This is a genomic window from Plantibacter flavus (assembly GCF_900177615.1).
Lineage (GTDB): Bacteria > Actinomycetota > Actinomycetes > Actinomycetales > Microbacteriaceae > Plantibacter > Plantibacter flavus.
Genome location: NZ_FXAP01000001.1, coordinates 296,451 through 351,230, shown reverse-complemented (window position 1 = coordinate 351,230; position 54,780 = coordinate 296,451). Strand labels below are relative to the sequence as shown.

The window sequence follows — 54,780 nt, the reverse complement described above, 5'->3', positions numbered from 1 at the left end:
TACGTGTGGATCCCGGAGTGAACCTGAAGCGTGGTGTTGTCGTGCACGAGCAGACCGCTATTGCGGGTGCCGATCTCGCGGTTGTTCGACACGTACGGGGCGATCGTCGACGTCGTGTACCAGGCGTAGTTGCAGTACGGAGTGGTGCGGTCGTCGATGATCGTGTTGCCGACGATCGTCACGTTCGTGCATGTCGCCTGGGCTCCGCCGATGGTCGAGATCCCGAAGTTGTTGTCGATGTCGGTTGCGGCGATGACCGTCGTACCGTTGGCGAGGAACTGTGACCCGGGCCGGATGATCGTGTTGACCTTCACGTCGAGGTTCTTCACGCCGAGGAACTGGATGCCGCCTCGAGCGCAATCGATGAGGATGTTGGCCTCGACGAGGATGTTGTTCGCGAGGTCTGTCGGGGCTGGGCGGTTGTCACCGGGGAAGCCGCCGACGAAGATGCCGACGCCCCAGATGTTCGTCGGCTGGTCGCTCGGACCGCGGAACACGGTGTCGACGGTGTTGCCGACGATGACGCCGTTCTTCGGAGCCTCGTCTGCGCAGATGCCGCCGAACCCTGCGCGCTTCACCGTGTTCCCGGTGACCGTGAACCCGATGGGTCCGGCATCGGTGGCGGCGCCGGACTGCTTGAAACCGGCGATCCATACACCCCAGAACGCGCAGTCCTTGACGACGTTGCCGGCGACGGTCCCATTCGTGCAGCCCCGTGAGATGGAGAAGCCGTTGTCGGCGCTCTTCCACGAGAAATTGTCCTTCACCGAGTAGCGGTCGCACCAGGTGAGGCCCATGTCCATCGTGAGCTCGAAGATGCACTTCTCAATGCTGCAGCGTCGGATCCCGGACAGCCAGATCGGCAGACCGTGCGCACCGTGGACCTCGACGCGTTCGATGTCCACGTTCTGCGCGAGTGTGGAGGTTCCGGGTGCGAGATCACCAAAGATGCGGATGGCCGTGTTGAAGCCGTTCGAGCTCGATGTGCGGCCTCGGCGCGGTCCAGTCACGTCGTCGTCGATGGTGCCTCGGAACGAGAGGTCGTGGATCCTGAGACCGTCAACGACCCCGTAGTTCCCGAACACTGAGTTCAGGGGCGCGTCTTCCCCGAACACGAGGATGTTCGTCTTCCCGATGCCGGCACCGTATATCTCGACGTTGGTCCCGCCAACGTTGATCATCGACCGGACACGGTAGTTGCCGGCAGGGATGTACAAGGCAACACCAGCAGCGCGCGCAGCGCTCAAAGCCGCATTGATCGCCGGCGCGTCGTCTGTCACACCGTCGACAGTGGCACCGAACGCCTGCGGCATGATCTCTGAGACGAAATTAGAGCGAAGGAACGACCCTGCCGGCTTCTCCGGATCGGAGACGTTCTCGCTCACCGCCTGCTCGGTCGGGACGACGTTCGAACCATTCTGACCGGGCAGACCCCGCAGGTTGCCGAGGTCGATCTCGTCACCGTTGAGCTGTTCGAGGACGATGTTGTCGCCGGTACGGTGGGCGTCGACGATTGACTCCGGCGAGACGGGTCCAGTCTCGCCCTTGAGGTCCGCGATCGGGATCTTCGTAACCATGTGTCATTCCCCAATCAGGTAGAGCATGTTGGTGTCGCGGACGTACAACCAGTCGCCCGGCTTGGCGCCGTCTGGGATGGGGTCGGTTTCGAGCTCCACGAGCCAGATCTCCCCGTAGTTGAGAATCGGCGGCAGCAGATCCATGTATAGGACGGACGCTTGGTCCGGGATCTGCACCCGCCGGATGGAAGCACGTCCACGTAGCGCCTCGATGACGACAACGGCAGTCCCGGGCGGTGACGGCGGCATGCTGAACGTGCCACCGTCGACGGCGAAGATCTCCCCGCCACGCACCTCCGCGATCGCCAGGGCCTGCGTCGCCGATCCGGCAGCCGTAGAGAACGGCACCTCCTGCCGGAACTCGAGCCGTCCGTCTGCTGGTTGGCCGGCGGAATCCGGGACAGGCCCAGTGATGATCGTTGCCACAGTGGGCCTCCTAAGCGGTACCAGCAGCTGAAATGGACGGGGAACGGAACTGAGCGTTGGCGTTGTACGCGTAGCACTCGAAACGTGCGATGAGTGGCGTGTTGACCGGGAGCCCGCCGATGACGTCGAAGCCCGAACCTCCGACAGCGCCGAGGACACCGTTCGTGAAGCCCTTCCACGCATCCCGGCGGCTCTCACGCGAAACGACGGGAGCGCCAAGGTTCGTGTAGATGCCAAACGTTGCGATTGCTGCGTCACCGGCGGAGAAGAGCATCGCTTGGACGTCGATGCGTGCGACACCGGTTGCTGTCACGAACGTGACAGAGGGTTGGTCGGTGGTTGCCCAGCTATTCGCCCCAACGGGCTGCAGGCCGTTGCCTCCGGAAGCGGAGGTTGGACGCGTAGAGTTCAGGATGGCTAGCTGCGCGGCCTGCGCGTTCTGTACCGCCACAACCTGCGCCAGAGCTTCCTGAGCGGCAGCGAGAGCCGCCTGAACCTCTTCGAGTGTGCGGTTCCGTTCGGTGCCCGTAGACCTCTGCGCGTCACGCAACTGCCGCTGCTGATCCTTGTGCAAACCAGCCTGATACTGCTCCGGCGGAACATACCGTGGACCATCCATCAGAACTCCTCAGCCGTCACAACCTGCAACCACTCCGGATCAGACGTGCCACCAGACATCGACACCACCCGCAGACGTTTCTGACCGTTCTCCAAGAACACCGACCCGCGAATGTCCAACGACAACCAGTCGCCCTTACGCATGCCCACCGCGGCGGACTTGCGGACATCGAACGAGTAGAACTTCCCGATCGTTCGGCCCTGAGCGACCCGTGCGCGGGCGTAGGAATCCAACGTGGACTGTTCCTTCACCGACGAGTGCGACGAGTCCAGAACCTCCGAGAATGGGAACCCACGATCAACGAGGTACGAGTCATCAGCGCGCGCCACCAGCATGCGGTCGTCGGACTTCCCACCCGTGAACCACGCCCGTGACGTCATGTACGTCGGCAACAGCTTGAACTTCAACTTCCGAGCTGTCGGGTTCTTCCCCCGAATGGAGAAGTCGAACTCCGACTGCGACGTGATCAACCGGTCAGCGTCCGTCGCCGTCCGCAACAGGGTCTGCATCTTCCCCACCACGTCAGTACGCCAACGCGACACATAATCGACCTCGACACCACCCTCAAGCTTCGTGATGTCATCGATCAGCTCGAGCAGGTTCTTCATGTCGGCCGCTTCAGTGTTCTTCTCCCGCGACCCGACACGGTCCGGCTCGAACACCCACGGCAGCCCGAACCCGGGCATCCCCATCGCCTGCTGCACCAACTTCTTGATGATGGTGCCGTACTCCCAACCCTTCAGGTTGGTGTCGTACGTGGACACAGGTTTACCGTCCGGTCCGATGATGTTGCCGACGTTGAACGGCAGCACCAGCCGATCTCCAAGAACCGACTCCACACCGTTGCCGGGGATGGACAGGACCTTCGTGTCCTCATCCCACTCAGGGATACCCACACGGCCGGCAGCAACGAAGTCAGCCCAACCGTCTTCCTGCACAGCGATGACCGTCTTCTTCGGGGTGACGAGGTTCGCCAACCCGAGACGCCGCATGGACTCGGTGTACACGGGGACGTCGAACTTCACACTGTCCGGTGACCCGATCGTCTGCGTCCACGTTGCATCAACGACAGACAGTTGATCGAGGTCTTCACCCGTGAGCAGATCGAACAGCAAACACTTCACGGGTCACCAACTCTCAGATCTCGTCGCGGACGGCGGACTTGGGGACCGAACCGGCACCGAGCTTCGTCAGGAAGTCGTTCACCGCAGGGATCGCGATGATGCGGGTGACTACACCAGTGACGACGAGGATGCCTGCGACGATCGCGTTGACGAGAATGGTGACCTCAGCCGGGACTCCGTTGCCGGTGAACGCGTCGACCACGAGGGGCAGTGAGATGTTCACGACGGGGAGGATGACGATGAGGTTCACGAGGACCGTGCGGATGACCCGCTGTGACTTGAACCAAATCTCGGGAACTGCTGCGTGCTTGGACATGGGGTTGTCTCCTATATCGGTGATGGGTGGAAATGGGTAAGCTCGCGCTCGCCCTCCTGCAGGGGGTAGGGCTTCGGGGTGGTAGGAACACTCCGAAGTCCGCTCAATCAGACGCGTGCAGATCCTCGATCTCGAGCTGCGTCATGTCCTCAGCGGACGGCATCGGCATCTGACCCTGACGGCCATTCCGATCCCACGTGATGAGCTGCCGGAAGAACCGGCGGATGATCGCGTTCGTGGACTTCTTCCACTCCTTGAACGCGTTGAGCTCCTCCTGGACCGGCTGCAACGCAATCGCGATGCGCTTGTCCACGTACTCGGCGAGCTCAATGTTGTTGTCGAACAGCTGCGATCCGGCGTCCACCTGGTTGCGGGTTTCAGCGGTGCGGTTCGATCGCTTGTTGTTGAGGTATACGCCCAACCCGAGGAGTAGCGTGACGAGGAGACCGGCGGCTGAGATCCACTCCGCGCCGGTCACTCGATGACCCGCTTCTGCTTCCGCAACTGGAACCCGAGGTCGAGGACACGCCAGACGGGAAGCACGATCAGCGCCGACATGAGACCCGCGGTGGCCTGCGAGCCGGGTACCTCAAAGCTCCGTGCTGTCAGGACTGCCACGTACGACGCGACCAGGCCGATGAGGACGATCTTCGCGCCCAGCTCGAGCTTCCCCAGCTTCGGGAAAGCCACACCCACCAGACACGCCAGCGACGCCAGCGCGATCGCGCCAGACCAGAACGCCGCATAGGTGGTGTTCGTCACATCCGTCACCGACCCGACACCGCGCACGAATCCAACCACACCGAAGTACAGAAAGATCAGGTTGCCGACCGGAAGTACGACCCGGAAGATCCCACGGAACCGCCAATCCTCAGGCCGGATATTGCCCGACGCCCAGATGGACGCGGCGAACAATCGTTTGAACATGGGATCCCCCTCCCGGGATGGAAGCGGGCTACTTCTTCACGCTGACGAGCGCCTGCACGCCATTCACCGACACCGAACGGGCAAGGTCGAACTCCCGCTCCGACGCGAACACGACCGGTGCGCCCCACACTGCGAGAGCGAGCGGCAGTTCCTCGGGGGTGAGTGACTTGTAGTAGCCGGCACCGACGACAGCGATGCCACGGTTGGTCTGCTGGATGAGTCGCATTTCCTGTACTCCTTGGGTTGTCGGTGTGACGGTGCCCGCTTGGGCGGTGCCCGAGACGTACAGCCACGGGTTCTGTCGGTTCCCCTGCGGGTCGACGAGGTTGTAGTGCACGTGCGGCTGTCCGGGGGCGCCGGATTGGCCGGAGTAGCCGATGAGCTGCCCCTTGCGCGCAACTCCGTTGACGAGGTCCACGTAGCTCGAAAGGTGCTTGTAGTCGAGGATCCAGCCGGGGTCGTGAGCGAGGTGCAGGCGGGCGACGTTCCCCGCGGTGCCGTTGTTCGGCTGCCGGGTGACCGTGCCGTCCGCCCACGCGTACACAGGCGTCCCGACAGGTGCGACAACATCGACACCACCACGTCCGGGACCAGCATCACGGAGATGACGAGCCCACGACTGACCGGCGTCACGGTTGTCCGCGAGGATCACCGTCGAAGGCGAATGGATACTGAAATCGTGAAGCGCCATGGTCATCCTCCTGCGGTCAGGTAGCCGGAAACGGGCTGGTTCGCCGCCCACGCGTTCGTGTCGTGCCGGCGGAACCGGATCTGAATCGTCGTGTCACCAACAGGGGTGTCCCACACGATCGGCGACAGCAGCTGCGACAGCAGATCGGATGCGACAATGCGGCCCATCGTCACCTGCACCCACGTTGGCGTCATGCCCAACAGGGGGTTGTTGACGACGAGGATGCCGTTCACGTTCGTGTTCCCGTCGAACCTGACCCCAGCAACCCGATCCCGGGAACGCCACACACCAGCGGTTCGGACGTACTCAGACCCACCCATGACGCGGGCCAGCTGAGCGTCAGCCGGTACCCACAGGTTCATCTCCGACGTGGACCGGAACAGCATGGTCCCGCCGGCAGCAGCAGTGAACGGGTGTAACGGTGTGATGACCACACCAGCCGAGTTCGTCGCCGTCGCCGTCGAAGGAACAGCCACCCGTGCGATCGGGATAGCCGCGTCAGGCAATGCCGGATCGTACGGGTCAGCTGACGGCGTGCCCGGAATCACCACAAAATTCGAGGTTGAGGCGATGCCTGTAATCTGCTGATCGGTGCCCACATACGCGACGATGTTGTACTGCGTGTTCGCGGACGGCGGGTTCGGGATTGCCACGTCGATCGTTTCCGTCAACGCCGCGAACCGTGCCCCCTCCTTCACATGCACAAGCTCCATCGGGAGGACGTTCACGCGCATGTCAGGGCGCGCCGTCACCAACGCATTCGTGTGACGAGGCAACACCCCAGCACGCGGAACACCCGAAGTGTTCTTCGCCACCAGGCCTGCAAGGATCGCCGCGTGCTCATCCGAAGCGAACTGCACCCCAGTCGTCGGCCAAAGATCGGTCTGCATCGGTACTCCTACCAGGAAGCCGCACGCATGCGGGCAATGAACTTCGGATCACCAGTGACCGTCCCCAACGGACGCACCGTGACAGTGGTTGAACCCTCAGGAGGAACCGAGAACCAGTCCCGCGCCGTCACCAGCCGGGACGGGATCGGGGACGTGCCGTCGAGGAACACACGCTGCTCGGCGGTGTCAAACACCAACGACTGCGTGTCACCGATCGGACGCTCCACACGCAACCGGCCACGACCGTTCACGATCAGTTCCACGCCCTGCGACATGCCACCCGTCACCTCAAGCAACGGGTACCCGTCAGCTGACCCCGTGTTCGGGATCACCAACCGCCCAGAATCGGACGACATCGCATACGTGTACGGGTACGTGTAGGGGTACGAATACCCGCCCGAGTTGTCCGGCATGCCCGTCGTGATCAGGAACTCAGGGCCATACCGGATCGGATCATGCGCGAGGACGTCAATGGAGAACTCGACGTCGTTGCCGCCGTAGTTGTCCTTCGGTGTCGCAGCGCGGATCGAAACCATGCGCGTCCACGAACCGTCCTGAGCGTGCACAGTCATCGGCTGTGGGGTGCGGAAAGCACCCCACGCCGTGATGCGCGCCTGAGCGGCGAGAGCGTCCGCTGCGTCCTCCCCGAGGAAGAACGCGTCAAACGAGACGGCCAGCGAGCTCCGAAGGATCTCGCCCGGGGTGAAGTCGCCATCGCCCAGCGGGTTCGAATCGGACGGGTTCTTGCTGTCAGGCAGGCGGCGCCAGTCCCTCAGGCCGCTGAATCCCCAACCAGTGGGAACGTCAGTGGTGCCGTCGAACCAGATACCGCCGAGCTCGATTCCGTACGCAACGTAGTCGTCCATCAGGCCCCCTGCATCGCGTCTTCAAGCAAACGGCCGGCCTGCCGGAACAGGATCTGAGGATCCTCAGTGCGCTGCTCGAATACGTTGTTCTGAGTGACCGAACCCGAACCGCCGCCGATCTGGCCGAGGATCTGCGGGCTCAACGGGATGACCGCTTCGTCGTAACGTCCCTCACCGATGACCGCCGGCATGCCACCAGGACGGGCGGCGATGATGCCACCCTTCGCGAGCTTCGGAAGTTCCCCAACCGTGAGGTCGATGGTCCCGCCAGACGCATCCTTGATGCCCTGAGCGACGTTGTTGATTCCAGCGATCACGCCGTTGATGAGGTCGATGACGCCGTTCACGACGCCCTTGACGATGCCGACCATGCCGTTCCAAATGCCGGCGAAGATCTGCACGATCCCGTCCCATGCCTGCTCCCAGTTGCCGGTGAAGACACCAGTGATGAACGTGATCAGACCGCCGAGCGTGTCGGAGATCATCTGGATGACCGGGACCAGGATTCCGGAGATCGCGCTGACCACGGAGGTGATCATCGGGATCAGGAAGCCGAGGGCGATCTGCAGCCCCATGACGCCGGCGTTGATGAGGAACGACAGCAGCTCGATCAGCGGCGGGAGGATCACCCCGATCAGGTCGAGCAGCGGGGTGAGGAGCGCCAGGATCGGTGTCAGCAGGGGCGTGATTGCCCCGACCAGCTGCATAAACACTGGTGCGAGTGCCGCCACCAAGGTGGAAAGCAGCGGGAAGATCATCTCCACGATCGGCATCAGAGCCGAGATGAGGGTGGAGAAGATCGGGACCAGCATGCCGATCAGCGGGCCCAGCAGATTGAACGCCGGCAACAGTGCGGTGATCAGTTGTGCGATGAGCGGCGCCACCGCGGCCAGGATCGTCCCGAAGACCGTGGCGAGCTGCTCGAACACCGGCACAATCTGCGGCAGGACCGCTGCCAGGACGCCGACAAACACCTCAGCGAGCTGAATGATCAGCGGCACCAGTGTCTTGATCACGGTCATCAGCACGCCACCGAGCACCGCCCCGATATCACTGAACGCTTCACCGATGACCTTCACTGACGGCTCAAGAGCCTTCAGTGCCACGCCCAGCGGCGACAGAGCGGTCATCAGATCGATGAACGGCGTCAGATCGAACCCTGCGTTGAAGCGGTCAGTGATCCACTGCAGCGCCGGTCCGAGGAAGCCGGTGAGTTTCTCCCCTACCTTTGTCGCAAGATCCTCGATGGGACCCAGAGCACCCGTCGCCGCGGTGATCAGCGGAGCGATCATCGGATACACGCCCGACATCAGGTTTGCCCCGATGCGGCCGAGCGCAGCGAAGAAGTTCATCGTGGCGCCGGGGATGGTCTTGCCCATTTCCTCCGCGACTGTGCCCGACGCGGAAGTCATGGCCGCTTCGAACTCGGCGAACCCGATCTTGCCGGCCGAAGCCATGTTGAAGACTTCCTCAGTCGTCACACCAAGGTTCTGTGCGAGGGCCTGGTAGATCGGGATACCCCGGTCGGCGACCTGCTGCAGGACGTCGTTCTGAGCCTTCCCCAGCGACGCAACCTTCGCGTAGATGGAACCCATGTCGCCGATACCCACACCGGCAGCCGACGCGCTGTTCGCGACAGACTTCAGGACACCCTGCAGCTGCTCGCCAGGCTTGATGTTCGCCGCCACCAGAGACGCCGCAGCAGTCGCCGCGTCACCGAGACCGAACGCGGTGCCCTTCACGGACGCTTTCGCGTTGTCCATGATCTGGGTGATGTTCTCGGTCGTCTGCCCCAGACCGGTGAGCTTCTTCTCTGCCGTGTCGATGGCCTCGAGGCGGCTGAAACCCTTCGCGAGGGCAACACCGAGACCTGCAGCAGCAGCGACACCGAGAGCGATCGCGCCGCCCTTGACGATCTTCCCGAGACCAGCAGTGAACGAGTTACCCGACCGCTGGCCGGCCTCGTTGACGGCACCCTGCACGTCAGACGCACCAAGCGAACGACCGATGTCACGGCTGACACCAGGCATGCGCGTGTACAGCGCGATATACGCGTCCGCGATTTCGGTTGCCAAACAGACCACCTCCGGGGATGACGAACACCCCCGGAGGGGCTACTGGGTGGGCTGTTGGCGACGCTGGCGAGCCGCACGCTGACGTTGCGCGTGCGCGTCCTGAACTGCAACCTCGCCTGCGTACGGCGGCGTTTCGGGTGGCTTTGGAGCGTTCCGAGGTGGTTTCTTCTGCGCGTCTTCGCTTTGCATCCACGCGAGACGCCGCATCTGGTACTCGACGAGGCTGAGCATGTGCGTTTCCGCGGACCACGCGAGCGGCCCACCGATGGCACGCCACAGTGAACATCCCGGCGGGAGATCAGCGACGAGGTCGCTCATTTCCATCAACGGGCGGTCTCGCAGGCGGAGTCCGTATGCGGATTGGATTGCTGCCAGCAGAGGCCCACGGTGTGAGATGTAGGCCTCTGCCAGCAGCATCAGTTTGGGTTGATGGCTCCGAACAGGTCCTTGATGAACGTGCTTCCGTCGACGATGGACACGCGCTTGGTGTTGGGGTCGCGGAGGACATCCATGACGATGGTGTACTGGGCGTCCGAGATCAGCCGGCGGAGGATCGCGGGCAGTCGTGCTGCGTTGGAATCCACGTCCAGTGATCGCAGGTCGTCGAGGAGCTCGAAGTCGTTGATCGCGTCGTCAGAGACGAACACGGACAGCGGAATCTTCTTGCCCTTCTCGGTGAGCGTCAGCTTCGGGAACGTGACCGAGCGGCCACCTTCCACGTCTGTGGCCTTCGGCTTCTCCGACTCGGGTTCCTTGTGGTCCTGGGGCTTCTTTGGTGCAGCCATGGTGATGACTCCTTCGTAGTGTGGTGACGGCTCATGAGAGTGACCGGGCGGGGCGAGCCATCACCAAGGGATTCCCCACCCGGCCACATCGTTACGGCGTCGTCGAAGCGACAGCGTCCGGATCGGTGCCGCCGGTGAGGGCGGAACCATTCGCTGCGAGCGTCACCGCGGAAGGGAACGTGATCACAGTCGGCGACGTACCAGTTGCGGTGATCCCCGACAGGCCCGTCACGCCAGCGAGAGCGTTCAGAGCCGCAGCGACGGCAGAAGCAGCAGCGTTGTAGACGAGAGGTGCCGTCGAGAAGTCGTTCACCGACAGTGCGTACGTGCCGCCAGTCGGGGTACCCGTGACGCTCACGTTCCAGACCGTGTCCGTTGCCAGACCGGACGACTCGAACGTGATGTAGTCGCCGATGATCTCACCGAGGAACGGGAACCCGGCGATGTCCGAGTTCGTGAACACACGGTCACCGTCAGGGACGATCTCGAACCGTTCGATGACGTGACGTTCCTTCACTGTGATGTCATCAGCGTCGAACACATCCACGACGACGGAGCGGGCGGAGACCTTCTGGCCGGCGCCACGGCGAGTGCGGCGGACACCGTTCGCGACGGTGACTTCCTTCTCGTCGTACCGCAGGCCCTTCGTCTGAGCCTTCGACTCCAGCGCGTGGAACCCGATGGTGGTACCAGGCGTTTCGATGCGCGTACGCACCACACGTGCCCCCTGGTGACCGCGGATCTCAGTCTTCGAACCAGTGAACGCCTCCGTGATGCCATCGGAGTGCAACCAGCCGACGTCCTCGAACGCCGGGTCGAGCACGGAGTCGATGCCAGTCGGCAGCGGCGTGCCGATCGGGGCCAGGTAGATCGCATCAGCATCGGAACCGAAGATCCGGGCGTTGGCGGAATTGACCGTCATGGGTGTTCCTTCCTTGTGGCCGAACACACGCCCGGCATAGAAAAACCCCCACCAGGACGGCGAGGGTCGAATGAGTGGTGATGGTCAGCGGGCGGCGCGGAGTCGCAGTGCCATGGTGAAGCGGTAGCGGGGGATGTTCGTGGTCGGGTCGGGCGCGAAGTACAGCCCGCCCGCCTCGTCGACTCCGCGCACAAGAGGCATTCGCGTGTACAGGTTGAAGAACGCTTCACGACACTTCGCCGTCAGCTCGAACGCCTCGGTCGTTGTTGGCGCCTGACCCTCGACCGTGATATTCGCTGTCTCGAGCACACGGTTGGTCGCGCCGCCACCAGACCGGTATGCGCGAACGAACGCGGTTGGTCGGGGGTTCGGTACCAATGTCCCTACCTTCGTCGGGAACACAACGGGTTTGAGGAAGCTGACCGCGAGTGCTTCAGCGTCTACGAACCTCATGAACGCCCCCGTGTCCAGTGCGCGATCTGCGCTTCGGTGGCCCAGATCCTCCGGCCGGCGGCCGTGGTGTGCTGGATTCTTCCGCCGAGCACACCTTCGAGGATCCCGTCAGCTGCTTGCCGTTCCCGTCCCGTCTGATCGACTGTTTCGACGTACGCGCGTGAGGTGTTCTCGTACGGGCGCGAAACCATGTCGAACCCGATACCAGCAGCGTCGGCAAGCCTTCTGGCTTCTCTGTCGACGATCGCCTGCACTTCGGGGGAACGGAGGACCTGCCGCACGCCGGGCATGTACATCTTGACTTTGATCTTGGGAGCCATGTCAGCCCTCCACTCGTCGGATCGTGACGACGTTGCCGTAGTGCTCGGCGCCTTCGGGGTGCTCCCAGATGCGCGTTTCGCCCTCCACCTCGTACTGCCGCCCGTTCACGGTCACTCGGTCGCGTGGTCCGAAGATGGTCCCGGGGTACAGGTAGATGGTGGGTTCGACGATGACGCGGTCATGGCCGGCCTCGCGCGGCTCAGAGGTGGATCCGGGGTCGAACGCCATGATCTCGACGTCGGCCGGCTCGCCCCAGGACTCGACCTCGTTGCCGTGGGAGTCCTCACCGGTGCCGGCGAACGTTTCGTGCTGCACGATCATGCGCGCATCACGATCGTGCCGGACGTGCGCGGCGCCCTGAAGCTGTTCGCGATCGCCACGTCATCCGGTGACAGCAGCAGCTGCCCACCCACCGAGTACGCGGAAAACGTCTCAGCCTCAGTGAACGGCCCGGTGGTCGTCGACCGCTGCGTGACACCTGCAGCAGCTCGAGGGTCGATGCGGAGGACACGAGCAGCGATCTCCGCCACCGTCACCTTCACCAAGTCAGGGACGTCATCAGAGCCGTGCGAGTACGAGACGCGCACGAACTCGTGAGACAACCGGTGCAACGTCAGCACCTGGTCGAACCGAGTGAACGGTATCACCGCACCACAGTCGTCAACCACGCTCTCCACGCTGGTGACCGGTGACTGCGGGAGTCGCACAGTCCCGGCGTTCACCTTCAGCCGCACCGTCGAAGTGCCCGGGGTGAACAGCTGCCCCGACCGGAGCCGGAACAGTTCCGACGCTTTCGTCAGCATCGCGACGACCCGCGTGACCTCCTCGGAGGTGAGAGCACGCCCTAGCGCCTCGACGACGTCCTCTTGGGACGCCAGAGTTGGGTTGGACATGATCTCACCTCCTGGGTGGTTACGCGACCGCGATGGCCGGGCTGGTGCCGCCGGTGAACGCACCGGTGACGGTGACGACAGCGCGCTCCTTGAGCGTGACCGTCTTCGCGTTGCCCGGGAACGCACCGCCGGTGACGGTGGCTCCCGAGACGCCAGTGAGCTCGTTGATCTCCGAAGCGATCGTCGCGCTCGAGGCGTTGAACGGGATGGCGTCGGTCGTCTGACCGTCGACCGTCACGGTGAACGTTCCACCGGTCGGGGCGCCGGTGATGGACACCGTGTAGGACGCCTTCTCGGCCCCGCCAGCACCGAACGTGACCTTGATGGCACGCTGGAACTTGAGGACGACAGCGTCGTTCTCGTCACGGACGATGGAACCGTCCGCAGCCTGCTCCGGGTCGGTGACCGCGGTAGCTCCGGCAAACGCGTGCACGATGGAACGATCCTTCATGTACGTGCTGTCGTAGTCCCACAGCTGCGTGACAGCGAGACCGTTGCCGGCCGCGACTCCACCACCCTTCGCGACACCGTTCGGCACTGCCGGGGCGACGTTCGCGATGGCGACTGCGGTCTCGTGGACGAAGTACGACTCGTCCTCACCGAGCGCGTCGAGCTCGACGATGGTCCAGCCGGCGAGGCGTCCGACGACACCTTCGCGGAGAGCCTCGGGGAGGCCAGCCGTGTCGACGTCGAGGAGCTTCTCGTAGGAGGCGACAGCCTCGGACACGTTCGCGCCGACGAGCCAGTACCGACCGGTGAGGGGCCAGTGAGCCTGCTGGGCGAGCTTCCGAGCGCGAATCGCGACCTTCCGCGGGTCCGACTCGACCGCGCTGCCCGATGCCGGGTTGAACGTGACACCGAAGACGAACGACGCGGCGCGAAGCGCACCGACGACGATGTTCTCGAAGAAGTCGAGGATCGCGTTGACCTGCGGGACCTGCACGTCGCGGACGTAGTCGATCTCGTCGAGGGTCTCTTCCTCGGGCGACAGTGCGACCGCGGAGTAGATGTGACGGTTCAGCGCCACCTGGATCTTCGAGTTCGCGAGACGGTCGACGACGATCGCGTCATCACCACGCCACGGCTTCTCGCGTGCGACGAGAACGGCGGGGCGCTTGATGTTGACGACGTCGCCCTCAGCGCCTCGGAAGTCGGCGATGCCGAACTTGAAGGTGAACAGCGATGGCGCCTTCACCTGACGACGGAGCAGGCCCAGCGCGGTCTGCGCGAGCTTCTGCCCCTTGACGAAAATGTTTGCCACGATGGCTTCCTTCCAGAGTTGATCGGCCATCACGGACGTGATGAACCGGGGTGCTACCTGGCGGTAGCGGCGGCGACGATGTCATCTGGTGACAGCTCGCCATCACCGATGGGCTTTCCGGTGTCGCCCTGACCCTCGGAACCAGGTGCTTCGGGTGGGGCGGGGAGAAGAGCGAGGATCTCGTCGGCGTGTGCCTCAAGCTCCTCACGAGTGGCACCACGGAGCGCGGTCGCGGGGATCTTCCGATCCTCGAAACCCTTCTCCTTCGCGATCTCCTCACGGAGCGTCGCAGCAGTGGTCTTCGCGTCGATCTCGGCGAGCTTCGCTTCCGCAGCCTCAGCGCGAGCGAGGAGTTTCTCCTGCTCGGTCTGGTTCGCGGCTTCGAGCTCGTCCAGCTGCCGTGCCTTGTCGGCGTTGGCCGTGGCGCGCTCTTCGTTCTTGCGTGAGAGCGACTTCCACTTCTCGGCTTCCGCCTGAGCGGCAGCGAGCTGTTCCTCGATCGTCTTCGCTGCGTTCGCGGCCGTTTCGGCGGCTTCAGCGGCGATCTCTTCTTCGGTTTTCGGCATCAGTGCATTCCCCGTTTCGGGTGTGTGGATAGCCACCGTTTCGGTGACTCAATCCCGCGGTTGCGGGAAATCAGTTGAGGGCGTCCGGCCCGGTGAAGTGCTGCTCACGCCAGGCGAGCGTCGGCCCGTACTCGCCGTGCTCGTGGACGGTCACAAGGTCGAGGAGGTCGGATCGGCTGTTGCCGCCGTCGAGGTAGCGTGCGCCACGGTCGGTGCCGCCGAACTCGTTCTCGATCGCCGCGTGGATGGTCTCCAACCGTTCCGGTTCGAGCACCTGCCCCGGATCAGAACCGGCCTCGACCGTGTCGACACCACAGTCACAGCCTGGGTGGATCGGCATCAGGTTCTGCACCCGGTACCGCTGGGTGGAAGCGATCGCACACAGGGCGCAATTCTCACGACCAGTCAACGTGCGACGCATGTACGTGAACCCGCGACCCGTGAGCGACGACCGGGCCTGCGAGGTCTTCGCAAGCTGATGATCGGTGCCGACGAGCGACACGAGACGGTTGACTCCCTGCTCGATCGCGTCCTTGACCTGTGCGCCGTTCGACAGAGCCGTGTACATCGTCACCGCTGGCCGGCGGTACACGTCCTCAGCAGGCACACCACGCGCCGTCGTGACAACATCACGCGACACCAGTGCAGGTGCAACACGTTCGCCCGTCCTGACGGTCTCGAGAGACGCCAGATACGCCGACGTGAGCTGCGCGGTGAGCACCTGACCTGCCTGCACGCGTGGGACGATCAGCCGCACCAGTCGGTCAATGTCAGCGTCTCGCCACGATCCGGCGCCCAGCCAAGCCAGCCGGGCGAATGTCTCCACTCGCTGCCGGACGGCGTGTACGGCGTCGTTGTAGCCGACGATGACCTGCTCAGGCGTTGCCACTGCCAGCACCGATCAGAACAGCCGCCGACAGCTGCTCAGCAGCCCTCGCGGTCTCTTCCTCAGCGATCTCGTCCGGTGACATGCCCCAAATGTGCTGATCGATCCACCGCTGCGACTTGCCGGCCGTCTTCGCCTGCGCTGCAGCTGCGGACTTTTCCGACAGCGACACATGCTCCGGCGGCTCCCACAGCACCTGCACCGTGGAACCGTCATCGAGACCGAGGATCCGCAGCGCCGAGAGTAGAGCGCCCTCCATGGGCGCCGTCATCCGAGCGATACGATCCTTGGCCTTCATGATCTCGCCCTTGTGGACATTCGCCGCACCCGTAGCCGACTGGTTCTGCCCGTCAGGGATGAACACGTCGATCGGCGACTGCGTGACCGCGGCGAAGTCCCGAAGGTCCGTCTTCTCACCGTCCAGCAGGGGGCGAATGTCGGTGGACTGGGACTCCCACACGTCGATGCCCTCGGGAAGATCCCACAGGGCGCCAGGGGCCGGCTCGAAGAGCTTCGCCCAGTCGATGTCGTTGCCCTCTTCGTCCTTGTCGGGCAGTCCGCCCTTCATCGCACGCTGCTTGTACGCCTGCATCGCGGTGACGACGAGACGCTGCAGCTTGCCGAGGTTGATTCGGTCGATGACGTCGATGTGTGGTTCGAACTCGGACATGCCGTTCTTGTTCGCAAGTTCGAACACGGGGATGGGGCCGGCGTACTCCTCGAGCTCGCCCAGCGGCTCCCAGTCGGAACCTGTCGCAGACTCACGAATGGAACCGTTCGACGTCTTCGAAGACCGCGTGTACAGCTGACGAGTGCCCGGCAACCACAGCAAGGCGTAGTCACGACCAACCTCGTCGTCACGCCACGCCTTCAACGCAGCCTGTGCCCGCCACGGCTGCACCGGATCAGGGGCGCTGATCATCTGTTCCGGCTGCTCCGACGTGATCACCGGGTCACCAGTGCGAACACCAGTCACCAGGTAGCCGTACGACGTCGACAATGCGTTCCAGATCGCATCCGCGAACACCACCGGGAGGCGGTTGTCGCGCCACACACGCCGAAGGGCGTCAGCTGCCGGGTTGTTCGCGGTCTCGCCGACACGGACGCCGTTCGGCACCATGCGACCGCTCAGAGATGAACACAGCAGGCCACCCATGTCGGTGCGGGCGCGCTTCTGGAACGCCACCCACGACGCACGCGTGTTCTTGCCCATCTCGGGCATCGGCGCGTCACCGGTCGAGTACTTCCGCATCAACGCAATCCGCGGCTGACGGGTATCAAGCTTCAACGTGAGACGCTTCAGCCATTCGTCGGGGGTGGTAGCCATCCGTTCCCCTCCCAGGTCAGTAGATGCGTCGGGCAGTGCCCTTGCGATTGTTGGTGACGCCCTTACCGAGCGCCTCGAGTCCAGCTGCGAACGCGAACATGGCGCCCCAAGTGGCGTCGATCTTCGCGTAGTCCTGATCGTCGTCCGGCTTCTTCAACACGTACCCGGCGCGACGAGCGTCACGACGTGCGTTGAGGAAGTGGGCTGTGAGCTCCTTGGAACCGTCGAACGTGATGTCGCCGGAAACGATCGCCGAGTGCATCTGCTCGAACGCCTCACACGTGCGCGAGACATCCTTCTGACGCCACCGGATCGGTTCGTTCGCGGTCAGTTTCACCTTCAGGCGACGGTTGTAGTCCGCCTCCCACGTCTTCACCTGACCAGCCCAACCAGCAGACGGGTCAGCGAAGAAACCAACGACGTTGTACTTCCGGAACGCGTCCTTGACTGCCTGCTCGATCTCGAGCTGCGGTGGACGCCACCCCTCGCCGGCAGGCCCGTCCGGTTGCTCCCACACGCCCACCTTGAACAGGTGCTTCTGTGTGACCGAGTAACCGATGAGGACCGTGGAATCCGCGATGTGCGAATCCTTGCGCCCCTCCGAGCCGTCGAACCCGAGCGTGACCGGTTCCGTCTTGCCGATGATCTTCGCCTCATCGAGGATCGCTCGAAGCTCAGGCTGCGACAGGTACGAGTCGGATGCGTGGGTGATCTGGTTCAGGAAGTCGGCCCGCATCTTCTGCGGATCGTTCGACGTGTCGAAGAAGTCGAGCGCGGTGCGCTCGATCGGAGCCCAACCGGGCTCACACGGCGGATCGTGGAGCACGCAACCGTCAGCATGGTCCGAACTGTCCCCGTACGACACCCGAAGGCCAGCCACGAGCGACTCGTACGACGACGTGTCGGTCTCGGCTGGCGCCTCACGGTGGTCGTAGACCAGGGAACGCACCCGCTCGAGGTTCTTGTACTTCCCCGACCTGATCTGGTCCCAGAACTTCGCCGAAGCCTCAGCCACAGATCGTTCACCCGGTGTGAAAGCGTTCGGGGACTCGATTGTCAGCCCGCCGACTTTCGTCGCGTTGTTCCGCAACGTCTGAGCGAGTGAAACGCCGCCGTTGCCGGGAACCCACTCCTCCGTCTGGTCCATGATCGCCGCGACCTGACCCGGGATACCCTTCGCAGACCGTGCCGACGACGTCCGACGCTCGATTTTGCCCTTCGGCAGGTTCACGAACGTGTCCAACACCTCAATGTCGAACTCATCCGCCGCCGGCCCCTCACGGAGCATCTCGAGCAACGGCTTCCATGTGTTCCCGACCTGATCGTCAGAAACCGCAGTCACAACAACAGTCGGGGTGAGGATCTCACGCCACGGTTTCGCGACCGGCTGCCCTGAAGCATCCCAACCATCGAAGACGACCTCGAATAGGCCCTCGGCGATACCGATCGCAGCGAGGAACGGGGACTTGCCCCAACCTCGAGGGCGCTGGATCACGGCACGGTGCTTCACACGTCGACCAGTCGACGGATCGAGCTCGTACAGGCGCACCAGGAACTCGAGCTGCTCCCTCGTTACCTCGAACGGTGAGTAGTCCATCTTCGCGGGCGCCGCGAGGTACTCGGACATCTGGTCAGCGACATGCCAGCCCAACGACGGGAACATTTCCCCGTCCAGCGGACGCCACGGCATTACGCTTCCAGCTCGTCACGGACCTGCATCCCCACGAACCGGTCACGGGAGCTCCGAACCTTCGAAGCCACCGACACCTCAGCCTCAGTCGCCTGAGCGAACTGAATCCGCAACCGTGCACGATCCTCAGGAGTGAACCCGTACTTCGCCTCACGCAACCGGAGCTCCGCGGCGAGGGACAGCTTCCCCATCCAGAACTCCGCGTGCAGACGAGCAGTCTCCATCAGATACGACCAGTCGGTCTCGATGAACTCCTTCGCCAACGGGTGATGAGCAAGCATCGCCCACCAGTCCTGCGTCATCGACGGCCACTCGAACTCCTGCGTCACCAACTGCTCATCGACCGTGACCATGATCGAGAACGACGGCAACTCCGGCTGCTCCACCGGCTGAACCTCAACAACCCGAAGCTGGATCACATCCTTGTTCGTGCGAGCACGCTTCGACGGATCCTTCGGCGCTGGACCTCTACCTGCCATGACTGCATCTCCCGTTTCGGGTGAAGGCCCCCAACCGTTTCGGTCAGAAGCCGTGAAAGCGAATCTCAGCGCCCAGCACTCCAAAACCCCCAGACCCGTAGCCAGGGGGAATTACAGCAACTCTCCGCGCTCCTGTGACCCGGGGGAGGGGGTGGTCGGGGTGGTCGCCTGCCGTTTCGGGTCAGGTCAGGCCGGGATGTTGCTCTTTGGGGTGTCGTGAGCTTCCGCGTTTGCGTCGTGCTGCTGCTGCTTGGGCTTGTGTCTCCCTGTTGTGGTGCCAGTGGCAGAGTGTGCGGACGTCATCGACGGTGATGCGTTCGGCTGGTTGCCATTGGTTGACGTGTGCTGCTTCGAGTTTGGTTGTCTCGGTGCATCGTGTGCCGTCTCGCATGATCGCGGTGCATCTGTGACCGTCGCGGTTGAGGCAGGCGTCACGGATGCGTGGTGGTACGTGGGTGGGGCGGCTGTTCTCCCATGGCATGCGGCACCCCCGGGGTATCTATGTGTGGAGGGGGTGGTCTTCCTTGGCCGGCGCCCATCCTTCGGTCATCGCGGCCAGGTTGCTGACTGCCGTGTCCTGCTTGTCCCCGATGATCCCTGCCGTGGTGAGTGCTGTCCGTGCGTGGTCTTCTTGTTCAGCGTTCATCGCTGGCCGGCGCGTGTGATCTCGATCGGCTTGCCGCCGAGGGTGACTACCGGTACTTGTTCCTTGAACCATGCTTCGAGCCATTGCCGCTGATGGGGCAGGATGTCGATGCCCTGTTCGTGCAGATAGGACTCGATCTCGGCTGCACGCAGCTCATGCTTCGAGATCGTCATGACCGGCCTTCCCGTTCATCGCTGGGTTCCTCGGGTGGGAGTTGGTGGCGATAGACCGGCGACCCGAGGCTGTCGAATCGGAGCGGGATGAACGCTTCGCCGCCTGTCTCGGGTTCGGCCCACGGGCTGTCACTCATCGTCTTCTCTCCCGTCGAGGCTGTGGTGCCACACGTTCCACCTGAGTACCCCGCTGCTCACATCGGAGCGGTGTGTTGGTCCGCAGATGCAGTGTTCGTCGGGTTGGTGGTCGATGAGGTCGTGGTCGGGGATGTGGTGGGTGTCTTTTGGGTGGGTGATGGTTGACCAGGTGTCGAGCATGGCAGCCTCCCGAACGCGAGTGCGGAGTCCCAGCCGCCCGTGATCAGCGGGTTGCATGCGGCTGGGACTGGCGGTGGGTCGCTACCCTGTGTGCGTTGATTACCTGGCCAACGCCAACCTTTCATGGTGATCTTTGTGGTGGGCAGTGACGACGCGTGTGTGTGGCTCTACGGCCTGTGCGTGTATGCCCACCAAGTGGCCCCGCCGTGAAGGATCGAACTTCACTGAGTCAACGCAGAGACGATGCACCGAAGCTGCTGTCTGAACCATCCGCGAGATGCCGCACGGGGCGATATCCGACGCCGTGCCGTCTGACAGTCCACCCGGTCATGACTCCGGGTTGCTGTCACCACTCTTAGCCGTTGCTAGCGGGGTGGGGAGGTGTGTCGCGTTCCTGTCTTCGAGCGTGTTGGCTGTCACTGCGTACCTGTACCCTCGTCCGGTTCTTGCCGAGACTGTGTCTTCGGGCTGCCGGGGGTGCTACTGGTCGCTTCTCGCATGGTGGTGACGCTGAGACTGGAACGCGAGTGCTGAAACGCAGTTTCTCCAGGGCGGCTCGCCAGGGGCGAGACCTAACTAGCATTTGGCTATGCCCTTCGAACTTTTTGAACCGAGCCCAGCGGCTGCCAATGAGCCCGCAACTGTCCGACTCGGACTTGGCTCCCACATTTTCAGATTCAGTGGCGGTGCGCTTCCTCTGCTGAAGGCGGCGAGCCATGTTCGACTGCTCTTCGACGAGGACACACGCCGGATGGCGTTCCAGCTGAGCTCAGCCGACGATCCAGCAGCGCTCCTTGTAAGTTACGACTCGAACGCCGCGACTATCGAAGGGAGGTCTTTTGCGCGCCACCATCGCGTCGCCCCGGGGCGAGTCTTTTCACTTGTAGAGGACAACGGCATGCTGGTCGCCGACGTGGGTGAGCCGTTCGGACGCCCGGCCAATGAGTGAGGTTCTTCTCGAACGAGCTCTTTCCCGAGCGAACGCAAATGGCCCCTCTCACCGGCGGGTGGGAAGGACCAAGTACGTCAAGTATATAGAGTCAATGCGGCGATGTCTTGTCAAGCCGCGCCCTACTCGTGCGAATTCTTCCGAGCTCGCCACGCCAGCGCATAGCCGTGCGTTCTCGCGTCGTCCAGAATTTCAAGCGTCCGCTGGGCGTCTCGCCGGGCACTGAGGTGGCCCTCATACTGAGCCCCGTTTCCGGGCTCGGTCTCCAAACCGAGTTCCTCGAGTCTCCGTCGGGTCAGTTCTCGAAGGGCATCATCTCTGTCTCTGCTCATGCTTCTCCCTCGTTTTCTCGATCAGTGTGCCAGGAGACAGCGCCCCGAGAGACGAGGCGCTGCCCCATGGCGCTGGTCATTCGCCTCGACGCACCATCCCGATCAACTCTCGTGCGCCGCCTAGTTCTTCGACCGTTTGGGCTGCGAGCAACAGGTGCAGTGCGCACAGGCTGATCGGGATGTCCGAGACCACGGGTCGGAGGCATTCGTGGTTGCCTTTCCCTCCCCCGGTGTTGACCACACTGCGATCCCGCGATCCGTTGTTCGTGGACAGTGCGCTGCACATCATGATGCGTGCCCCACGATCTGTCCATACTTCGTGAGGAGGCGCTTCTGCACGTGCGCGGCACTGTTCTGCTCGCGAGTTGCTCGAGCGGCCGCGGCTTGGCGTGCTCGCTTCGTCTCCTGCTGGTCCACCAGGTAGGCGTGGACAGCTTCCTCGTACTCGTCGAGTTCGAACTGGTGGCCGCACTTCTCGCAGACCGCGTAGACCTCTGTGCCCGGGAGTCCGGCCGGCCACACCTTGATCTGTCCGTTGCAGATCGACAGCTGCACGTGCGGCATCGGAGAGGTTCGAGGGCGCTCGACCATCGGCCATCGAGCGGCAATCGAGCCGATCGGCGCCAGGCCGTCGATGAACTCGTTCACGGAAGCTTGGTCGAAGGTGAAGATCTGCGGCAGGTGAATGAGCAGCCAGTCCGACATGACGCCCGCGGTCTGGCGAGCATCTGCGGGTGAGATGCTGGCCGGAAGGCCGAGGACGTATCCGTGCTCGTCTCGCCATGAACGTCGTGCTGGTGCTGGCGGGCTGATGGACATCGCTTTCGCCCAGTGTGCCGAGTACACGGCGAGCGCCGAGTAGATCGCGTCAGCATCTACCCAAGCCTGCTCCGAGAAGGATCCGAGCGAGCGTTCCGACGTGCCGCTCACGCGGACGTCGTCGGACACCTTCGTGATCGTCCCCGGGAAGTTCGAGACGACATGCTCGACGAGGTCTGGGACTGCTCGAAGGGCTCGTTCGGCTTTCCCGAAGCATCGGAGGCAGAACATGCCGCGCTTGGCGACGAGCGGTTCCGGGTGGTCGGTGTCTTCGGTGCCCTTGCGGATGCAGCCGTTGATGCAGGGCAGGAGGACGATGGTGGTGTCGGTCATGTGCTGTCCGTTCTGTGAAGGGTTCATGAGTTGGCGTATCCCGCCGGGCTGTAGTCGTCGATGCGGGCACGGTCTCCACGCCACCCGAGGGTGACGACCGCTTGTGCGCCCTGCCGGTACTTGGCGATGTCGAGGATGATCTCCTCGCCGAACTGCTGCTCCTCACGGGACAGGAGCACGACCATGTCCGCGTCCTGCTCGATCGACCCGGACTCTCGGAGCTCGGAGATCAGCGGGCGCTTGTCCATGCGCTTCTCGGAGTCACGGTTCAGCTGCGACAGGGCGATCACGGGGACGTTGAGATCCTTCGCGAGCACCTTGAGCTGCCGGGAGAAGTCCGTCACCTTCGCCCGCCGGTCCGCGTTGCCACGTACGTCCATGAGCTGCAGGTAGTCGACGATGATCGCGGACAGCTCGCCGCGCCTGGACACGGTGCGGGCGAACTGGCGGACGTGCGCCGGTCCGACCATGTGCGCCCGGTCGTCGATCGCGACGCGACTCTGGAACGTGCGCCGGCTGGCCGCGACCATCGCCACCTGCTGTTGATTCAGCGTGCGGCGTTCGATCGCTTCGATGTCGACGTCGGCGTGAGCGGCGATCGCCCGACGGGTCAGCTCATCGCGACCCATCTCGAGCGACGAGTACGCGACGGTGCCGAAGTTGCCGAGCTTCATCGCGATGTTCAGCGCGACAACCGTCTTGCCGACACCAGGGCGGGCGCCGAAGATGTACAGGCCACCGCGGCGGAACCCTCCCGTCGCAGCATCGAACGCCGGCCACGGCGACGGCAGGAACGAACCCACCGTGCCCTCCACGTCCGGCTGTAGCGCCTCGTCCCACAGCTCCGGCATGAACTCCACCGGGCGGGTCGCCTGGGCGCCCACAGCGGCGTCTACCTTGCCACGTGCATACTCGACGAGCTCGTCCGGCGACATGGTCGTATCGAGCCCAGACAGCCCCGCCCCCACAGCCCGCAGCCGACGCACGAGCGACTTGTGCGACAGGATCTCGGCGTAGTGATCCACCGACACCGACGCGGCGTAGGCCGAGTCGAGCGACCAGATGGTGTCAGCGTGCTTCGGGAGCCGCAGGCTCAACGCCTCTTGCGACACCGTCCGCCCAGCCGCGCGCATCTCGAGCATCGCCGAGTAGATCGCCTCATGCTCGACCAGGTCGAAGTCGTCGGCCGTCAGCGTCAGGTCGTCGAGCGCCCGCCCGCCAGAGCTGAGGACGGCGTGGAGGATGCGGGTAGCTGCGGTGCTCTGCGCGTCATCCATTGCGACCGCCGAACCGTCGCTTGCCAGCCCACGGGTCGGGAGTGTCGACCGTCTCGACTTCTTCGATCGGGTCGTCGTAGCCGCCTGCTCGCAGCCACGTTGCCGGGTACGGGATCTTGCTCTTCGGGCGCTTCTCGATCTCGACCCATTGCTCGAACGTCGCGGGCACCACTCCAATGATCCGGTCGGCAAACGCCTCACGCTCGGCAGGCTTCACCGAATGGAGTGTCGAGGTCCACGCCTTGAGAGCGTCGAGCTTGGACTTCTTGTGCTGCCACACCGTCCAGAACTCTTCGAACATCTGCTCGGTCGTTCTGCGCACCGGCACATCTCCGATGGGCAAGACTGGTGATTCATCTAGTGGTTCTACTGATGGTTCCTCTGCCCGGTCACTCTGACCGGTAGGTATGGTCAGAGTGACCGGTAGGCTCGGACTCTCTGACCGGTGGTCGCTCTGACCAGTAGGCCCTGTGACCGGTAGGCCGAGGCCCACGTGGAGGATGTAGCGATCGCTCGTCCGGTACCCGTTCCGGCCGTGACGCTGCTCCCGCGAGATCAGCCCGTCCTGCTCGAGCGACGCGAGAGCCCGACGGACGGTCTTCTCGGAGAACCCGGACATGTGGACGATCTTCTGCTGCCCCGGGTAGCAGGAGAACGCTTCATCCGCCATGTCAGCGAGGACGACGAGAACGCCCTTGCGCGGGCCGGAGATGGGTAGGTCGTACGCCCACCCTGTTGCTTTGTAGCTCAACGCTCCACCCCCGCGATGCGGTGAGCGATGCGTCCGCCGATGATGCCGACGGACTGCACGATGATGCTCGGGTCGACGTCGCCGCGGACGGCGTGCGTCGCAGCGTGGAGCAGGTTGACAAGATCCCGGGCGACGCGCTCGTCCGCGACACCGACTGCGGCGAGCGCCTCAGCGTCGAACTGCCACTCAGCGAGGCCGGCCATGACCTCGATGTGCTGCTCAGCGTTCGTCGGCTCCGCTGCAGCGTTGAGGCGCTGCACGGCGATGTCGATGTTGTCGACGGTCTCCGCGCCGGTCCAGTTGCCGGACGGTTCCACTGGCTGTGATCCCGGGAACACACCCGAGTGTCCAACCTGGACACCCGGGTTCCCCGGATCGGAAGTGGAGGTCACCGCGTGCAAATGGCGAGCCTTCCCCGGATCCTTGAGAGCGGCCATGCGCTGGGCATGCTCCTCCGGGGTGCCGTCGCGGCGCGGGTAGTAGTAGCTGACGAACCCGCCGTGGTCCATGAGCCTCCAGATGGGTGTCCCGTCGTCGAACGTCTGAATTGCCTGACGCGCAGCGGGGTCGTCGTAGGAACGCATCGCGACGTCCTGGTCCCAGCTGATGCCGGGGACGTGTGCGGCGAGCGCCTTTGTGAGCTCCATCGAGATGGAGCCGGCGATGGCGTACGCCTCGTCGTCATCGTCGACTCCGTACTTCCCGCCGAAGTCGTCGATGATGATGTCGAGCAACTCCTCGACGAGCTTCGCGGTCTGCTTGAGGGTGTCGAGCGGGGTCGACTTGGTCTGGTTGGTCATGCTGCGCCTCCTGGGCGGTGTCCGAACGCTCCCGCGAGGTATGCGGCGTGGAACGTCGGGTGGTGGGTGAGTTTGATGGCGATGGCCTGGTAGAGCTCGCGCTCGTCAGCGTTGGTGCGTGACATGGCGATCGAGAGAGCGTCCTGTCGGGTGAGGTGGCGGAGCGACTTTCGGCGCCCGTCGGGCAACGGCACGACCGTGTCGAGCTCCGCCTCGGTGTATGGCTCCTGGAAGTCCGTCACGCCTTAACCGCCGCCTGCGGTTCGAGCAGCTTCCGCCGTGCTGCCTGGATCCACGCGATGTCGTTCGCGAGGGCAGCTACCTCGGTGGCCGTGTCGAGGCGGTAGGTCGACAGCGACACCTCGGGCACCCAGTCGCCGTAGCGGAGCACCAGGCGGACCCGGTACCCCTCGGCGCGGATGTCCTCGGCGACGTGGTCGGCGGAGTGGTTCGGTCCGACGTGCCAGCTGCCGAAGGACTGGCAACCGCTCACCGTGCAGCGGGTGCCGTGGAGGCGGTAGCCGATGGTCGTCTCGTACACCGTCGCCTGTGCAGGGAGCTCGCGCGGGGAGCAGGCGTCGAAGGACTCTGCGGTGTCGCGCATCGCGATCGCGTGCGCCCACGCCTTCCGGCGGTCGTCGTCGTCGGTGCCGGGCGCGAAGTGCACCCAGACCTCTGACTGGATCGGCACGAACACGACGACGGCGATGTACTCCCAGACGTCACCCTCGTCACCAGAGCTGAGCGGCACGACGTGCTTGCTCTTCACGCGCTCCGGCGGGTCGACCTCGCGCACCTTCCACTGCGCGTACGGCTTGCCGTCGACCGGCGTCTTACTGCCGGCCTTCCACTGCCTACCCACGGGGCGCCTCCTTCAGGAGCACCCGGCGTTGTCCGCCGACGATGTCCTCGCCGAACCACTCGAACATGCCGTAGTAGATGAATCCGTAGCCATCGGTGCGCCACGAGTAGCCGGGTGTGCGAACTTCGAGCGGCTTGGGGCTGGTGATGTCCCGGACGGTCGTGAACTGATCCGCGTACCCGGCTTCGACCATGCGGGCGACGGCGAACGGACCTCCGTCTTCCATTCCCTCCCTGAAGCGACCGTCGTCGGGGATCGAGACGATGCGGGTGTCGCTGTTCAAGATGAGGGCCTGGCGGGCAGCTGCTGCCATGGCGGCGGCGTACGCGGCGGCTTCGGATGCGTCAAGGTGGCGAGCGCCCGTGTCGCACTCGACGATCCAGGGTCCAACACATCCGCTGTGTGGGATGTCGTCGCTCACGTGGATCATGGCGAACTCGGGATCCGGTGCCGGCATCTCGTGCGCGATGACGCGATCGCTGGGGCCGTCCATGTCGTCGTAGACGTTGCGGATCTGGCTCCGCAGCTGGGCGGTGAGGTCGATCATCTCGACGCTCATGCGAGGTGCTCGTCTGCGGTGAAGCCCTCGGCGAGGTTCAGAGCGCTTGCACGCTTGACGGCCTCGCGCAGCCAGTCGGAGAACTCCGACAGCACATTGACGCTGCTGGATTCCTTGGACATCCGCGCGTCGATCCGCCAGGCCTTCCCTGCTTCCTTGACGATCTCGACGGTCATCTCGTCCGTGTTGTGGATGTCGATCTGGTGGTAGAGGTTGGCGGGGGTGTCCTGGCAACCGCCGTCGAGGCGCATCGCGAACGCGCGCGGGTACGGGGAAGCGAGCACCTCGTTGTTGCGCTCCTCAACCTGCTCGCGGGTGAGTCCCTCGAACTTGATGAAGTCGTCGTCGTACAGGTCGTCGGGTTCGATTCCCGCGGGCTGCGGGTCGACGATGTTGCGGAACTCCCGAGCGGCGGTGCGCATCGCCCCACCGGCCACCTCCGCGGCCTCGACCGTAGTGATGCGGATGCCCTCGTTGCGGTCGATGTACACGTTGAGGAACGGAGCCCCATCGATGTAGGTCGCGGACTCGATGTCGTACTCGTCCTCACGGATGACGAACGCGTCGATGCCATCGCGGCCGACGAGGTTCGGCGAAGACCAGATCGCGAACGGATTGCCTGCTGCGGAGGAGGTGGACGAGATGTCGCTCTCGCTGCCGACGGCCCACTCGGGCTTGCGTCCGTCCCAGACCGTGAGGTGCGGGCCGAACAGCTCGTTGTGCAGCTCACCGAGCTTGTCGGCGTCCATCTTCGCGATGGGGAGCGCGGGGAGCGCGTCGATCATGAAGTCGTGGCGAGCCGTGCCGGCGTAGACCGGGAGCGAGGCCTCGGCGACCTTCGCGTCCCAGGACTGGCGGTTGTCGGTGGTTGCTGCGATGATGGTGGTAGACATTCTCTGTATCTCGTTTCGCTCTGGTTGGGTGGTTCAGGTACTCGCTCGGTCGCTGTTGGTAGCAGCGGCCGAGCATTTTTCTTTACTGGGCACTCGTGCTCGAGCGTTCCGTCGACTCGACCCATGCAGTGATGTCGCTCTCGCGATAGAGGACGGTGCGTGGTGTCGGCTTGAGGAACTTGGGACCGCGGCCCTCGTAGCGAAGGGTCGCTAGGTTGGCCTTCGTGACGCCGGGGAGCCGCTCGCAGACTTGCTCTGGCGAGAGGTAGACCGGCGTTGCCGTATCCATGGCGGCCTACGCCGCGACCGGCTCGGCGACGGCGACCGGGTACGTGATCGCTTCTAGCGGGATCCCGAGCGAGTCAGCGATCTTGCGCATCACCTCGACGGACGGCTGGCGCGTCCCCTGTTCGATCTTCGTCAAGTAGCCAGCGTCGATCTCGATGCGCTTCGCGAACGCGCCGGCACGAATGCCAGTGAGGTCTCGAATCACGCGGACAGCTGGTCCATTGAGCTTTCGGGTGGTGGTCATCTGCGTCCTCCGGTTGGGTTGGGTCAACCATAGGCAATAAAACTGCCGCCTACAACCGATGACAAGGAAGATTTTCTTCTTTCCCGGGTTGGAGGGGAAAATTGGTTGCTTTCCTTGCCTATCGTGGCCAGAATGGAACCATGATTACAGGAGAACAGCTTCGCCTTGCCCGAAAGGCCGCTCAGCTCAGTCAGGGTGCGCTTGCAGAGATCGTCGGCGTCTCGCTTCGGACGATTGGGAACTGGGAGCGTACTGAGGTGGTGCCGCCCAAGCACTGGCCCGACCTCCGCGCGGTGTTCCCCGCGATCGACAGTCCTCACCAGGTGCCCGTGGAGCCGCGCGTCGAGCAGGCGCCCGACGAAAGCGAGCACACGCTCATCGAGCTCTCCATCGGGGACCGCGTCCGCAAATACCGCAAGCTCGAAGGCATGAGCAAGAGTGAGCTCTCAGAGGAGACTGGTATTCCGGTAACGGTCATCGACCGCATCGAAGCGGGGAAGCGACACGACCTCCGAGTGCAGGAGCTGCTTTCTATTTCCGCGGCCGTGCGGGTGCCGCCGGCGGCGATCATGTTCGACGTCGACCGACCGTTCTCTGGTGTCGAGGTTGGAGATCCGAGCGTAACTGGCCGGGTGCTCCCAACCCGAGTTATTGACCTAGTCGACTGGCTCTCTGGGCAGAGCAGCGACGAGGATGAGGAGCTTGTGGACTTCGAGCGTGACCTGCAGGAGCACGGGCCATTGCTGATTCAGCCTGTCGGAATGGTCATTGAGGCGACGTACGGCCCCGCTGGCGAGAGAGCGGTCCGCTTGATCAAACTGGCGAAGGAGATTGACCGCGTGGCCGCTCTGCGTGACCATTTCCGGTACACGATCCTGAGGTCCGCAAACCAGGTCTGGCCTTTCCGTGAAGAGCGCGGGCACCGCGACACGCTGAATGAGGCACTCGCGGCCAACAAGCTTCTGGGTTCTGAAGTAGCCGAAGAACTGGTCGCAGCGGTTGGCGATGAAGGTGCCGATCTTCAGACTGACATGCACAGATACGCGGAACTGACGACCGAGCTCGATCATCTACATGCCGCGCTTGAAGGTCTCGGAGGTAGCCCCCGCAGCTCACTAGGGGCAATGGGCAGACGGGACATGATGTTGTTTGCCGAGCGCATAGCGACTATTCGGCTGCAGGACTACCTCCGGGACGCGCCAGAGGACCCCGATCAGCCCGAGCGCGAGAAGTACCGGAAGGCGGCGCTCGCTCGCATCGAACGGGAACTTCGGTTGTTCCAGTCGATCGAGGGGGACGTTAGCAGGCTTCGCGAGCGAGACGTGGCTCCGAGAGATGAGACCGCCGAAGCCGAAGGGTTGGAACCCTGGCTGCAAACGATGAATTTGGGCGTCAGTGGTGCGCCTCAGGATGAGGACTTCGAGGTTGACGACGTCACACAGGTGGAGTTGGACCTCGTGGCCAAGCAGGGAACGCGCAACATCGAACAGGCCGATGAACCGCTTCGTTCGAGCGCTGACCCCCTAGGAGCATGATGGGCACAATCAAGCCGTACGAGACCGCCGCCGGACCCCGCTACCGTGCCCGCTACCGCAAACCCGACAACACGCAGACCGACAAGCGCGGATTCAAGACGAAGAAGGAAGCACAGCTCTTCCTCGCGTCCGTGGAGGTGTCGAAAGCGCGCGGTGAGTACTTCGATCCGAAGGACGCCATGCAGACCGTCGGCGACCTCGGGCCGTCATGGCTTGAGAACAAGCAGCATTCGCTCAAGCCTTCGAGCTACGCCCCGCTCGCGACCGCGTGGCGTGTGTACGTGGAACCGAAGTGGGGGTCGACGCCGATCGGTCGGATCCGGCCATCGGCTGTGGAGGACTGGATCCGCGAGCTCAGCACCGGCAGGGCGGTGACGGCGCGTCAGCGCTCGAACCAGTCGGGCAAGCCGAAGTCGGCGAGCGTCGTGATCCGTGCCGTGGGGGTGCTCTCAGGCATCCTCGAGCGAGCGAAACGCGACGGCCGGATCCCGAGCAACCCGGCGCAGAAGGCAACGAACCTGCCCCGCAAGGTGTCGATGAAGCCACGTCGCTACCTAACCCATGCGGAGGTGTTCCGGTTCGCGTCGTTCGCTCCGGACTTCACGCGCGAGGTACAGCTCGTCGTGCTCTCGTACACCGGCATCCGGTGGGGCGAGTCCGTCGGCCTCCGAGTGCGCGACGTCAACTTCCTCCGCAGGCGGCTGCAGATCGCGCAGACCGCGACTGAGGTCGAGGGCGTCCTCCACGTGGGCCCGCCGAAGAGCTGGGAGGAGCGAGGCGTACCACTCCCCGACTTCCTGCTCGACCCGCTGTCGAAGCTGTGCACGGGCAAGGGTCCTAACGACCTGGTGTTCGCGGGTCCGGGCGGCGGGTTCATGATGCGTCCAGACACGAGCGAGGGCCGAGCGTCGTGGTTCCTCACGGCGCTGCGTCGGGCTGAGCTCGACCGGCTCACCCCTCACGACCTCAAGCACACTGCGGCGAGCCTCGCTGTGAGCGCCGGCGCGAACGTGAAGGCGCTGCAGCGAATGCTTGGTCACAAGTCTGCGGCGATGACGCTCGACACCTACGCCGACTTGTTCGACGACGACCTCGACTCTGTTGCGACACGCCTCGATGAGCACGCCGCGGCCTCGAATGTGGGCAAAGTGTGGGCACACGCTCCTCAACGCGGCTCTCGCTCGGCGTGACTCCCGCGCTACGACTGGGATCGCGCGCGCCCTGGCGTGGTGCCCCTGGAGGGACTCGAACCCCCAACCCTTTCCTTAGGACGGAACTGCTCTTCCATTGAGCTACAGAGGCTGACCCGTCGAGTTTAGCCGGTCGGTCAGGCGGCAGGCGCCAGGTACTGCTCCCAGTCGGGCTCCGAGCGCTCGACGCCCCGCACCATCCACTGCGATCCGTGCGGCGTCCCCGGCGAGACCCGGAGGCTCCAGTTCATCTCCATCGGCGTGCGGTCGCCCTTCACGTTGTTGCAGCGCAGGCAGCAGGCCACGAGGTTCTCCCAGCTGTCCACACCCCCGCGCGAGCGCGGCTGCACGTGGTCGATCGTCGTCGCCGCCTTCCCGCAGTAGGCGCAGCGGTGACCGTCGCGGCGCAGCACCCCGCGGCGGGTCACGGGCACCCGGCGGGCGTTCGGGATCCGGACGTATCTGGTGAGCAGGATGACCGACGGCCGATCGAACGATCCGCTCGTCGCCACCACGGGATGCGAGGAGTCGATCTCGACGACGGTCGCCTTGTGATGCATCACGAGCACAAGGGCCCGCTTGAACGAGACGATCGCGAGCGGCTCGTAGCCCGCGTTCAACACCAGTGTGCGCATGCACGTTCCCTTCCGAAGGGCCACGACGGCTGCCGCGACCGGTCGACGATCACCACCTGCAGCGTCCCCGACGCGCCGGATCGAGTCGTTTCCGGGGAACAAAAAAGGGCACTGTCATGACGACAGCACCCTCTTGACCCACGGCGGAGCCGCGGCACGCTTGGCTGGAATGCCGCAGCACGTAGAGGCCGCGACCGTTCGCGACCACGTGGCGACGTATAGCGTGCATCAGCTCCTGAACCTCTCCGAGTTGCAGAGCACCAGATTAACCCACACCGACCGGATTTCCGCACGTTGGAGGAGAATTCCCCTCCGCGCCACCTCGGCTTCGGACGACGGACACCGCATGGTCCCGAACGGTCACCGCCCGTCTACGACAGAATCGCGTCCCTCCGATGGAGGGACGCGATCCAGGTCGAGCGGGTCGGATCAGCCGACGCCCGGCGGGTAGAGGTAGAGCGCCACGGCACTGGCCGCGATGGTGCGCGTGTTGTAGCTGTGACGCGCGGACCCCCAGTTGTACTCCTCCAGGGTGACGGTCCCGTCGGCGTTGACCGACTGCACGTAGGCGACGTGGTTGTAGTTGAACCAGGCCACGGAGCCGGCGATGGCGTTCGTCCCCTTGTTGTACTGCCATGAGTCGGCCCAGCCGTAGGCACTGCTCGGCGGCAGACCGTTGCCCCAGGTGAAGGCCCAGTTCCCGCTCGGCGTGCCCGCGTCGCGGTTGAGTCGCCAGGCGACGAAGTCCACGCACTCGCGGTAGTAGTAGCGCAGCGGCGAGAGCCCGCCGCCCTCGTCGTCTGTCGCCTGGTCGAACCAGGGGTAGTCGTCGCCCGCCTGGCGTGCGCCCACGGTGATCGAGTAGGTGGCGTTGCTGGCAGCTGCAGCGGCGTCGAGCTGCCGCTGGCGCTCCGCGAGCTCGTCCGGCGTCGTCGCGCTGTAGAGGTCGCGAGAGATCGGGACATCGGCCACCTTGTCGGAAGCGACGACGCTCTGGGCACCCGATGTCTTCAGCTGCTCCGAGGCGGACGTCCCGTACTCGGTCTGCGCGCTGCTGCTCGCCGCGTACGCCGGGAGGGCGACGGTGGCGACCAGTGCCGGCACGAGGAAGGCCATGGTGGCGACGCCGCGCACGGATCCGGGTCGGGCTCCGGACGGCTTCGGCTTGCGCACGGCGACCGTCGACGCGGTCGGTTTGACCGGGGGCTTCCTGCGGGCGACGCGGTCCGCACCGGTGCGGAGCGGCGTGACGGTCGCGAACGAGGGGTCCGTGGCGGATGTCACGGTGAAGGATTGCGGGGCCGTCGGCTCCGGCGCGGCGGGCTTCGTCAGCGGCCGCTCGTCGAGACGGACCTCACCGGTCGTGACGGCGGTGTCGGCCTCCTCGACCACGGCATCGTCGAGGACGATCTCGGGATGGTCGACGGGTGCGTCCGGAGCGACGTCGGCGACGAGCGCGTCGTCTGCGTCCGACTGGGACGGGGTGGTCGCCTCAGCCTGCTTCGCGGCCTGCTCCTGGATTCGGAGCTGCTTCCGGGTGAGGGGGACGTTCGGGGTCGTCTCGGCCTGGTCGGGGCCGCTCTCGCCAGCTGCAGTCAAGTGGATTCCTCCGGCACCCCGCATGAGCGACGAGGATCACGGTGTGGCGATCGACATGGCGCAGCCCCATCCGACGATTGATGTCGGTTCGTGTGGCCGAGGGACGGGCTAGGGGGTGCCTCGGTCGTCTTCCTGGGGCCAGATCATGGCCTTCAGGACGAGTGACAGCCTACGGGTTACCCCTCAGAAAGTCACGTTTCGATCACGGGAAAACGGGCACATGAGGGAATCCTCATACACGTCTCATGCTCACGCGGCAGGGATCTCCACGAAGATGTGCGTCGCGAGCTCGTTGGGCAGCTCGAGGCCACCCTCGACACCGTCGATGGTGACGAGCACGTAGCCGCCCGCGGCCGCGAAGGTTCCGGCGCGACCCGGCATGACGCCGGCCTGCTTCAGCTGCAGGAGGAGTTCAGGGTCGACCTGCGCCGGTTCGCCGAGACGTCGCACCGTCGCCGTGACCGGCTCGGAGCGTCCTTCGACGAGGCCGACGATGTTGATGACGCCCTGCGAGAAGGCGACGGCGGGGCTGTCGCCGAACTCGTCGAGCCCGGGGATCGGGGTGCCGTAGGGCGACTCGGTGGGGTGGTTGAGCATGTCGAGCAGCTTGCGCTCGACCTGCTCGCTCATGACGTGCTCCCAGCGACAGGCCTCCTCGTGGACGAACTCCCACTCGAGCCCGATGACGTCGCTCAGGAGGCGCTCAGCCAGGCGGTGCTTCCGCATGACGTGGACCGCCTTGCGTCGGCCCGGTTCGGTGAGCTCGAGGTGCCGGTCGCCCGACACGACGACGAGTCCGTCGCGCTCCATCCGACCGACCGTCTGCGAGACCGTCGGTCCGGAGTGCCCGAGGCGCTCGGAGATCCGCGCCCGAAGCGGGATGATGTTCTCCTCCTCGAGCTCCAGAATGGTGCGGAGATACATCTCTGTGGTGTCAATCAAATCGGTCATCGACGCCCTCCCTGCCCGATTGCACGTTCCCGGTAAGCCTAGTGCGCGGCGGCGACGTTCCCGCGCCAAGCCACTCCGCCCCGCGTGGACGCATCCGGGCGCCGTGGCACGACGTCATGAGGCCCCCGCCTCTAGAATCGCCATATGCCGGAGATCACGATTCCCACGTCCCTTCTGCCCGCCGATGGTCGATTCGGCTGCGGCCCCTCCAAGATCCGACCGGAGCAGATCGCAGCGCTCTCCGAGGCCGGCCTGTCCCTCCTCGGAACCTCCCACCGTCAGGCTCCCGTCAAGCAGCTCGTCGGCCGCGTGCGCGCCGGCCTGGCCGAGTTGTTCCGCGCCCCCGAGGGCTACGAGATCATCGTCGGCAACGGCGGCTCGACCGCGTTCTGGGACGCGGCCGCCTTCGGCCTCATCGAGCAGCGCAGCCAGAACCTCGTCTTCGGCGAGTTCGGCGGTAAGTTCGCCAAGGCGGCGGGCGCCCCGTGGCTCACCGCTCCGGACGTCCGTGAGGTGCCGGGTGGATCCCGCATCGATCCCGAGGTGGTCGAGGGCGTCGACGTGTACGCCTGGCCGCACAACGAGACCTCGACCGGCGTCATGGCCCCGGTGCGACGCGTCTCCGGCGACGCCGGCGCCCTCACGGTGATCGACGCGACGAGCGCCGCCGGTGGTGTGGACTTCGACGCGAGCCAGGCGGACGTCTACTACTTCGCACCGCAGAAGAACTTCGCATCCGACGGCGGCCTGTGGTTCGCGCTCTGCTCCCCAGCAGCGATCGAGCGCATCGAACGGATCGCGGCGAGCGGCCGCTACATCCCGGAGTTCCTGAGCCTGAAGAACGCGGTCGACAACTCCCGACTCGAGCAGACGCTCAACACTCCCGCGTTGTCGACGCTCGTGCTCCTCGAGGAGCAGATCTCGTGGATCAACGGCAACGGCGGCCTCGCCTGGGCATCGGCACGGACGGCCGAGTCCTCCGGCGCCCTGTACGAGTGGGCCGAGCGCACCTCCTACACGACGCCGTTCGTGACGAACCCCGACCACCGCTCGCAGGTCGTCGTCACGATCGACTTCGACGACGCCATCGACGCCGCGCTGGTCGCGAAGACCCTCCGGGCGAACGGCATCGTCGACACCGAGCCCTACCGCAAGCTCGGCCGCAACCAGCTGCGCGTCGCGACCTTCACGGCGATCGACCCCGCAGACGTCCGTCAGCTCATCGCGAGCATCGAACACGTCGTCGGAGCGCTCTGATCCGACTCCCCCGCTGAACGCCGTACGGGCGGTCGAACCCTCTCGAGGTTCGGCCGCCCGTTCGTCTGTCGCGTGGTGCGCGAGTGCTACTCGTCCTCGAACCGGTCGTCGTCCTCGTCGGAGTCTTCGTCCTCGTCGGAGTCGTCCTCGTCCGAGTCGTCGTCATCCGAGTCATCGTCGGAATCGTCCGACGCCGCATCGACGTCGTCCTCGTCGTACTCGAGTTCGATGCCGTCGCGGTCACGGTCGCGGGGATCCCCGGACAGCGCGACATCGTCATCGTCGAACTCGTCGGTGTCATCCGCGTCGTCGAGCGCGTCGTCAGCCGCAGCCGCTGCCGCCGCCTCCTGCGCGGCGCGGTAGTCCGCGAGGCGTTCCGACCACGGCACCCACTGCGGAGCCAACAATGCGCCGTCGCCGGGCATCAGCTCCGTCTCGAGCACGTTGGGCGCGGCGTCGTCGGCGGTCCGCGAGAGCGTCACCGTCCAGAACCATCCGGGGTAGCCCGCCATCGTGTTCGCGAACAGCAGCGAGACGACGTGATCATCGACCACGACGTGCCCGGCCGGCTCACCGACCGTACTCGCGGGCGTGATCTCCTGCAGCGCTTCGCGCGCGAGCTCCACGGCGGCGATCAGGGTCTCGTCCGGCACGGGTGCCGGGGTCGACTCTCCATCGGTGCCGTCGTCCGAGCGATGCTCGTCCGACTCGGCTCGGGCGTCAGCGTCGGCCGTGACGTCGCGATCCTCGACCGGCGTCTCCTGATCGGCGTCAGGCATCCAGCTCATCCGCGACCTTGCGCAGCACGGCAGCGATCTTCGTGCTGTGACTGCTGTTCGGGTACTTGCCGCGGCGCAGGTCGCCACCGATGCCGTCGAGGAGCTTCACGAGGTCCTCGACGATGATCGCCATGTCGTCGGCCGGCTTGCGCTTCAGCTTCACGAGGCTGGGCGGAGCCTCGAGGACGCGCACGGACAGCGCCTGGGCGCCGCGCTTGCCGTCGGCGATGCCGAACTCGAGCCGCGTCCCCGGCTTCACGCCGACCGTGCCCGCGGGCAGTGCGGAAGCGTGCAGGAAGACCTCCTGGCCGTCATCAGAGCTGATGAAGCCGAAGCCCTTCTCCTCGTCGTAGAACTTGACCTTGCCGGTGGGCATGGGAACCTCGCTGTGTGTCGTGCGCAGAAATGCAGCGCCGTGCGGTGATCGCGCAGGAAGCGTGATCGAGAGGACCATCGGCCCTCGGCCCCCAGCCTATTCGGTGCAGCAGCCGCGTGCCTCTATCCTGGGAGCGTGACTGATGAGCAGACGCCGAGCATCTCGCGGCCCGAACGGATCCTGGCCTACATGGTCGTGACGATCGTCGCCGTGTCGATCGCCGCGTTCGTCGCGGTGATGGTCGGCACCGCCACCGGCCTCGAGCAGGGCGACTTCGCCGTCGGCGTCTGGCCGGTCGTGACGATCCTGCCGCTCGTCGGACTCCCGATCGCCTTCCTGATGCTGATCACGCTCATCATCGTGGGTGCCGTACGACGGTCCCGCGAGTCCCGCGGTCAGTCGCCGCGCTGACGACCATGGGCGAGGCCTTCGCGATCGCGCGCCGCCTTCGGGAGCTCCCGGACGACGCGCTCCGCAGGCTGACGCCCGACCGCAGGGCCTCCTCAGCCCGCATCGCGGACTTCTTCGACTTCGCCGAGGCACTGTTGGACGATGCGAGCGTCGCCCGCCGGATGGCGCTGCTCGACCGCGACACCCTCGCCGTGCTCGCCGCCGCGTTGGACGAGACGGAGCGTCAGTCGCTCGCGACCACACTCGGACGCGAGCAGTCGGAGGTGGATGCCGCCCTGGAGCGGCTGGAGGCGGACGTCCTCGTGCTGGACGACGGAGCCGGCCCGATCAGGCCGGTGAGCGCGGTGTCCGCGGTGTTCGAGGAGTGGGCGGCGAGCGGCAAACCCGGCCGTGCCGAACTCCAACTTCCGGCGGAGGCGCCGACGTCCCACACCACCCGCCCCTCGCCCGACACGGACGCCCTCGCGAGCGAGCGAGCGGCCGGCGCGGTCGGCATCGTCGGCGAGAGCCTCCACGAACTCGACCGCGAGCCCGCGCGCCTGCTCGGCCGTGGAGCCCCGTCCATGCCGGACCTCAAACGACTCGCAGCCGCGGCGGCGAGCACGCCAGACCAGATCGAGCTCGCCCTGTCCGTGGCGTCGGCTGCCGGGCTCACCGACGCGATCGGCTCCGCCATCCGCGTGAGCGAGGTCGGCGAGGCCTGGCTGGCATCAGCCACCGCGGAACGCTGGCTCCGTCTCGCGACAGCCTGGCGCGACGCGATCCCGGCCACGGTCCGCGATCACATCCTGACGGCGTACCGGCGCGGTTCCGTCGACCTGGTCGAGGAGCTCAGCTGGTGGTACCCGTTGGCGGAGGATGCCGTCGTGACACCGACGCGCGCGGTCGACGCGGTCGCCGAGCTGCTCGGGATCACCGTCGACGGGGCGACCAGCGGATTCGGACGACTCCTCGTCGACGACCACGCGGCCGACGCGGCCTCGACGCTCGCGTCCATGCTCCCCGCCGAGGTGTCGCAGGTCGTCCTCCAGGACGACCTGACCGTCATCGCGCTCGGTCCCCCGACGGCGGAACTCGACGTCCGACTCCGGGCCCTCGCGGAGCCGGAGGGGCGCGCCCAGGCGTCGAGGTACCGCATCACGACCGCGAGCGTCACCCGGGCCCTCGCCGACGGAGACACGGCCGAGGACCTGCTCGCCTACCTCGAGTCGATCTCCCTGACCGGCGTCCCCCAGCCCTTGCGGTACCTCGTGTCCGAGGCCGCATCCCGATTCGGCCTCGTCCGCGTCGGGACGATCCGCGCGTCCGCCGACGCCTCGGCCGACCCTGGACGCAGCAGCTACATCCGCTCCGACGACACCGGCCTGATCGCGGCGATCTCGGTCGACCAGAGCCTCGTGGCGCTCGGTCTCCGTCCGAGCGACGAGCACCGGCTCACCAGCCGGATCGAGGCGTCGACGGTCTACTGGGCCCTCCACGACGCGCGATACCCGGTGGTCGCGGAGGACGACGGCGGCACCCCGCTCCGGATCCGCCGGCAGCCGGTCATGCGCACCAGCCTCTCCGCTCCGGCCGCCTCGACGGAACCGGATCTGGTGTCGCGGCTCCGCGCCGACGACAGCGGCGACACGAGCAGCGCATGGTTGGCCAAGCAGCTGGAGATCGCCGTCCGCGACCACACGCCGGTCACCGTGCAGCTGCAGCACGGCGAGCGCCGATCCACGTTCACGATCGAACCGGTGAGCCTCGCCGGCGGTCGTCTGCGCGGTCTCGACCGGTCGGCAGACGTCGAACGCACCCTGCCGCTCGCGATGATCACCGAGGTCCGGATCGCCGGCTGAGCGCTCGCTCAGGGGGTTGCGCACCGGATCCGCCGGTAGACTCGACCGTTATGTCTGATGGACCACTGATCGTCCAAAGCGACCGCACCGTGCTGCTCGAGGTCGCCCACCCGCTCGCCGAGGACGCCCGCCACGATCTCTCGGTGTTCGCCGAGCTCGAGCGCGCGCCGGAACACATCCACACCTACCGGATCACCCGTCTCGGACTCTGGAACGCGCGGGCCGCCGGTCACGATGCCGACCAGATGATCGAGACGCTGGAGCGGTACTCGAAGTTCTCGATCCCCGCGTCCGTGACGATCGACATGCGCGAGACCGTCAACCGCTACGGCCGGCTCGTGATCGAACGCTCCGAGGAGGGCGAGCTCGTCCTCCGCTCCACGGACCTCCCGATCCTGACCGAGGTGGCCGGCGCCAAGCGGATCGCGCCCCTCCTCATCGGACACCCGACGCCGGACACCTTCCTCGTCGAGCCGTGGGCACGTGGCGCGCTCAAGCAGGAACTCGTGAAGCTGGGCTGGCCAGCTGAGGATCTCGCCGGATACACCGCCGGCACGCCGCACCAGATCGACCTGGTCGAGGACGGCTGGCACCTCCGCGACTATCAGCAGCAAGCGGTCGACAACTTCTTCTCCGGCGGTTCCGGCGTCGTGGTGCTCCCCTGTGGTGCAGGCAAGACCCTGGTCGGTGCCGGGGCGATGGCGACGGCCTCCACGAACACCCTGATCCTCGTCACGAACACGGTGTCGGCACGGCAGTGGCGCGACGAGCTGTTGAAGCGCACCTCCCTGACCGCCGAGGAGATCGGCGAGTACTCGGGGCAGGTGAAGGAGGTCAAGCCGGTCACGATCGCGACCTACCAGATCCTCACCGCCAAGCGGAAGGGCGAGTACGCCCACCTCGCTCTGCTCGACGCCATGGACTGGGGCCTCGTGGTCTACGACGAGGTACACCTGCTCCCGGCCCCCGTCTTCAAGCTCACCGCCGAACTGCAGGCGCGGCGTCGCCTCGGCCTGACGGCGACGCTCATCCGGGAGGACGGCCGCGAAGGCGACGTCTTCTCGCTCATCGGCCCGAAGCGGTTCGACGCCCCATGGAAGGAGATCGAGGCGCAGGGCTTCATCTCCCCCGCCGCGTGCTTCGAGGTGCGCGTCGATCTGCCCCAGGCCGACCGACTCACCTACGCCGCATCCGCCGACGACGAGCGGTACCGCCTCGCCGCGACCGCTCCGGCGAAACTCGACGTCGTCCGGCAGCTCGTGGAACGGCACCGTGGGGAGCAGATCCTCGTCATCGGGCAGTACCTCGATCAGATCGAGGAGCTGGCCGAGACGCTCGGTGCCCCGCAGCTGACGGGCGCCACCCCGGTCGACGAGCGCGAACGGCTCTATCAGGCCTTCCGCGACGGCACCGAACAGGTGCTCGTCGTCTCGAAGGTCGCGAACTTCTCGGTCGACCTGCCCGAAGCGACCGTCGCCATCCAGGTGTCGGGGTCGTTCGGTTCACGACAGGAGGAGGCGCAACGTCTCGGCCGCCTGTTGCGCCCGAAGTCCACGGGACTCACCGCGAGCTTCTACACGCTGGTGTCGCGCGACACGGTCGACCAGGAGTTCGCGCAGAACCGCCAACGCTTCCTTGCGGAACAGGGCTACAGCTACACGATCCTCGACGCCCACGCCCTGCAGACCGCGTGAATCACGCTCTCAGAAAAGTCTCAAGAAACGTGCAGATAATGGTGTCATGACCGGACCCCGCATCCTCATCGTCGACGACGAACCGAACATCCGCGACCTCCTCACCACCAGCCTGCGATTCGCCGGCTTCGCCGTCCGTGCCGTGGGCAACGGCGCAGCCGCCATCTCGGCGGTCCTCGAGGAGGAGCCCGACCTCATCATCCTCGACGTGATGCTGCCGGACATGAACGGTTTCGGTGTCACCAAGCGCCTCCGCAGCGCCGGCTACACGGCGCCCATCCTCTTCCTCACCGCGAAGGACGACACCGAGGACAAGATCACGGGCCTCACCGTCGGCGGCGACGACTACGTCACCAAGCCCTTCAGCCTCGACGAGATCGTGGCACGCATCAAGGCCATCCTCCGCCGGACGATGCAGGCCGACGAGGATGCGGTGATCCGCACCGGTGAGCTGACGATGGACCAGGACACCCACGAGGTCCTCGTCGGCGACACCCCCATCGACCTCAGCCCGACCGAGTTCAAGCTCCTCCGCTACCTCATGCTCAACCCGAACCGCGTCCTGTCGAAGGCCCAGATCCTCGACCACGTCTGGGAGTACGACTTCAACGGCGACGCCGGCATCGTCGAGAGCTACATCTCCTACCTGCGCCGGAAGCTCGACCAGTTCTCCAGCGAGCCGCTCATCCAGACCAAGCGCGGATTCGGCTACATGCTCAAGGCCGGAAAGGCGTAGCCCCCACCCGATGGCCGATTCCCTGTCCACCTGGTGGAGCAGCGTCTCACTCCGGACGAAGATCACCGGGGTGACGGTGCTCGTCCTCGCCTTCGGTCTGCTCGTCGCGGGCATGGGGACGACCCCGCTCCTCAAAGAGGTCCTCACCCAGCAGGCGAACGACAGTCTGATCACTGCCGCCAAGGGCAAGATCGTCGGTGAGATCTCCGAGGACGGGCAGCTCCAGCTCGACGCCCCCTCGACGCTGTTCGTCGCCGTGTACGACACGAACGGGGAACTCCGGGCCTCGTCCGGGTGGGATGACAGCATCGCTCCCGAACACCCGGCGCACCTCAGCGCGAACGACGTCGCCGCGAGCGGGACCCAGATCTACACGACCACCAACGCGAGCGGCACGATCGTGTACCACGCGGTCTCCGTCCCGGTCACCCTCGACGGGTTCCGCACGGGAGCGGCATGGGTCGCCATCTCGATGCAGGGCACCGACAACACGATCGCGACCTACCTCACGATCTTCTTCGTCCTCGGGGTGCTCATCATCGTGGTCGGAGCGCTCCTCACCCGGTGGCTGGTGACGGGCACCTTCGAACCACTCCGACAGGTGGAACGGACGGCCGCCGCGTTCGCCGACGGCGACTTCAGCCAGCGACTCGCGGGCTCGACGCCGAACACCGAGGTGGGGCGACTCAGCCGATCGCTCAACACGATGCTGGCTCGCATCGACCGCGCGTACTCGGATCGCGGGAAGACCATCGAGCAGATGCGGAACTTCGTCGGCGACGCGAGTCACGAACTGCGCACCCCGCTCGTCTCCGTGCGGGGCTACGCCGAGCTCTACCGGATGGGTGCCCTCCAGACGCCGCAGGACGTGGCGCAGGCCATGGAGCGCATCGAGAAGGAGGCCATCCGCATGGGTGCGCTCGTCGAGGACCTCCTCCAGCTCGCCCGCCTCGATGAGACGCGACCGCTGAACGTCGCCCCCGTCGATTTGCTCCCGATCGCCCGCGACGCCGCCCTCGACACCACCGCACAGGCCCCCGGGCGCACGGTCCAGGTGGTCCGCGACGAACGCATGGCGCGAGCCGTCGACGACGATGCTTCCGAGACGACCGGCGAGTCCCCCGCCGACGCACCGGCCCAGACGAACTCGACCGGGCCGATCTTCGGCGCGACGTTCAACCGCTTCCGGCGTCGGCCGAAGCCCTCCGGCGACGCCACCACGCCCGATACGAAGCCCATCGCCGAACCACTGACCCTGGCCGTGCCGCCGATCGTCCTCGGCGAGGAGAACAAGATCCGGCAGGTCGTCACGAACCTCATCGGAAACGCCCTGCGCTTCACGCCCGCCGACAGCCCGATCGAGCTCGCGGTGGGGACGGACGCCCGCGCAGGGACCGCAAGCATCGCCATCGTCGACCACGGCGAGGGCATCCCGCCACAGATCCGCGAGAAGATCTTCCAGCGTTTCTGGCGCGCGGACAGTTCGCGGACCCGCGAGACGGGCGGCAGCGGCCTCGGACTGGCGATCGTCGCGTCCATCGTCGCGGCGCACGGTGGCACGGTCGACGTGACCGAGACCCCCGGTGGTGGCGCGACGTTCCGCGTCATCCTGCCGCTTGCGCCGTCGGCGGCCACGAGCCCAATCGTCATCGCGGGTCCTCCGGCCTGACCCGGCAGCGGACCGCCTCGACCCTCCTCCACAGGCTCCGGCCTGCTCCGGAGTGCGTGCCGGAGGCCGTCCTCGCTGGTTGCGGCCGGTCGCGAGCACCTACCGTCTCGGTAGCGGCGATGATAGGCATCGCCCGGACGAACGGAGTTCCCGATGGCCACTTTCCAGGTCGACAGCGACGCGGTCGAGCGCGCCTCCACGGCGGCGCGCGTCACGATCGAGCAGATCCAGAACGAGGTCGCCCGCCTGCATACACAGCTGGCGGCGCTCGACGGCCAATGGGCCGGGGCTGCGGCGGCCGCGTTCCACGGTGTCGTCGAGCGATGGAGGGGCACCCAGCGTCAGGTCGAGGAGAACCTCGGCGAGATCAGCCGAGCGCTCGCCGTCGCGGGCACACAGTACGCCGAGATCGAGCGGGCGAACGCGAGCATGTTCAGCGGGTGAAGCTCCGGCGGCGGCCGGAACGACTCGATCGACGTCAGGCCGCCGCCATGGCCGTCGCCAGCGCGATGACCCGTTCCGTGGCGGTGAGCGACCCGTCTCCCAACATCGATGCCCCACCGACCGTGATCGTGACCCAGGTCCCGCGCAGGTTGAGCTCGAGTTCCGCACGATCGGTGACCAGCGGATTGACGCGCACGAAGGCGCTGTCGACCGGAAGCCCGTCGATCTCGACGACCGACACCTCGGGCGCGGTTCGAGCGAGCGCCAACGACTCCGCGAATGCGGGTCCAGCGCCGGGAAGGGTGTTGATCGATCCCGTTCGGCCTGACTCCGCGCCGCCGAACCCGCAGGTCTGCCCGCCCGCGACGAGCACGGCGCCATACGCGAGGTTGCTGGATCGATAGCTGAAGCTCGGCTCCCAGGTCGGTGAGGTGAGATCGAGGGCGGATTCGAGCGTCTCGGTGGACACGATCTGAGCGCACTCACTCGCCCAGGCGGCACTCTCCGGAGGCAGCATCGGCTCCGCGCTCTCACCGAGGCCGCCGACGACCGCCGCGACCTGGTCGAAGAGCGCCTGCTGTGCGGCGGTCGGAGGAAGGTAGGAGTCCGCGTAGGAAACCGCGACGACGTTCACCCAGTACTCCCCGATCAGCATGTCGGCGGTGCACAACCCGAAGTCGCAGGCTCCGGTGGGATCCGCCGTCGGCACGGACCCGTTGAGGTCGGATGCGATCCGCTCGGCCACCCCGGCGGCGCGCGGAACGATGTCGACGGCCACGGCGAGCCAGTTGTCCGGTCCGCCGGAGCCGTTCCGGTCCTCGGTCGGGGCGGCCGGGTCGATGGCACCCCATTCGCAGGACAGGCCTCCGGCATACTCGGAGGCCGTCTGGTAAAACGTTCCGAACAGTGCACGGGCGGGATCGGTCGCTCCGGCAGCCAGCGGGACACCGAACGTCGCGTCCACAACCGCCTGCGGGACGAGCTCCTCGCAGCTCGTGTCGATGAGGGCCTGCGGCCAGGACGGCGCGGGTGTCGCCGTCGGTGATGCGGACGGCGACGTCGAGGCCACGGACGTCGTGTTCCCCGTCGGTCCGGTCGCACAAGCGGTCAGCAGCAAGATGGTGGCGGCGATGGCCGCGGCTCCCCCGAGTCGTGTCATGGCTCCAGCCTAGAGACACGACAAAACCGGATCACTGTTCTGCGGTGTCGACCGCACAACGATTGTGCCTCTCCGGAATCGTCGTGTCTGACACGGCCGTGCCGGAAACGACGCAGGGCGCCTCCCGAAGGAGACGCCCTGCGCAGGTGATGCTGTGGGACTTAGAAGTCCATGCCACCGGTCGGGTCGCCGGCCGGAGCCGGGTTCTTCTCCGGCTTGTCGGCGACGACGGCCTCGGTGGTGAGGAACAGGCCGGCGATCGACGCTGCGTTGAGCAGCGCGGAGCGCGTGACCTTCACCGGGTCGTTGATGCCGGCAGCGAGCATGTCGACGTACTCGCCGGTCGCGGCGTTGAGGCCGTGTCCGACGGGCAGGTTGCGGACCTTGTCGGCGACGACGCCCGGCTCGAGGCCGGCGTTGAGCGCGATCTGCTTGAGCGGAGCGTCGATGGCGACCTTGACGATGTTCGCACCGGTCGCCTCGTCACCGACGAGCTCGAGCTTCTCGAACGCGGTCTTGCCGGCCTGGATCAGGGCGACGCCACCACCGGCGACGATGCCCTCTTCTACGGCAGCCTTCGCGTTGCGGACGGCGTCCTCGATGCGGTGCTTGCGCTCCTTGAGCTCGACCTCGGTCGCTGCACCGGCCTTGATGACCGCCACACCGCCAGCGAGCTTGGCGAGACGCTCCTGGAGCTTCTCGCGGTCGTAGTCGCTGTCGGTGTTGTCGATCTCCTTGCGGATCTGCGAGACACGACCGGCGATGGCGTCGGCGTCGCCGGCACCCTCGACGATGGTGGTCTCATCCTTGGTGATGACGACCTTGCGGGCACGGCCGAGCAGGTCGAGGGTGACGGTCTCGAGCTTGAGGCCGACCTCCTCGGAGATGACCTGGCCACCGGTGAGGATCGCGATGTCCTGCAGCTGAGCCTTGCGGCGGTCTCCGAAGCCCGGAGCCTTGACGGCGACGGACTTGAAGATGCCACGGATCTTGTTGACGACGAGCGTCGCGAGAGCTTCGCCGTCGACGTCCTCAGCGATGATGAGGAGCTGCTTGCCCGACTGGATGACCTGGTCGACGATCGGCAGGAGGTCCTTGATCGCGGAGATCTTCTGGTTGGCGATGAGGATGTAGGGGTCCTCGAACACCGCTTCCTGGCGGTCGGGGTCGGTCACGAAGTACTGCGACAGGTAGCCCTTGTCGAAGCGCATGCCCTCGGTGAGCTCGAGCTCGGTGCCGAAGGTGTTCGACTCCTCGACGGTGACGACGCCCTCCTTGCCGACCTTGTCGATCGCCTCGGCGATGATCTCGCCGATGGTGGTGTCGCCGGCGGAGATGGAAGCGGTCGCAGCGATCTCCTCCTTGGTCTCCACCTCCTTGGCGTTGGCGATGAGCTCGACCGTGACGGCCTCGACGGCCTTCTCGATGCCGCGCTTGAGGCTGATGGGGTCGGCGCCTGCGGCGACGTTGCGGAGGCCCTCGCGGACGAGCGCCTGTGCCAGCACGGTCGCCGTCGTGGTGCCGTCGCCGGCGACGTCGTCGGTCTTCTTGGCGACCTCCTTGACGAGCTCCGCGCCGATCTTCTCGTACGGGTCGTCGAGTTCGATCTCCTTGGCGATGGACACGCCGTCGTTGGTGATCGTGGGGGCGCCCCACTTCTTCTCGAGGACAACGTTGCGACCGCGCGGCCCAAGGGTGACCTTGACCGTGTCAGCAAGAATGTTCAGTCCACGCTCGAGGCCGCGACGGGCCTCCTCGTCGAAAGCAATGATCTTAGCCATGTGTGTTTTTCGTCCCTCCCGGACGTCATGAACGTTGTTAGCACTCAATGAGTACGAGTGCTAAGTCGATTCTGGCACTCAGGGGGTGGGAGTGCAAGTGAGCACCGGAGCCCTGAGCGAACTCCCGGGAACAGCCCTGGAACGGCGAACGACGCCGCCCACCGAAGTGGACGGCGTCGCAGGAATCGCGTGCCTGATCAGCGGCTACGCCAGGCGCACACCCTCGGCCTGGGGCCCCTTTGCTCCAGTGCCGACCTCGAAGACGACCGCCTGGCCCTCTTCCAAGGACTTGTAGCCGCTCATGTCGATCGCCGAGTAGTGGACGAAGACATCCTGTCCGCCGTCGTCGACCGTGATGAAGCCGAAGCCCTTCTCAGCGTTGAACCACTTGACGGTTCCGTTCGCCATTTCATACTCCCATTGCTGCGTGCTCGCAGGCACCGACTGTTGCCGGACCCGGACCTGCCATCCGGGATCGGGACCCCGGTGACCACCCTGCGCCGAAGCGGACCCGGGGGCGAGTCGAGACGGGACGGGATGAGCGGCCAATTCCAGATACTAATCCGGAGCACCGCGCGGACTCACCCCAAAATCGACAAACGGGGCGGAGTGATACGACAACTCAACATGGAGGAAACACTCCGGAAACACGGCGTGCCGGCGACCTGCACGATCGACCCGCTCCAGCCGCGCTCAGGCGGCCGGCTGGTAGTCCGCGCCGACCACGACGACGATGCGGAGGACCGGTGCCTCGCCCTCCTCGACGGGGATCGCGTACGTGTCCGTGATCTGGATCGGGATGCCGCCGAGCGCGTTCGCGATGGCGCGGGCGACGCCCTCCTGCGACGGATCCTGGTAGTAGACGCCGCTCGCCGTGACGTCCTCCGTGCTGGCGTCGCTCGTCGGGATCTGCTGCGTGAAGCCGGCGGCCGTGATCGCTGCCGCCGCCGATGCGGCCAGGCCGGCGGTGGGTGTGCCGTTCAGGACGAGGATGCTGGCCGCGGGGTCGACGACGGGGGCCACCTCGGTCGGGGTGGGGGTCGGCGTGGGCGTGGCGCTCGGGCTCTGCGAGCCGCCGAAGAAGTCGATCCGGTCGTTCAGCCCGAAGAGGGCGAAGGTGCCGACCCCCACGAGGACGAGCGTGGCGACGACGGCGACGAGGAAGGCGATCCAGCCGCGTCCCTTGGGAGCAGGGGCACGGTGCGCGCCGACGCGCTTGAGGTCGGGGACCTCGTCGAAGCGGTCGGGCGGGAAGGATTCAGCCATGGTGTGGTCTCCGAGAGCTGCTCAGCCGTCGGTGCGGGGAGCCGAGGCTCCTCGCGCCGAGAGTCGGGCGTCGCGGGTGCGCTGCAGCCGCTTGATCAGCATGGGGTCGTGGGCGAGGGCGGACGGCGAGTCGATGAGCGCGCCGAGCAGTTGATAGTACCGGGCCGGGGACAGGGCGAAGCGGTCGCGGATGGCGGCCTCCTTGGCCCCGACGTGCTGCATCCAGTGGGACTCGAACTCGAGGATCTCGAGCTCGCGCTGGTCGAGGCCTCCCGTCGGCGTCGACGCGTCGTCATCGGCAGGCGTGCGCGACGCTGGCTGCATGCTCATCTCCTGCCGATCGGTGCCGATGCGGCGACCGTGGAGTCATGCTCCGGTCCGCCGCCGTCCAAGTCTATTCAGCCGATGCCCGCCGGGCCGCATCCACCCCGGCGAGGGCCGACGTTCACCGGGAAGGATCAGGCTCGGTGCAGTGTTATGGAATACGTCGGGAGCCGCATGCACGAGGCAGCCCCGCACGTAGGATGACCGAGACGAATGGAGCAGCATGACGTACGACGTGTCGAAGACCGATGAGCAGTGGCGCGAGGAACTCACGCCGGAGCAGTATCAGGTCCTCCGCGGAGCGGCGACCGAACGGGCCTGGACGGGTGAGCTCCTCGACGAGTCGCGCGCGGGCCTCTACACCTGTGCCGCCTGTAACGCCGAACTCTTCAAGAGCGGTACCAAGTTCGATTCCGGCTGCGGATGGCCGAGCTTCTACGAGTCCGTGAACCCCGAGGCGGTGCAGCTCATCGAGGACCGCACCCTCGGCATGGTGCGCACCGAGGTCCGGTGCGCCAACTGCGGCTCGCACCTTGGCCATGTGTTCGACGACGGCTTCGGGACGCCCACCGGCGACCGCTACTGCATGAACTCGATCGCGCTCAACTTCGCCGCGGCCGACACCGCCGAGCCGACGGAGTGACCGAACCGGTCGAGCGCCCGGTCCTCGCTGCCGTCGCCGGGCGCCGTTCGTGGTCCAAGGTCACCGACGTCGCTCCGAGTGACGCGGAACTCCTCGAGGTCCTCGGGGCCGCCGGTCGGGTGGCCGACCACAGTGCCCTGCGTCCGTGGCGGGTCATCACCCTCCGCGGCGACGACCGGGTGAAGCTCGGCCGGGCGCTCGCGAAGGCGGAGGGCGACTCGAAGCCCTCGACGAAGCCGCTCCGCGCGCCCCTGTTGCTCGCGGTCGTCGTGAGCGTGAAGAAGTCGAAGGTGCCCGCCTGGGAGCAGGAGGCGGTCGCGGCCGGAGTGGCCCACATGGTCAGCCTCCTGCTCGACGACGCCGGGTGGGGCGTGTTCTGGCGCACCGGCGGCGCCACTCGCGCCAAAGCGGTCCGGAAGGCACACGGCCTGAAGAAGGGCGAGGAGCTCCTCGGCTGGCTGTACGTCGGAGGGAAGCCGGGTAACGCTCGCACGGGGCGCCGGAAGACGATCAACGCGAAGGCGCACCTCAGCTCCATGCCCTGAGGACGGAGTCACTCACGGCATCCGACGACTCGACGGCTCGACTCAGTCGGCGGAGGACGATGCCGTGGGACGACGCCTGAACCGCGCCGATGCGATCGCCACGGCGGCGAACGCGAGGAGTGTCCCGATGACGGTCGCGACATGCACGCCGCCGTCGTCGGTGGGCAGCAGCACGTCCAGCGCGAGCGCGCTCAGGGTCTGACCGGCCACCGTTCCGAGCCCGAGGATGAGCACGCCCGTGTGCTGCACGAGGAAGGCCGCCACGGCGATGAACACGCAGCCGATCGGCCCGCCGAGGTAGAGCCACCACTCCCCCGGGAGCGGACCGGGAGGCGCGACGATGACCGCGTGCAGCACGGCGGCGATGACCAGCACGACCGTCCCGACGATGAAGTTGATGAACGTGGCGGCGAGCGTGCTCTGTGCCCGCATCTTCACGCGGCCGTTGACCGCCTGCTGCCAGCCGATCCCGATGCCGGCCAGGAGCGGGAGGACGAGCAGGCCGAGTGGGATGCTCCCGCCGAGCTCGCCCGAGACCGCGACGCCGACTGCGATGAGGGCGACGACCGCCCCGAGGACGCGCTGCACACTGAACCCGACGACGCCTCCCGGGCCGAAGCCGATCCGGTCGAGCACGAGTCCGCTCGCGGTCTGGCCGGCGACGACCGCGACCGTGAAGAGGGCGACGCCGAGCGTGGCGGCGGTGAGCCCCTGCGAGAGCACGAGGAACGCGCCTGCGCAGCCGCCGAGCACCGTCCACCAGGGCATCTCCCTGCGTCGGACGGCACTGGCAACCGTGGAGAGCCCCTGACGGCCGGTGCGGGAGACCGCCAGCCCGACAGTGAGGATGACCAAGCCGCCGCCGAACGAGATCGCAGCTGCGGTGAACCCGTCACCGAGTCGCGCTCCGAGCTCGCCGTTCAACCGGGCCTGCACCGCGATGAAGGCACCGCTGACGACGGCGATGAGGAGCGCGAGCGGCGCTGGGACACGGGTCACGGGAGGGTTCCTTCCAATGAGGAACCGCCCACTCAGCAAGGCTGAGCGGGCGGTTCTCGGCTGGAGCCGACGACGGGACTTGAACCCGTAACCTACGCTTTACAAGAGCGTTGCGCTACCAATTGCGCCACGTCGGCCGACAGGGGCTGGCCCCGGTCTCATCCATCCTACGATGACGGCGGATCAGCCGTTGGTCACGGGCGACTCGCTGGCACCCGGCGTCGGCGTCCCGGTGGAGTAGCTCTCGCTCGAGACGGCGAGGACGAAGGCCGCGAACTGCTCGGCGTCGGTGAGCGAACCCGTGTACTGCTTGCCGTTCACCAGGATGGTCGGCGTCCCCTCGACCTTGGCGACGTCGGTGCCGGGCAGCGGGCCGCTGCGTGCACGGTCGGTCGAGTCCTTCACCCACGACTTGTAGGTGCCGTCGTCGATGCAGGCGTTGATCTTCTTCTCGCCGCCGGAGATGACGCCCTTGGCGATCGACTTCAGCTCGGCGTCGGTCAGGCCCTCGGTGTTCTCCTTGGGCTGGTTCTCGAACAGTGCGGTGTTGAAGGAGAAGAAGTCGTTCGGCGAGTACTCCGCGACGCAGGCCGCCGCGTTCGAGGCGCGCAGCGAGTACTGCGTCCCGAGCGAGAGGTTGCTCAGCGTTGCGAGGGGGTGCACCGTGTACGTCGCGGCACCGGCCTCGAGCCAGCCCTTGACCTGCTCGGCGTTCGTGGTCTCGAACTGACCGCAGTAGGGGCAGAGGAAGTCCTGGTAGACGGAGATCGCGACGCCGTCGGCGGCCGGGGTCTCGGTGGCCGCCGGCGTCTCGGCCGGGGCGGGCTCCGCGGGGGCGGCCGGATCGGTCGCGCTCGGCGTGGGCGTCGACGCAGTGGCCGGGGCTCCGACCAGCTGCAAGCCGGCGGAGACGGTGAAACCGTCGTTCTTGGCCGCGGTCGGGACCGGTCCGGCGGGCTTGATCGACGTCACGATGATGACCGCCACCACCGCCACGATCGCGAGCGCACCGAGCACGATGCCGCCCTGGAGCAGCACCCGGTTGCGGCGGTCACGGCGCTTCTGCTGCTCGCGCAGCACCCGCGCCTTCTCGCGTGCCGCGTCGCGTCGTTCGTTCTTGGTCGGTCGGTTCTGCGATCCAGCGCCAGACATTGATCCTCGTTTCGGGGGGCTCGCGCTGCGGAGACGAAGCAGCGCCAAACAGAGTAATCGTAGACCTGCCGCCTGAGAGAGGCCCAAACCAGGCCGGGAGCCGGCTGTGCGTCCACCGAGAGATCCGCTGGCCGCTGGACCTTCCATTCACAGGAGGTCGTGGCATACTGGGACGGCGAACCGGCCATCGATGACTGGTTCGCGTCCATTCACAACGGATCGTCCGGCACGTACCTGCCGGTGAAGGAGAACAACCATGGCGTCTGTGACGTTCGACAACGCAACCCGTTTCTACCCGGGTGGTACCCGCCCCGCGGTCGACAAGCTGAACCTCGAGGTCGCCGACGGCGAATTCCTCGTCCTCGTCGGCCCGTCCGGCTGCGGCAAGTCCACCTCCCTCCGCATGCTCGCCGGCCTCGAAGAGGTCAACGACGGCCACATCTTCATCGGCGACCGCGACGTCACCGACGTGCCGCCGAAGGACCGCGACATCGCGATGGTGTTCCAGAACTACGCGCTCTACCCGCACATGACCGTCGCCGAGAACATGGGCTTCGCGCTCAAGATCGCCGGCGTCGGCAAGGAGGAGCGTGCCACCCGCGTGCTCGAGGCCGCCAAGCTCCTCGACCTCGAGGACTACCTGACCCGCAAGCCGAAGGCGCTCTCCGGTGGTCAGCGTCAGCGCGTCGCGATGGGTCGAGCCATCGTCCGTCAGCCCCAGGTCTTCCTCATGGACGAGCCGCTGTCGAACCTCGACGCCAAGCTCCGCGTCCAGACCCGCACCCAGATCGCGTCGCTGCAGCGTCGTCTCGGCGTCACCACCGTCTACGTGACCCACGACCAGACCGAGGCGCTCACCATGGGCGACCGCATCGCGGTCCTCAAGGACGGCATCCTGCAGCAGGTCGGCACCCCGCGCGACCTCTACGAGAAGCCGAACAACGTCTTCGTCGCCGGCTTCATCGGCAGCCCGGCCATGAACCTGTTCGAGGGTGAGATCGCCGACGGCGGCATCAAGCTCGGCGGATTCATCATCCCGGTCGAGCGGGAGATCACCGACGCCGCTCCGTCGAAGAACGTCACGGTCGGCGTGCGCCCCGAGGACATCACCGTGTCCAGCAACTCGGGCTCCGGCATCGAGGTGACCGTCGACCTCGTCGAGGAGCTCGGCGCCGACGGCTACCTCTACGGCCACACCGACGTCTCCGGCAAGCGCACCGACATCGTCGCCCGCGTCGACGGCCGCAACCACGCACACATCGGCGACACGGTGTTCCTCGCGCCGACGCCGCACCACGTGCACGCGTTCGACTCGGCATCGGGTGAGCGTCTGGGCAACAAGCCGGTCGTGTCCTCCTCGATCTAGTTTCCCGCCGACGATGGTCGAGCGGTCGGTCTCCGATCGCTCGGCCATCGTCGTTTTCGCTTGTCCAGTATCAGCACGACCATCACCGAGGAGCGCTCCGCACCATGTCCGGCGCATTGAACATCACCGCTGCCACCGTCGACCCGGCGCTGCTCGACCTCCCCTGGGAGCTCCCCCTCGAGAACTGGCCGAATGAGGCCATCGCCTCGCTCCCGAAGGGCATCTCACGCCACCTGGTCCGGTTCGCGAACCTGTCCGGCTACGTGATCGCGGTCAAGGAGACGACCGCGGAGATGGCGAAGGGCGAGTACGACATGTTGCGCACCCTGCAGCGGCTCGACATCCCCTGCGTCGACCCGCTCGCGGTCATCACGAACCGGAGCGACCGCAAGGGCCGCGAACTGCCGAGTGTGCTCGTGACGCGGCACCTGAAGTTCTCACTCCCCTACCGCGCGCTCTTCCAGGGCACCCTCCGGCCCGACACCGCGACCCGCCTCGTCGACGCACTCGCCGTCCTCCTCGTCCGCCTGCACATCGTCGGCTTCTTCTGGGGCGACGTGTCGCTGTCGAACACGCTCTTCCGGCGCGACGCCGGCGCCTTCGCGGCCTACCTCGTCGACGCCGAGACGGGCAAGCTCTACGAGGGCGGGCTGTCGAACGGGCAGCGTGAGAACGACCTCGAGATCGCCCGGGTGAACATCGCCGGCGAGCTCCTCGATCTCGAGGCCGGCGGACGCGCCGACGCCGAACTCGACCCGGTCACCGTGAGCAACGGCATCGTCGCCGCCTACCGGTCCCTCTGGAAGGAGCTCACGGGCTCCGAGTCCTTCGACGCGTCCGAGCGCTGGCGCATCACCGAGCGCGTCCACCGCCTGAACGAACTCGGCTTCGACATCGAGGAACTCGCGATCAAGACGACCGACCAGGGCTCGACCGTGCGGATCCAGCCGAAGGTCGTCGACGCCGGGCATCACCAGCGCCGCCTCCTGCGGCTCACCGGCCTCGATGCTGGCGAGAACCAGGCGAGGCGACTGCTCAACGACCTCGACGCCTACTCGGCCTCGTTCGGGAAGGACGGGTTCGACGAGGAGATGGCGGCGCACGAGTGGCTCATCCGCGTGTTCGAGCCGGTGGTGAAGGCGATCCCGCGCGAACTCCGCGGCAAGCTCGAGCCCGCCGAGATCTTCCACCAACTCCTGGAGCACCGCTGGTTCCTCGCGCAGAACGAGGGTCGCGACATCCCCCTGGCGGAAGCCGTCGGTTCCTACGTGAACACCGTCCTGCGGCACCGCCGCGACGAAGCGACCATGATCGTGCCGCCGACCGAGGCGATCAGCCTCCCCGCCGCCATGACCGGACCGGTCGACTGGCGAGACCTCGTCTGATCGGGTCCGTCACCTCGACTGACGACAGACAGGCCCTCGGAACGGAGATCCGTTCCGAGGGCCTGTCCTCGTTCGTACGGTGCGAGCGCCGTTCGACTACTCCGCGTTACGGCGACGCGCGATCTCGTACAGCGTCACGCTGGCCGCGATCCCGGCGTTGAGCGATTCGGTCGAGGCCGAGATCGGGATCGACACGACCGCGTCGCAGGTCTCGGTGACGAGGCGGGACAGGCCCTTGCCCTCGCTGCCGACGACCACGAGGATCGGCTGGTCGGCGAGTTCGAGCCCCGGGAGGGAGACGTCGCCGTCGCCGTCGAGACCGATCACGAAGACGCCGCGCTCCTTGAACGCCTTGAGCGTCTGGGTGAGGTTGGCGGCCATCGCGACCGGCGTCCGAGCCGCCGCGCCGGCCGAGGTCTTCCACGCGGAGGCGGTGAGGCCCACGCTCCGGCGCTGCGGCAGGATCACTCCGTGACCACCGAAGGCTGCGGTCGATCGGATGATCGCACCCAGGTTCCGGGGGTCGGTGATGCCGTCGAGGGCGATGAACAACGGGTTCTCGCCACGGGCGATGACCTGGTCGAGCAGCTCCATGGGGTGCGCGTACTCGTAGGGCGGCACCTTGATGGCTAGGCCCTGGTGCACGCCGTCGAATCCGGCCATGCGGTCGAGCTCCGGACGCATGACCTCGAGCACCGGGATCCC

The 54,780-nt window shown here is 66.0% G+C and carries 60 protein-coding genes, 2 tRNA genes and 1 pseudogene (2 of these 63 running past the window's edge); 14 read left to right on the top strand and 49 right to left on the bottom strand.

Translation table 11 applies throughout. From position 1 onward, the window contains the following. The 24 genes from B9Y95_RS20235 to B9Y95_RS20955 form a co-directional block, all read right to left on the bottom strand. A protein-coding gene (locus B9Y95_RS20235; RefSeq protein WP_123539691.1) for a right-handed parallel beta-helix repeat-containing protein crosses the window boundary here: on the bottom strand, positions 1-1,577 show its 5' portion. The gene continues 391 nt to the left of window position 1, outside the view; 1,577 of the gene's 1,968 nt are visible here — the first part of the coding sequence; it begins with the start codon at positions 1,575-1,577; the stop codon falls past the left edge of the window. Between the two features lie 3 nt (positions 1,578-1,580). Next, positions 1,581-2,003, bottom strand: coding sequence for a hypothetical protein (locus tag B9Y95_RS01690; RefSeq protein ID WP_085510377.1), 423 nt, complete (start codon positions 2,001-2,003; stop codon positions 1,581-1,583). Between the two features lie 10 nt (positions 2,004-2,013). Then, positions 2,014-2,622, bottom strand: a complete 609-nt coding sequence (locus B9Y95_RS20230; protein WP_143736303.1) for a hypothetical protein — start codon at positions 2,620-2,622, stop codon at positions 2,014-2,016. Beyond that, complete coding sequence (locus B9Y95_RS01680) at positions 2,622-3,737, bottom strand: hypothetical protein (RefSeq protein WP_159453314.1); 1,116 nt, start codon at positions 3,735-3,737, stop codon at positions 2,622-2,624. Before B9Y95_RS01680 ends, B9Y95_RS20230 begins: the two co-directional genes overlap by 1 nt. A 22-nt stretch (positions 3,738-3,759) precedes the next feature. Then, positions 3,760-4,062: a hypothetical protein gene (locus tag B9Y95_RS01675; protein WP_085510374.1), complete on the bottom strand. Its 303-nt coding sequence runs from the start codon at positions 4,060-4,062 to the stop codon at positions 3,760-3,762. Between the two features lie 103 nt (positions 4,063-4,165). Beyond that, on the bottom strand, positions 4,166-4,540 hold the full coding sequence (locus B9Y95_RS01670; protein ID WP_085510373.1) for a hypothetical protein: 375 nt from the start codon (positions 4,538-4,540) through the stop codon (positions 4,166-4,168). Continuing rightward, positions 4,537-4,977, bottom strand: a complete 441-nt coding sequence (locus B9Y95_RS01665; protein WP_143736301.1) for a hypothetical protein — start codon at positions 4,975-4,977, stop codon at positions 4,537-4,539. Before B9Y95_RS01665 ends, B9Y95_RS01670 begins: the two co-directional genes overlap by 4 nt. A gap of 40 nt (positions 4,978-5,017) precedes the next feature. Then, positions 5,018-5,680: a M23 family metallopeptidase gene (locus B9Y95_RS01660; RefSeq protein WP_159453313.1), complete on the bottom strand. Its 663-nt coding sequence runs from the start codon at positions 5,678-5,680 to the stop codon at positions 5,018-5,020. 2 nt (positions 5,681-5,682) lie between these two features. Continuing rightward, positions 5,683-6,570: a hypothetical protein gene (locus B9Y95_RS01655; protein ID WP_085510370.1), complete on the bottom strand. Its 888-nt coding sequence runs from the start codon at positions 6,568-6,570 to the stop codon at positions 5,683-5,685. A gap of 8 nt (positions 6,571-6,578) precedes the next feature. Further along, positions 6,579-7,436 (bottom strand): phage tail domain-containing protein, encoded by an 858-nt coding sequence (locus tag B9Y95_RS01650; RefSeq protein WP_085510369.1) that lies wholly within the window; start codon positions 7,434-7,436, stop codon positions 6,579-6,581. Further along, positions 7,436-9,511 (bottom strand): phage tail protein, encoded by a 2,076-nt coding sequence (locus tag B9Y95_RS01645; protein WP_143736299.1) that lies wholly within the window; start codon positions 9,509-9,511, stop codon positions 7,436-7,438. The genes B9Y95_RS01650 and B9Y95_RS01645 overlap by 1 nt, the downstream gene beginning before the upstream one ends. A 416-nt stretch (positions 9,512-9,927) precedes the next feature. Further along, positions 9,928-10,296: a hypothetical protein gene (locus tag B9Y95_RS01640; RefSeq protein WP_085510367.1), complete on the bottom strand. Its 369-nt coding sequence runs from the start codon at positions 10,294-10,296 to the stop codon at positions 9,928-9,930. 91 nt (positions 10,297-10,387) lie between these two features. Beyond that, the gene (locus B9Y95_RS01635) at positions 10,388-11,218 is read right to left on the bottom strand and encodes a phage tail tube protein (RefSeq protein ID WP_085510366.1); all 831 of its coding nucleotides are present in this window, start codon (positions 11,216-11,218) and stop codon (positions 10,388-10,390) included. 449 nt (positions 11,219-11,667) lie between these two features. Further along, positions 11,668-11,991 carry a hypothetical protein gene (locus tag B9Y95_RS01625; protein WP_085510364.1) on the bottom strand — a complete coding sequence of 108 codons (324 nt, stop codon included), beginning with the start codon at positions 11,989-11,991 and terminating at the stop codon, positions 11,668-11,670. A 1-nt stretch (position 11,992) separates the two neighbouring features. Continuing rightward, positions 11,993-12,313 carry a hypothetical protein gene (locus B9Y95_RS01620; RefSeq protein WP_085510363.1) on the bottom strand — a complete coding sequence of 107 codons (321 nt, stop codon included), beginning with the start codon at positions 12,311-12,313 and terminating at the stop codon, positions 11,993-11,995. Next, complete coding sequence (locus tag B9Y95_RS01615; RefSeq protein ID WP_085510362.1) at positions 12,310-12,885, bottom strand: hypothetical protein; 576 nt, start codon at positions 12,883-12,885, stop codon at positions 12,310-12,312. Before B9Y95_RS01615 ends, B9Y95_RS01620 begins: the two co-directional genes overlap by 4 nt. Before the next feature lie 19 nt (positions 12,886-12,904). Next, on the bottom strand, positions 12,905-14,146 hold the full coding sequence (locus tag B9Y95_RS01610; RefSeq protein WP_143736297.1) for a hypothetical protein: 1,242 nt from the start codon (positions 14,144-14,146) through the stop codon (positions 12,905-12,907). Between the two features lie 53 nt (positions 14,147-14,199). Beyond that, positions 14,200-14,712, bottom strand: coding sequence for a hypothetical protein (locus B9Y95_RS01605; protein WP_085510360.1), 513 nt, complete (start codon positions 14,710-14,712; stop codon positions 14,200-14,202). 70 nt (positions 14,713-14,782) lie between these two features. After that, a complete protein-coding gene (locus tag B9Y95_RS01600) occupies positions 14,783-15,601 on the bottom strand; it encodes a DUF3638 domain-containing protein (protein WP_143736294.1) in 819 nt (272 codons plus the stop codon). Then, positions 15,588-16,925 carry a phage portal protein gene (locus tag B9Y95_RS01595; RefSeq protein ID WP_085510358.1) on the bottom strand — a complete coding sequence of 446 codons (1,338 nt, stop codon included), beginning with the start codon at positions 16,923-16,925 and terminating at the stop codon, positions 15,588-15,590. Before B9Y95_RS01595 ends, B9Y95_RS01600 begins: the two co-directional genes overlap by 14 nt. 16 nt (positions 16,926-16,941) lie before the next feature. Further along, on the bottom strand, positions 16,942-18,552 hold the full coding sequence (locus B9Y95_RS01590) for a hypothetical protein (protein ID WP_200811340.1): 1,611 nt from the start codon (positions 18,550-18,552) through the stop codon (positions 16,942-16,944). A gap of 62 nt (positions 18,553-18,614) precedes the next feature. Beyond that, positions 18,615-19,094, bottom strand: coding sequence for a phage terminase small subunit (locus B9Y95_RS01585; RefSeq protein ID WP_085510356.1), 480 nt, complete (start codon positions 19,092-19,094; stop codon positions 18,615-18,617). A gap of 642 nt (positions 19,095-19,736) precedes the next feature. Next, positions 19,737-19,913 carry a hypothetical protein gene (locus B9Y95_RS20605; RefSeq protein WP_159453312.1) on the bottom strand — a complete coding sequence of 59 codons (177 nt, stop codon included), beginning with the start codon at positions 19,911-19,913 and terminating at the stop codon, positions 19,737-19,739. Positions 19,914-20,042: 129 nt separating this feature from the next. After that, entirely contained in the window at positions 20,043-20,231 is a 189-nt protein-coding gene (locus tag B9Y95_RS20955; RefSeq protein WP_143736292.1) for a hypothetical protein, read from the bottom strand. A 589-nt stretch (positions 20,232-20,820) separates the two neighbouring features. Between B9Y95_RS20955 and B9Y95_RS20220 the strand changes: the two genes are divergently transcribed. Continuing rightward, positions 20,821-21,180 (top strand): hypothetical protein, encoded by a 360-nt coding sequence (locus B9Y95_RS20220; protein WP_143736291.1) that lies wholly within the window; start codon positions 20,821-20,823, stop codon positions 21,178-21,180. Between the two features lie 617 nt (positions 21,181-21,797). On the opposite strand, the gene B9Y95_RS01580 is transcribed toward B9Y95_RS20220, so the two are convergent. The 10 genes and pseudogenes from B9Y95_RS01580 to B9Y95_RS01535 form a co-directional block, all read right to left on the bottom strand. Beyond that, positions 21,798-22,664: a hypothetical protein gene (locus tag B9Y95_RS01580; RefSeq protein WP_085510355.1), complete on the bottom strand. Its 867-nt coding sequence runs from the start codon at positions 22,662-22,664 to the stop codon at positions 21,798-21,800. 23 nt (positions 22,665-22,687) lie between these two features. Beyond that, on the bottom strand, positions 22,688-23,941 hold the full coding sequence (locus B9Y95_RS01575; RefSeq protein ID WP_085510354.1) for a replicative DNA helicase: 1,254 nt from the start codon (positions 23,939-23,941) through the stop codon (positions 22,688-22,690). Next, positions 23,934-24,284: a hypothetical protein gene (locus B9Y95_RS20950; RefSeq protein ID WP_234993930.1), complete on the bottom strand. Its 351-nt coding sequence runs from the start codon at positions 24,282-24,284 to the stop codon at positions 23,934-23,936. Before B9Y95_RS20950 ends, B9Y95_RS01575 begins: the two co-directional genes overlap by 8 nt. Positions 24,285-24,506: 222 nt before the next feature. Continuing rightward, positions 24,507-24,692 (bottom strand): annotated as a pseudogene (locus tag B9Y95_RS21165) (helix-turn-helix domain-containing protein); the annotation flags it as partial. Then, positions 24,689-25,492 carry a hypothetical protein gene (locus tag B9Y95_RS01565; RefSeq protein WP_085510352.1) on the bottom strand — a complete coding sequence of 268 codons (804 nt, stop codon included), beginning with the start codon at positions 25,490-25,492 and terminating at the stop codon, positions 24,689-24,691. The gene B9Y95_RS01565 and the pseudogene B9Y95_RS21165, both read right to left, overlap by 4 nt. Continuing rightward, entirely contained in the window at positions 25,489-25,734 is a 246-nt protein-coding gene (locus B9Y95_RS01560; RefSeq protein ID WP_085510351.1) for a hypothetical protein, read from the bottom strand. Before B9Y95_RS01560 ends, B9Y95_RS01565 begins: the two co-directional genes overlap by 4 nt. Next, on the bottom strand, positions 25,731-26,354 hold the full coding sequence (locus tag B9Y95_RS01555; RefSeq protein ID WP_085510350.1) for a hypothetical protein: 624 nt from the start codon (positions 26,352-26,354) through the stop codon (positions 25,731-25,733). Before B9Y95_RS01555 ends, B9Y95_RS01560 begins: the two co-directional genes overlap by 4 nt. Beyond that, entirely contained in the window at positions 26,347-26,913 is a 567-nt protein-coding gene (locus B9Y95_RS01550) for a hypothetical protein (protein WP_085510349.1), read from the bottom strand. The genes B9Y95_RS01555 and B9Y95_RS01550 overlap by 8 nt, the downstream gene beginning before the upstream one ends. After that, positions 26,910-27,806: a hypothetical protein gene (locus B9Y95_RS01545; protein ID WP_085510348.1), complete on the bottom strand. Its 897-nt coding sequence runs from the start codon at positions 27,804-27,806 to the stop codon at positions 26,910-26,912. Before B9Y95_RS01545 ends, B9Y95_RS01550 begins: the two co-directional genes overlap by 4 nt. A gap of 295 nt (positions 27,807-28,101) precedes the next feature. After that, positions 28,102-28,338: a helix-turn-helix domain-containing protein gene (locus tag B9Y95_RS01535; protein ID WP_085510346.1), complete on the bottom strand. Its 237-nt coding sequence runs from the start codon at positions 28,336-28,338 to the stop codon at positions 28,102-28,104. Positions 28,339-28,478: 140 nt separating this feature from the next. On the opposite strand from B9Y95_RS01535, the gene B9Y95_RS01530 reads away from it, so the two are divergent. Together B9Y95_RS01530 and B9Y95_RS01525 are read left to right on the top strand one after the other, a co-directional pair. Then, positions 28,479-29,873 (top strand): helix-turn-helix domain-containing protein, encoded by a 1,395-nt coding sequence (locus B9Y95_RS01530; protein ID WP_085510345.1) that lies wholly within the window; start codon positions 28,479-28,481, stop codon positions 29,871-29,873. Continuing rightward, a complete protein-coding gene (locus B9Y95_RS01525; RefSeq protein ID WP_170169556.1) occupies positions 29,873-31,063 on the top strand; it encodes a tyrosine-type recombinase/integrase in 1,191 nt (396 codons plus the stop codon). Before B9Y95_RS01530 ends, B9Y95_RS01525 begins: the two co-directional genes overlap by 1 nt. 37 nt (positions 31,064-31,100) lie before the next feature. Here B9Y95_RS01525 and B9Y95_RS01520 read toward each other — a convergent pair. From B9Y95_RS01520 to B9Y95_RS01505, 4 genes are all read right to left on the bottom strand, one after another. Continuing rightward, positions 31,101-31,175: transfer RNA gene (locus B9Y95_RS01520), tRNA-Arg, on the bottom strand. Positions 31,176-31,200: 25 nt separating this feature from the next. Continuing rightward, positions 31,201-31,698 (bottom strand): HNH endonuclease, encoded by a 498-nt coding sequence (locus B9Y95_RS01515; RefSeq protein WP_079001921.1) that lies wholly within the window; start codon positions 31,696-31,698, stop codon positions 31,201-31,203. 429 nt (positions 31,699-32,127) lie between these two features. After that, complete coding sequence (locus tag B9Y95_RS01510; RefSeq protein ID WP_123539690.1) at positions 32,128-33,297, bottom strand: CHAP domain-containing protein; 1,170 nt, start codon at positions 33,295-33,297, stop codon at positions 32,128-32,130. 249 nt (positions 33,298-33,546) lie between these two features. Beyond that, positions 33,547-34,248 (bottom strand): iron-dependent transcriptional repressor DtxR, encoded by a 702-nt coding sequence (locus B9Y95_RS01505; protein WP_085510342.1) that lies wholly within the window; start codon positions 34,246-34,248, stop codon positions 33,547-33,549. A 144-nt stretch (positions 34,249-34,392) separates the two neighbouring features. Between B9Y95_RS01505 and serC the strand changes: the two genes are divergently transcribed. Next, positions 34,393-35,505, top strand: a complete 1,113-nt coding sequence (gene serC / locus B9Y95_RS01500) for a phosphoserine transaminase (protein WP_085510341.1) — start codon at positions 34,393-34,395, stop codon at positions 35,503-35,505. An 86-nt stretch (positions 35,506-35,591) separates the two neighbouring features. Here the strand turns inward: serC and B9Y95_RS01495 are convergent, their stop codons facing one another. Beyond that, positions 35,592-36,284, bottom strand: coding sequence for a DUF3027 domain-containing protein (locus B9Y95_RS01495; protein ID WP_085511021.1), 693 nt, complete (start codon positions 36,282-36,284; stop codon positions 35,592-35,594). After that, positions 36,277-36,660 (bottom strand): cold-shock protein, encoded by a 384-nt coding sequence (locus B9Y95_RS01490; RefSeq protein WP_085510340.1) that lies wholly within the window; start codon positions 36,658-36,660, stop codon positions 36,277-36,279. The genes B9Y95_RS01495 and B9Y95_RS01490 overlap by 8 nt, the downstream gene beginning before the upstream one ends. 135 nt (positions 36,661-36,795) lie before the next feature. Here B9Y95_RS01490 and B9Y95_RS01485 point away from each other — a divergent pair, with 135 nt between their 5' ends. The 6 genes from B9Y95_RS01485 (at position 36,796) to B9Y95_RS01460 (ending at position 43,455) form a co-directional block, all read left to right on the top strand. Next, the gene (locus B9Y95_RS01485) at positions 36,796-37,071 is read left to right on the top strand and encodes a multidrug ABC transporter ATPase (protein ID WP_124768896.1); all 276 of its coding nucleotides are present in this window, start codon (positions 36,796-36,798) and stop codon (positions 37,069-37,071) included. A 5-nt stretch (positions 37,072-37,076) separates the two neighbouring features. Then, positions 37,077-38,912: a helicase-associated domain-containing protein gene (locus tag B9Y95_RS01480; RefSeq protein ID WP_085510339.1), complete on the top strand. Its 1,836-nt coding sequence runs from the start codon at positions 37,077-37,079 to the stop codon at positions 38,910-38,912. Positions 38,913-38,962: 50 nt separating this feature from the next. Then, positions 38,963-40,606 (top strand): DNA repair helicase XPB, encoded by a 1,644-nt coding sequence (locus tag B9Y95_RS01475; protein ID WP_085510338.1) that lies wholly within the window; start codon positions 38,963-38,965, stop codon positions 40,604-40,606. Positions 40,607-40,652: 46 nt separating this feature from the next. After that, complete coding sequence (locus B9Y95_RS01470; protein WP_056007716.1) at positions 40,653-41,342, top strand: response regulator transcription factor; 690 nt, start codon at positions 40,653-40,655, stop codon at positions 41,340-41,342. 10 nt (positions 41,343-41,352) lie between these two features. Continuing rightward, positions 41,353-43,011, top strand: coding sequence for a sensor histidine kinase (locus B9Y95_RS01465; protein ID WP_085510337.1), 1,659 nt, complete (start codon positions 41,353-41,355; stop codon positions 43,009-43,011). 153 nt (positions 43,012-43,164) lie between these two features. Beyond that, a complete protein-coding gene (locus tag B9Y95_RS01460) occupies positions 43,165-43,455 on the top strand; it encodes a WXG100 family type VII secretion target (protein ID WP_085510336.1) in 291 nt (96 codons plus the stop codon). A 34-nt stretch (positions 43,456-43,489) separates the two neighbouring features. Here the strand turns inward: B9Y95_RS01460 and B9Y95_RS01455 are convergent, their stop codons facing one another. The 5 genes from B9Y95_RS01455 to B9Y95_RS01435 form a co-directional block, all read right to left on the bottom strand. After that, positions 43,490-44,614 (bottom strand): hypothetical protein, encoded by a 1,125-nt coding sequence (locus B9Y95_RS01455; protein WP_085510335.1) that lies wholly within the window; start codon positions 44,612-44,614, stop codon positions 43,490-43,492. A 161-nt stretch (positions 44,615-44,775) separates the two neighbouring features. Then, positions 44,776-46,395, bottom strand: coding sequence for a chaperonin GroEL (gene groL / locus B9Y95_RS01450; RefSeq protein WP_064296567.1), 1,620 nt, complete (start codon positions 46,393-46,395; stop codon positions 44,776-44,778). A gap of 204 nt (positions 46,396-46,599) precedes the next feature. Next, positions 46,600-46,803, bottom strand: coding sequence for a cold-shock protein (locus tag B9Y95_RS01445; RefSeq protein ID WP_079705369.1), 204 nt, complete (start codon positions 46,801-46,803; stop codon positions 46,600-46,602). A 285-nt stretch (positions 46,804-47,088) separates the two neighbouring features. After that, entirely contained in the window at positions 47,089-47,661 is a 573-nt protein-coding gene (locus B9Y95_RS01440) for a LytR C-terminal domain-containing protein (RefSeq protein ID WP_079705367.1), read from the bottom strand. Positions 47,662-47,682: 21 nt separating this feature from the next. After that, positions 47,683-47,985 (bottom strand): DUF3263 domain-containing protein, encoded by a 303-nt coding sequence (locus B9Y95_RS01435; protein WP_086474690.1) that lies wholly within the window; start codon positions 47,983-47,985, stop codon positions 47,683-47,685. 223 nt (positions 47,986-48,208) lie between these two features. Between B9Y95_RS01435 and msrB the strand changes: the two genes are divergently transcribed. Then, a complete protein-coding gene (gene msrB, locus B9Y95_RS01430) occupies positions 48,209-48,628 on the top strand; it encodes a peptide-methionine (R)-S-oxide reductase MsrB (protein WP_085510334.1) in 420 nt (139 codons plus the stop codon). Next, a complete protein-coding gene (locus tag B9Y95_RS01425) occupies positions 48,625-49,173 on the top strand; it encodes a nitroreductase family protein (RefSeq protein ID WP_085510333.1) in 549 nt (182 codons plus the stop codon). Before msrB ends, B9Y95_RS01425 begins: the two co-directional genes overlap by 4 nt. A 42-nt stretch (positions 49,174-49,215) precedes the next feature. Here B9Y95_RS01425 and B9Y95_RS01420 read toward each other — a convergent pair whose 3' ends face one another. The 3 genes from B9Y95_RS01420 to B9Y95_RS01410 form a co-directional block, all read right to left on the bottom strand. Next, positions 49,216-50,172 carry a DMT family transporter gene (locus tag B9Y95_RS01420; protein WP_085510332.1) on the bottom strand — a complete coding sequence of 319 codons (957 nt, stop codon included), beginning with the start codon at positions 50,170-50,172 and terminating at the stop codon, positions 49,216-49,218. A gap of 61 nt (positions 50,173-50,233) precedes the next feature. After that, positions 50,234-50,309 (bottom strand) — tRNA-Thr (locus B9Y95_RS01415). A gap of 46 nt (positions 50,310-50,355) precedes the next feature. Further along, positions 50,356-51,324, bottom strand: a complete 969-nt coding sequence (locus B9Y95_RS01410) for a DsbA family protein (RefSeq protein WP_085510331.1) — start codon at positions 51,322-51,324, stop codon at positions 50,356-50,358. Positions 51,325-51,580: 256 nt separating this feature from the next. Between B9Y95_RS01410 and B9Y95_RS01405 the strand changes: the two genes are divergently transcribed. Together B9Y95_RS01405 and B9Y95_RS01400 are read left to right on the top strand one after the other, a co-directional pair. Then, entirely contained in the window at positions 51,581-52,690 is a 1,110-nt protein-coding gene (locus B9Y95_RS01405; protein ID WP_079705359.1) for an ABC transporter ATP-binding protein, read from the top strand. Positions 52,691-52,794: 104 nt separating this feature from the next. Further along, positions 52,795-54,075, top strand: coding sequence for a DUF4032 domain-containing protein (locus B9Y95_RS01400; protein WP_085510330.1), 1,281 nt, complete (start codon positions 52,795-52,797; stop codon positions 54,073-54,075). 96 nt (positions 54,076-54,171) lie between these two features. On the opposite strand, the gene rlmB is transcribed toward B9Y95_RS01400, so the two are convergent. Then, a protein-coding gene (gene rlmB / locus B9Y95_RS01395) for a 23S rRNA (guanosine(2251)-2'-O)-methyltransferase RlmB (RefSeq protein ID WP_085510329.1) crosses the window boundary here: on the bottom strand, positions 54,172-54,780 show its 3' portion. It continues 402 nt past the right edge of the window; the window shows 609 of its 1,011 coding nt (coding positions 403-1,011); its start codon lies beyond the right edge, outside the window — the gene reads right to left on this strand; the stop codon is at positions 54,172-54,174.

What these genes read in the sequence shown, in the direction of transcription:
- B9Y95_RS01435 (WP_086474690.1), bottom strand. Translation starts at nt 47,985, where the DNA reads ATGCAGCCAGCGTCGCGCACGCCTGCCGATGACGACGCGTCGACGCCG.
- B9Y95_RS01440 (WP_079705367.1), bottom strand. Translation starts at nt 47,661, where the DNA reads ATGGCTGAATCCTTCCCGCCCGACCGCTTCGACGAGGTCCCCGACCTC.
- B9Y95_RS01445 (WP_079705369.1), bottom strand. Translation starts at nt 46,803, where the DNA reads ATGGCGAACGGAACCGTCAAGTGGTTCAACGCTGAGAAGGGCTTCGGC.
- B9Y95_RS01565 (WP_085510352.1), bottom strand. Translation starts at nt 25,492, where the DNA reads ATGACCAACCAGACCAAGTCGACCCCGCTCGACACCCTCAAGCAGACC.
- B9Y95_RS01590 (WP_200811340.1), bottom strand. Translation starts at nt 18,552, where the DNA reads ATGTCCGAGTACCTCGCGGCGCCCGCGAAGATGGACTACTCACCGTTC.
- B9Y95_RS01620 (WP_085510363.1), bottom strand. Translation starts at nt 12,313, where the DNA reads ATGATCGTGCAGCACGAAACGTTCGCCGGCACCGGTGAGGACTCCCAC.
- B9Y95_RS01400 (WP_085510330.1), top strand. Translation starts at nt 52,795, where the DNA reads ATGTCCGGCGCATTGAACATCACCGCTGCCACCGTCGACCCGGCGCTG.
- B9Y95_RS01640 (WP_085510367.1), bottom strand. Translation starts at nt 10,296, where the DNA reads ATGGCTGCACCAAAGAAGCCCCAGGACCACAAGGAACCCGAGTCGGAG.
- B9Y95_RS01605 (WP_085510360.1), bottom strand. Translation starts at nt 14,712, where the DNA reads ATGCCGAAAACCGAAGAAGAGATCGCCGCTGAAGCCGCCGAAACGGCC.
- B9Y95_RS01410 (WP_085510331.1), bottom strand. Translation starts at nt 51,324, where the DNA reads ATGTCTGGCGCTGGATCGCAGAACCGACCGACCAAGAACGAACGACGC.
- B9Y95_RS01675 (WP_085510374.1), bottom strand. Translation starts at nt 4,062, where the DNA reads ATGTCCAAGCACGCAGCAGTTCCCGAGATTTGGTTCAAGTCACAGCGG.
- B9Y95_RS01585 (WP_085510356.1), bottom strand. Translation starts at nt 19,094, where the DNA reads ATGGCAGGTAGAGGTCCAGCGCCGAAGGATCCGTCGAAGCGTGCTCGC.
- B9Y95_RS01505 (WP_085510342.1), bottom strand. Translation starts at nt 34,248, where the DNA reads ATGACCGATTTGATTGACACCACAGAGATGTATCTCCGCACCATTCTG.
- msrB (WP_085510334.1), top strand. Translation starts at nt 48,209, where the DNA reads ATGACGTACGACGTGTCGAAGACCGATGAGCAGTGGCGCGAGGAACTC.
- B9Y95_RS01515 (WP_079001921.1), bottom strand. Translation starts at nt 31,698, where the DNA reads ATGCGCACACTGGTGTTGAACGCGGGCTACGAGCCGCTCGCGATCGTC.
- B9Y95_RS01470 (WP_056007716.1), top strand. Translation starts at nt 40,653, where the DNA reads ATGACCGGACCCCGCATCCTCATCGTCGACGACGAACCGAACATCCGC.
- B9Y95_RS01490 (WP_085510340.1), bottom strand. Translation starts at nt 36,660, where the DNA reads ATGCCCACCGGCAAGGTCAAGTTCTACGACGAGGAGAAGGGCTTCGGC.
- B9Y95_RS01405 (WP_079705359.1), top strand. Translation starts at nt 51,581, where the DNA reads ATGGCGTCTGTGACGTTCGACAACGCAACCCGTTTCTACCCGGGTGGT.
- B9Y95_RS20605 (WP_159453312.1), bottom strand. Translation starts at nt 19,913, where the DNA reads ATGACGATCTCGAAGCATGAGCTGCGTGCAGCCGAGATCGAGTCCTAT.
- B9Y95_RS01480 (WP_085510339.1), top strand. Translation starts at nt 37,077, where the DNA reads ATGGGCGAGGCCTTCGCGATCGCGCGCCGCCTTCGGGAGCTCCCGGAC.
- B9Y95_RS01550 (WP_085510349.1), bottom strand. Translation starts at nt 26,913, where the DNA reads ATGAGCGTCGAGATGATCGACCTCACCGCCCAGCTGCGGAGCCAGATC.
- B9Y95_RS01580 (WP_085510355.1), bottom strand. Translation starts at nt 22,664, where the DNA reads ATGACCGACACCACCATCGTCCTCCTGCCCTGCATCAACGGCTGCATC.
- B9Y95_RS01475 (WP_085510338.1), top strand. Translation starts at nt 38,963, where the DNA reads ATGTCTGATGGACCACTGATCGTCCAAAGCGACCGCACCGTGCTGCTC.
- B9Y95_RS01495 (WP_085511021.1), bottom strand. Translation starts at nt 36,284, where the DNA reads ATGCCTGACGCCGATCAGGAGACGCCGGTCGAGGATCGCGACGTCACG.
- B9Y95_RS01545 (WP_085510348.1), bottom strand. Translation starts at nt 27,806, where the DNA reads ATGTCTACCACCATCATCGCAGCAACCACCGACAACCGCCAGTCCTGG.
- B9Y95_RS01530 (WP_085510345.1), top strand. Translation starts at nt 28,479, where the DNA reads ATGATTACAGGAGAACAGCTTCGCCTTGCCCGAAAGGCCGCTCAGCTC.
- B9Y95_RS01650 (WP_085510369.1), bottom strand. Translation starts at nt 7,436, where the DNA reads ATGGACGACTACGTTGCGTACGGAATCGAGCTCGGCGGTATCTGGTTC.
- B9Y95_RS01655 (WP_085510370.1), bottom strand. Translation starts at nt 6,570, where the DNA reads ATGCAGACCGATCTTTGGCCGACGACTGGGGTGCAGTTCGCTTCGGAT.
- B9Y95_RS01525 (WP_170169556.1), top strand. Translation starts at nt 29,873, where the DNA reads ATGGGCACAATCAAGCCGTACGAGACCGCCGCCGGACCCCGCTACCGT.
- B9Y95_RS01615 (WP_085510362.1), bottom strand. Translation starts at nt 12,885, where the DNA reads ATGTCCAACCCAACTCTGGCGTCCCAAGAGGACGTCGTCGAGGCGCTA.
- B9Y95_RS01455 (WP_085510335.1), bottom strand. Translation starts at nt 44,614, where the DNA reads ATGACACGACTCGGGGGAGCCGCGGCCATCGCCGCCACCATCTTGCTG.
- B9Y95_RS01535 (WP_085510346.1), bottom strand. Translation starts at nt 28,338, where the DNA reads ATGACCACCACCCGAAAGCTCAATGGACCAGCTGTCCGCGTGATTCGA.
- B9Y95_RS01575 (WP_085510354.1), bottom strand. Translation starts at nt 23,941, where the DNA reads ATGGATGACGCGCAGAGCACCGCAGCTACCCGCATCCTCCACGCCGTC.
- B9Y95_RS01660 (WP_159453313.1), bottom strand. Translation starts at nt 5,680, where the DNA reads ATGGCGCTTCACGATTTCAGTATCCATTCGCCTTCGACGGTGATCCTC.
- B9Y95_RS20220 (WP_143736291.1), top strand. Translation starts at nt 20,821, where the DNA reads ATGCCCTTCGAACTTTTTGAACCGAGCCCAGCGGCTGCCAATGAGCCC.
- B9Y95_RS20955 (WP_143736292.1), bottom strand. Translation starts at nt 20,231, where the DNA reads ATGCTCGACACCTGGTCAACCATCACCCACCCAAAAGACACCCACCAC.
- B9Y95_RS01625 (WP_085510364.1), bottom strand. Translation starts at nt 11,991, where the DNA reads ATGGCTCCCAAGATCAAAGTCAAGATGTACATGCCCGGCGTGCGGCAG.
- B9Y95_RS01465 (WP_085510337.1), top strand. Translation starts at nt 41,353, where the DNA reads ATGGCCGATTCCCTGTCCACCTGGTGGAGCAGCGTCTCACTCCGGACG.
- B9Y95_RS20230 (WP_143736303.1), bottom strand. Translation starts at nt 2,622, where the DNA reads ATGGATGGTCCACGGTATGTTCCGCCGGAGCAGTATCAGGCTGGTTTG.
- B9Y95_RS01635 (WP_085510366.1), bottom strand. Translation starts at nt 11,218, where the DNA reads ATGACGGTCAATTCCGCCAACGCCCGGATCTTCGGTTCCGATGCTGAT.
- B9Y95_RS01595 (WP_085510358.1), bottom strand. Translation starts at nt 16,925, where the DNA reads ATGGCTACCACCCCCGACGAATGGCTGAAGCGTCTCACGTTGAAGCTT.
- B9Y95_RS01460 (WP_085510336.1), top strand. Translation starts at nt 43,165, where the DNA reads ATGGCCACTTTCCAGGTCGACAGCGACGCGGTCGAGCGCGCCTCCACG.
- serC (WP_085510341.1), top strand. Translation starts at nt 34,393, where the DNA reads ATGCCGGAGATCACGATTCCCACGTCCCTTCTGCCCGCCGATGGTCGA.
- groL (WP_064296567.1), bottom strand. Translation starts at nt 46,395, where the DNA reads ATGGCTAAGATCATTGCTTTCGACGAGGAGGCCCGTCGCGGCCTCGAG.